The following is a 54,437-nucleotide window of genomic DNA, read 5'->3' as shown; positions in this document are numbered from 1 at the left end:
TTCTGCGGTTTGTATTCGGTGACCCACTGCGCGAGCTCGCTGCGCAGCGCCACCGGATCGGCCGGCATTGAGCCCACCAGCCAGCGTTCGAGACGGGCCAGCCACAGCGTGTCATCGATGACCCGGGCACGCGCTATGCGTACCTTGGGGTGGTGGGTAGGCCGTGTCGTCTCATCGCTGGCCAGCAGTTCCTCGAACAGCTTTTCGCCCGGCCGCAAGCCGGTGAACTCGATCCTCACCTCGTCTTCCGAGGCGCCCGACAGGCGGATCATATCGCGCGCCAGATCGGCGATGCGCACCGGCTCGCCCATGTCGAGCACGAAGATTTCGCTGCCCTCGCCCATCAGCGCCGCCTGCAGCACCAGCTGCGCCGCCTCGGGTATGGACATGAAGTAACGGATGATGTCCGGATGGGTGACCGTGACCGGGCCGCCGCGGGCGATCTGTTCCTGGAACTTCGGAATGACGCTGCCGGCGCTGCCCAGCACGTTGCCGAAGCGCACCGTGCTGAAGGCGGTCGTGCCGCCGCGCGCAGCCAGCGCCTGGCAGGCCATTTCGGCCAGCCGCTTGGTCGCCCCCATCACGTTCACCGGGTTCACCGCCTTGTCGGTCGACACCAGCACGAAGCGCGGTACGCCGCAGGCCTGCGCCGCGCGCGCCGCCGCCAGTGTGCCGCCGACATTGTTGCGGACGGCTTCGGCCGCGTTCGCGCCTTCCATCAGCGGCACGTGCTTGTAGGCGGCGGCATGGAACACGACGACCGGGCGGTACTGCTGCATCGCCGCGGTCAGTCGCGCCTCCTCTCGCACATCGCCGATCACCGGCTCGATGCGCTGCTGCGGAAACACCTCGGCGAATTCCTCCACCAGGTTGTAGAGGAAGAACTCGCCGCGTTCGAACGCCACGATGGCCGACGGCGAAAAACGCGCAATCTGCCGGCACAGTTCGGAGCCGATCGAACCGCCGGCACCGGTCACCATGACCACCTGACCTTCGATCAGCTGACGCAGGCGCGGCGCGTCGATCTTGACCGGATCGCGCCCGAGCAGGTCTTCCACCTCGACCTCGCGTACGGCGGCAACCGACACCTTGCCGCTGATCAGGTCATCGAAGGACGGCACGGTCATCGGCTTCACGCCGGCCCGCACGCACGCGTTGGCGGCATCGCGCCGCGCCTCGTGCGAGGCATTCGGCATGGCGATGATGGCGTGCGACACCTTCATTTCGCGCGCCAGGCGATCGAGATCGCGCACCGGCCCAAGCACGCGAAGGCCGTACAGCGTGCGGTCGTGCTTCTTCGCATTGTCGTCGAGCAGGCCGACCACGCGCCACTGGCCCGACCGGCCGATGTCCGGCAGCAACCGCGCCGCGGTTTCGCCGGCACCCAGCACCAGCACCGGTTTGCCCTTGGCCATCAGCGCGCCGAATTCGCGATGCTCGCGCCAGGCCCGGTACGCAAAACGCACACCACCCATCAGCAGGATCAGCAGGATGGGGTCGAGCACGTAGACCGAACGCGGCACGACCACCGACATGCCGAGCAGCACGATCAGTGGCGCACACAACGACGCCGCCGCCACAGAGCGCACCAGCTGCTGCAGATCGGGCAGGCTCGCGAAGCGCCAGATGCCCTTGTACAAGCCGAACAGTCTGAACACCAACGCCTGCGAGACGATCACGCCTGGAAGGGTGAGCAGCAGCGAATGCATGAAATCGGGTGGAATCGAGAAATTGAAGCGCAGCAGGAAGGACAGATACCAGGCGGCGGCCACCAGCACGATGTCGCACAGCGACACCACCATGGCGCGCGACAGCAAGCTCATTGCGTTCCCTCCTTCAAGGTCGATTCGTAGGCACGCCAACGCCGGTCTATGCGGCGGCCCATCAGGACGAACAGCAGACACCAGGCAGCAAGCAACAGGCCGCCGAACCGGGGGCCCGTCAGTTGAACCATGACCGCTGATGCCGCGCATCCGGTCATTGCCGCCATGTACAGCCGCGCCGTACCTGCGTGGCCCAGCCCCATGCGCACCAGGCGCTGATAGTAATGCGTCCGGTGCGCCTGCCACACCCGTTCTCCACGAAGCAGTCGTCGCAGCAGCGTCACCGAAGCATCGGCGATGAACACCAGGAACATCATGAATGGCACCCAGCCGTGCCATAGCCCGCGCTCGACGCCGATCAGGCCGATGGCCGCTGCAAGGAAACCCAGCGGGATGGAACCGGTGTCGCCCATGAACACGCTGGCCGGATGCAGGTTGCGCAGCAGGAAGGCGGCCGTTGCCGAACATACGACCAGACACACCATCGCCAGTTCGGCGTCGCCGCCCTGCCAGGCCAGCAACGCGTAGCCGGCGAATCCGGCCAGTGCCATGCAGCCCGCCAGGCCATCGGAGCCATCCATGAAGTTGTACAGATTGGTCATCCAGACGATGCCGAACAGCACCGGAAACAGCATCCAGGTCGCACCGAGCAGTCCCCAGGCAAAGAAAGCCGCCACCGCGATCTGCACCGCGAAGCGCGGAACGGTCGGCAGGCTGACGAAGTCATCGATCAGCGAAATTGCCGCAAGCAACGGCACCGGCCACAGCCAGGCGGACATCGGCTGGCTGCTGGACGCCAGCGCCAGTGCGCAGCCGAGAAGAATTGCCAGACCGCCGAAGCGCGGTACCGGCCGGGTATGCAGCGACCGTTCGTTCGGGTGATCGACCGGCAGAAAGCGATGGCCCCACATCAGCAATTGCAGCAAAACGGCCGTCAGGCCGAAGGCCGTCAGCACGGGCAACACGATATCTGGGGGCATGGACTGGACCGGATCACGCACATCGCGCTCAATGTGCATTTTATCAAGCGGCCCGGCGCCGCATGGGCCTTTTGTCAGCGTCGCCGATCGAGCAGGAACGCCTGCGCACAGCGCAGCAGACCTTCGTCCAGCGTCAGCGGCGGCCGCCAGCCAAGAAGGCTGCGCGTCGCTTCGATGTCGACGGTCAGGTCGCCACACAGGCGCTGCATCGTGGCCCGCCTGCCCGCAAGTGCCGCGCATCCACGCAGCAGCGCCACGGGCACCGGCCACAGCCGCGCCGTTGTGCCCAGTGCGCTCGCCAGTCGCCGCAACAGCACGGCCGTTGACACATCCTCATCATCGCTGACCATCCAGACGCGCCCCGGTGCGGCGTCATGTGTCAGACACAGCGTGATCAGGCTGACCAGATTGTCGATACCGACCAGCGATCGACGGTTCTGCGTTGCCGCCGCGAGCGGCAGTGGCACGCCGCGCTGCAGCCAGCGCAGCAGGCTGCGCAAGTTGCCGCCCACACCAGGACCATGGACCAGCGGCGGGCGGATTACGACGACCTGCATGGCGCTGTGCCCGGCAAGCTCGAACAGTCCAGCCTCGGCAGCCGCCTTCGATCGCCCGTAGGCGTCGACCGGCGCCGGCAGGTCATCGGCGCGATAGGGCAACGCACGGCCTTCGCCATTGACCTTGATACTGCTCAGGAACACGAATCGCCGCACTCCACGCGCGGCGGCATGGCGCGCCAACGCCAGCGTGCCTTCAGTGTTCGCGATGCGATGAAGTTCGTCCGCCTGCGAAGGATCCTCATCAATCTGATGCACCCTTGCGGCCAGATGCACGATCACGTCCGGGCACGCGATGCGGTCGAACCAGCTGCAGTCCGGCCCGAGTTCGCCGGTGCCGACCGACCCCGCGCCGGCATCGCTGCGGCGGCTGCCGCGCATCACCTCGTGGCCGGCCCGTGACAGCTCCGCGCATAGCGCGCGACCCACGAATCCAGAAGCGCCGGTCACCAGCACCCGCATGATCAGAGCAGTTCCCGGTAGATGGCGAAGGTCTGTTCGACCGAGCGCCCGATTCCGTACTCGCGTTCGGCGATGCAGCGCGCCTGCGCGCCCATGCGGGCGCGCAGGCCGGCATCGACAATCAACAGCCCCAGCTTGTCCGCGAGATCTCTGGCGTCGCGCGCCCTCGCAAGCAGGCCGTTCTGGCCGTCGCGTACCACTTCGCGGCAGCCCGGAACGTCGGTGGTCACGATGGGGCGGGCGCAGGCACATGCTTCCAGCAGCGCCTTGGGCATGCCTTCGCGATAGGACGGCAGGCAGACGATATGACTGGCCGAAAGCACAGCGGGCATGTCGTCACTCTGACCCATCCAGCGCACCAGCCCTTCGCCTTCCCACGCGCGCAGTTGTTCCGGCGTAAGTGCTGCAGGATTGTGGGCATCAATGCCGCCGGCCAGCACGAACTCTGCGTCGATGCCGCGACCGCGCAGGATACGAGCGGCTTCGACAAACTCGTACACCCCCTTGTCGACCAGCATGCGCGCAGGCAACACGACGCGCATGCGTCCTGCTGGTTCGGGCAGGGGATGGAACACATCGAGGTCGACGCCGACGCCGCATACCAGCCGGATGTGCGATTCCGGCGCGAGGCGTTCGTGCAGCAGCAGTGCCACGTCATCACGATTCTGCAGGATGACGCGGCTCACGCGTCGCGACAGCACGCGCCGCAGCAGCGCGCGCACGAGCGGGCGCAGCAGCCGCGCGGTCAGCGACGAAGATGAAAAGACAAAGCCGAGACCGGCCAGCGCATTGACCACGCAAGGCGTGCCGGCCAGTCGAGCTGCGACGCTGCCGTAGATCACTGGCTTGATCGCCACGTGATGCACTACATCGGGCCGCAGCCGCCGGTAAAGACTCGCCAGCTGCCACAGCAGAGCAGCGTCGCGCAGCGGATTCAGTCCGGCGCGCTCAAAGGGCAGGTGATGCACCTCAATGCCCAGTCCGGCCAGATGTGCAGCCCGCTCGCCGGTGCGAGTCAGAAGAAGCACACGCATGCCCTGCTGCAGCGCGTGCAGCGCCAGCGGCAGACGGTGGGATTCGAAATAGCTGTCCTCGGTCACCAGGAAGAGCAGTGACCGTCCGCGCAGCGATGTTGCCGGCTCAACGTCCGCCATGCCACTCATCCAGCCAGGACTGGAACATCAGTGCATTCCAGATCGAGTACTCCCAGTTTCGCCGCCCTGACAGATGCTCGTCCCAGCGCGTGCGCACGAGATCCGTCGCCAGGTAGCCATCGGCGCGCAGACGCTGCGGGTCGAGCAGCGCATCGGCCCAGCCGCGCAGCGGACCGCGCAGCCAGTCGCCGACCGGAATGCCGAAACCCATCTTCGGGCGGTCGGTCAGCGCGGTCGGCACATGGCGTGCGAGCACCTCGCGCAGCACGCGTTTGCCGACGCCGCCCGAGGCGCGTGCGCTGTCCGGCAGGCGCCACGCGAATTCAAGCACGCGATGATCGAGCATGGGCACCCGCGACTCCAGGCTGACCGCCATTGATGCGCGATCGACCTTGACCAGGATGTCGTCCGGCAGATAGCTCACCGTATCGGCGAACATCATGGCGTCTACAAGACCGTCCGCCGCGCCGAAATACGACCAGCCCGGATCGGCCGTCATGGCGGCTGGCGGTTCGACGCCGGGGCAGATATCCCATTCCCAGAAGCGCACCAGCCGGTCGTACAGCGCACGCGGCTCGGCCAGTGCCAGCACCTCGGCGAGCTTGTGCAGCTTGTCGCCCGGGTTGGCGTAGCGGTGGCGCACCGGCAGCAGCGGAAGCAGCGGTTTGAGCAGCTTCGACCAGGTGGCTGGCCGCAGCGCGCGCAGCATCGCCGCTGCGCGCGCGCGTAGCGGTGTGGGCAGACCGGACAGGCGGCGCCAAAGGGTCTGCGCGATGAAGTAGCGGTTATAGCCGCCGAACAACTCGTCGCCGCCGTCGCCGGACAGGCTCACGGTGACATGGGCGCGAGCCAGCTTCGACACCAGATAGGTCGGGATCTGCGACGAGTCGCCGAACGGCTCGTCGTACACCCGCGGCAGCAGAGGAATCACGGCGCGCGCTTCGTCGGCGCTGACATACAGTTCGGTGTGCTGCGTGCCGAGGTGGCGCGCCACGGCGGCTGCGTGCTGCGCCTCGTCATACCCTTCTTCGTTGAAACCGATGCTGAAGGTGCGCACCGGCGCACCGCCCTGCTTCTGCATCAGCGCCACCACAGTCGACGAATCGATACCCCCCGACAGGAAGGCACCGAGCGGCACATCGGCCACGCGCTGCAGACGGATGGTTTCGTCGAGCAGGTTTTCCAGCGCATCGGCGGCGGCGTGCAGCGATCCGGCGAAGGGTTGCGCGCGCGCGCTGCGGATCGCTGACAGGGCATCCCAGTAGCGACCATGCACGGGTTCAGCGCCAGCGCTGTCGAAGCGCACCGTCGCACCCGGTTCGAGCTTGCGGATGCCGCGGTAGATGGACCAGGGCGCCGGCACGTAGGCGTAGCGCATGAACAGCGACACCGCCTGACGATCGATCTCCGGCGACCAGCCGGGCACGGCTGCGAAAGCCTTCAGTTCGGACGCAAAGCCAATGCCGCCGCCGACCGCACCGTAGTACAGCGGCTTCTCGCCGAGCCGGTCGCGTGCCAGTTGCAGCACGCGCGCCTCGCGGTCCCACAGCGCCAGCGCGAACATGCCGACGCAGCGGCGCAGCGTGGCGTCGAAACCCCACTGGGCAAAGGCTTCGACCAGGGTTTCGGTGTCGGAGTGGCCGCGCCATGGCGTGGCTGCACCACGCTGCGCGTCCAGTTCCGCGCGCAACGCAGCGTGGTTGTAGATTTCGCCGTTGAAGGCCAGCGCAAAGCGGCCGCTGCGCGACAGCATGGGCTGATGGCCGGCCGGAGACAGGTCGACGATGGCCAGCCGGCGATGCGACAGCCCGAGTCCGGTCCCGGCATCGACCCAGTGTCCGCCGTCATCCGGCCCGCGATGGACCATCGCCATCGCCATGCCACGCAACACCTCTTCAGCCGGGTCCGCGACACGCGACCACAGCCCCGCGATTGCACACATTGTCCTCTTTCAGTCGCGCGCAGCGTCAAGCCGCGCCGACAGGTTTGCCCATTCGTCGCGCAGGGTATCCGGGATTGCACCGACGCGTCCCAGGATGACCGCCCTGTCGCGCCCCAGCGCCATGGCGATCAGGTCGCGCAATGCGGCCGCGGCGTGCAGCGCGCTCGACCTGCAGGCATCGAGCACATTGCCGTGCGCCCACACTGCCCGCAGGAAATGATATCGGCCGAGCAGCGTCTTTCTTGCCGACAACTTTGCGTAGCGGTAGGCGAGCAGCGGCTGCTCGATGGCGGCGAAACGGCTGTCGCGGAAGCTGCGATACAGCAGGTGCTGGTCCTGCGCCTTGATCGCGCGCTCATCGTAGGGGTGGGCTCGGAACCATGCGGCGCGTCCCATCCAGGTCGGATGGGGCATCGGAAAGTGCAGCGGCGCGCGGCGCACCAGCTGCGCATGCTTCGCCGGACTGTGCGCAAGCCCGATGGCGCGGCCCGAATCGTCGATCATCAGCACCGACGACGCGAGCAGGTCGACATCGGGATGGGCGTCCAGATAGTCCGACTGCACCCGCAGCCGTTGCGGAAAGGAAACGTCGTCGGCGTCCATACGGGCGATGTACTCCCCGCGCGCCATTCCGACGCCTTCATTGAGCCGCACCGCCAGCCCGGCACTGTGATCATGGCGGACCAAACGGATGCGCGGATCGCCGTGCAGGCGCGGCAGATCGGCCGAGCCATCGCGCGACCCGTCATCGATGGCGATCAGTTCCCAGTCCTCCTCGGTCTGCCAGAGCAGCGATGCGAGCGCCTGATCCAGCCCGGCGCCGCCATCGCGGAAGGACAGGATGACGCTGATGCGTGGCGCCGCCGCCAGCGCGTCAGCTTTCACGGTAGAACAGCCGGCCCGGCAGGCCGGACGCGCTATAGGTCGCCGCGCCGCACAGACGCCAGCTCAGTTCGAACAGCAGGCGGCGAGCGGCACGCGCACCGCGCTGCTCGCCCCACAGCGTCTGCAGCGGCCACGCCATCACCGTGCGCATCGCACGCGCGCCGGCACCCGCGCGATGCGCGGCCTGTGCCTGGCGGAACAGCGCACGGTCAAGCGGCCAGACCACTGGTGTCACAGCCCCTGCACACTCATCGAGCAAGGGCCTGAAGCGGCTTTCATACAGGTGATCTGCCATCGCGCGCCGGTAGCCCGCCCAGGCCATCGCGTCGCGCCGTGCCGGATCGGCCAGCAGCGACCGGGCTTGTTCGATCAACCCATCTTCGTCGGCGAAGGTTTCGATTTCGCGACCGCCTTCGAAATAGTCGCCGAGACGCTCGGCCTGTTCAGTCAGCAGGCAGCCGCCCGCCGCCGGTACCTCGAACACACGTGCCTTGATCTGCCGGCTGCGGTACGGACGCAGACCGCGCCACTGCACGCCGGAATCGCCGAAATTCAGGCTGACGCGCGAACTGCGATAGAGGCCTGGAATGCGCGCAGCCGCCACCGGTCCGTTCGGCCAGCCCTGGCCGAAACACTCCACCACCAGACCGCGTGCCCGCAGGCGCTCGATCCACCGGCCGCGGTTGCCGTAGGCCGAACCGATGAAACTGACGTCATGCTCGCACTGCGCGGCCGGCAGCGGTTCGCGCGTGCGCTCGCCGCTGGCCGCCCACTGGCTGAGGCGGAACATGTCCAGGCCGGCGTTGCGTGCGCTGTCGAAGGCGGCATGTGAAGTGGTGGCCCACAGCTTGACTTCGGGCGCGACGAAACGCGAGAACTGCCCGTACTTCCACGAATCGTCGGTGCCCCAGTTCAGCACCGGCAGGCCGGACGCGCGCAGCGTGCGCAGGGTTTCGGTCCACACTTCGTATCCCATCAGCACGCAGAACAGCAGGTCCGGGCGCAGCAGATCGATTCGGTCGAGCAGCGCGCCGTTTAGCGCCGCGAAGTCAGCGTGTGCAGAACGGTCCCACGACTCAAAATGGTGCACCTCGTGGCCCAGTGCGCTCAGGGCGGGCAGGAAGTTGCTGTATTCGTAGCCCTCGCCGCGCGATGGATCGCCGTAATTATGGCGACCGAATACGCACAGGATCTTCATGCCGCGGGCAGCACCGCACCGGCGCGACGCGTCGCGGTGACGTGATAGCCCACCGTGAAGCGCTGTTCGCGGTCGTGGCGGTCGAGCAGCGCCGCGGCGACTGGCACCAGCCCGGCCAGCACCGGCAACAGCAACAGCCAGAACGGCGCCCACAGCAGACTGGTCAGCGGCGGCAGCCGGCGGAAGGGCATCGTGCCCGACAAGAAGCGCAGGGACTCCTGCGAGAAGAAGCGGAAGGAGCCGGCGTTGGCTTCGATGCGGATATCGTCGAATCCGGCTTCGGTCAGGAAGCGCTGGTACCACCAGGGCGTAAAGCCGCCGTAGTAATGATGCGGTTCCTGATGGATGCCCGAACCCAGCGGCGCGGTCAGCATCAGCCGCCCGCCCGGGCGCAGCAGGCGCGCGAACTCGCGCACTACCTTGCCCGGTTCCGGCAGATGTTCGATCACCTCGGTGCAGAGCAGGGCGTCGAAGTCGGCATCCGGCGCAGGGATCGCCGCCGCATCGCAGATATAGTCGATCTGCCCGTAGCCGCCATGTCTGAGTTGTTCGTCCTGCAGGCCGGTGAAGTCCTGCGTGCGGTAATCGCAGTGCGCGAACAGCGGACGATAGGGGCAGGACCCAGCACCGACGTCAAGCAGACGGGTACCGGCTGGCAGCGATGCCGCCTGCTGCGCGACCCAGCGGTCACGGAACACCAAGTTGAATGCGAGCAGCGGACTTTGCTTCAGCAGTGATTTCATTCTGTCGGTACGTTCATCTGTTGCAGTGCATTCCAGCGGCCATCAAACCGGCTCGGAGCCGGAAATCCGGTCAGGCCGGGGGCTTTTCGAATACGAACATGCCGCAACCGTACTCGAGTGCGACGCAGCTTTCCGGCGCACAGCCCGGCTGGAAAGCGCCGTCGTCGTCTACCGCGGAAAAGTCGATCAGCCGCAGCGCCGGCAGTGCCGCGATGACGGTGGCCGGTGAGAACACGCGGTGAGCATTGAAGCAGATTCGTTCGCGACCAACCGGCACCGAAATGTACAGCCGTCCGCCCGGCGCCAGCACACGCTGCAATTCGGCCAGCGCGCGCACGCTGCCATCGATGTCTAGCGGGTCGCCGTAGCGTCCGAGTCCGACATGTTCGATCACATGCAGGCAGGACAGCGACGGCAGCGATCCATCGCCCAGTTCGAGCGCCGTCAGGTTCCCCGCAGCACACTCCAGTCCGTCGAGTTCGACCTGCAGCGGGCGGAAGTCGATGAAGCGCGTCCGTACAAACGCAGACAGCACACCGATCATGCGTACGTCCGACCCGATGTCGACATGCTCCGCGGGCTTCGATTGCGCCAGCTTGCGCGCCAGCCAGCCGGCCTGGAAGAAGTAGTGCGGATCGAACGGCGTCGACTGGACCCAGTCGGTCAGACAGGGGTAGCTGTCGCGAAAAGTCAGGCGCGCGCGCCGCGTCGACCTCAACCTGTACCACTGGACCATGTATCGCGGCAGGCCCACCAGCCCCAGCAGAGGGACAGGCGTGAGCAGCGCGAGCAGCCATCGCTTCAACATTTTTTGGATTACCCGTTCATCGGCACCAGGCCGGACTCGACATTGCCGCTGTCACGCCCGACGCTACAGCCGGAGCTTGTTCAGACACGCGACGATGAACCAGCGCAGCGGCTTCTTGCGCTCGATCAGGGCGGGCGGTGGCACGAGGGTGTCGATGCCGGTCATCCGTTCAACTGCGAACGGGCGTACAAATTCGAAACCTTCGAAGAACAGCTTCTTGTTCGAGGCGGTCAGATCGTCCCAGCCCTGCGCAAGGGTCGCATTGAAAAATGCGCACACAGCCGAAAATTCGGCCAGCCCGGTCGCGCGCTTCGGAATGTATCTCAAGACATTGCAGCTTTCGTCGAATTTGACGAAATTAAGATGCACATCGAAGCTGTAGAGGTATTCGTAAGTGATCAGCGGATATTCGATGTAGCCCCGCCCGCCGGATACGCGATTGATTTCATTCACGAACAATTCCGGATTTTCGACATGCTCGATGACATGCGAGCAGATCACGTAATCGAATTCCGCGTCGGCAAACGGGAAAACAGATCCGTCATAGTGGACTACCGGCTTGCCGCCGAAATCCGGTTCGTCAGGCGTTCCGCCACGCTGCTTCAACCTCGCCTGATCGGCATCGAACGCGAGCTCTAGAAAGACATCGCTGCGCGGATGCGGATTAGATCCGGGGCCGATTTCAAGCACCCGGTCTCCCGGACGGACCGACCTTATCTTTTCTGGGAAGAACACGTTCCAACCTCTCCTTGATCCGGTTCAGGCATCGGGTCTGCCATGCACGCAGCACGACGCCGGCCGTTTCGGCTCATGACGATGATTCCGATGTCGGGTGGCGCATTCCGCCAGCCCGCCTTAACCACTCGAGGCTCAGCAGGCACCCGGTCAGGTTGATCGCCAGCCAGCCGAATGCAGCGCCCGGCGTCCCATACGACAAAACGAGAAATGGAATCAGGGTCGCCGACAGGGCGAACGAGAGTGCATTCACCTGAAACACCCGGCTTATCTTCCGGCTGGCCAGCCAGTTCATGTAGCCGACGTTGTAGAACGCATTCAGCGCGGTGCCCGCCAGCAGCACGGACAGCAGCGGATACACGATGCTCACCGCGGACGGGCTTTTCAGCCAGACACCAAGCAGCCATTCGCCAAGCATCATGAACACCAGCGCACACGATGCAACAACGGCCGCTATCAGACCCAGCAGCCTGAAGTTCAGACGCCTGAGCGCAGGCGGATCCGCACGCAGCTGAATCGCACGCGGCAGCATCGCCTGGGTCAGCGGATGAATGAGCTGAAGCGACCCGACGGCCACCGTGGCTGCGATCGAGTAGTAACCGAACTGTTCGATATCGACCATGCGGCTTAGCACTATCCGGTCCATCTGCACGGTCAACGCGCCCAGCAATGTAGCGCCCGACATGCCTGCAAACAACCTCCACACCGGGCGCAGCGCGTCGGCATCCCACGCGAGGTGGCGGCGTCGCGTCTGCAACGTACCCCAGGCGAGACGTGCCCGGATCAGTGTTTCAAGCAGCGCGATCGCGACATGCCAGACAAGATAGGCGGTCAGCGTGGGCCATGCGATGACCACCGCGACACCGCCGCCGTGGCGCAGCAGGGCGCATGTCACCAGCGTCGCATTGAGGGGCACCTGCGCCTGCGCCCCGATCAGCAGGCTGCGGTACACCGAGCCGGGAAACTGGAAGGCGAAAATCAGGGCCGCACCAAGAACGGCCTCGCGGCCGACCGATTCCGGCAGGCCGTTCAGATTCAGCCATTGCGTGGCGACCGGACCCGCCAGCAGCATCGCAAGCGCGGCGACACCGACGGCAAACACCCAGTAGATGCGCTCGAATCCGAACAGCAGCGACGCGGCATTGCGCCGGCCGACTTCCGTCGCATCGAAGCGGACCGCAAATTCGCGCACCAGGGCCTGGCCCAGACCGGCGTCAAGCAGGCCGAGCACGGCCTGGAACAGCACGATGAAACCGATCAGCCCGAACTGTCGCGCGCCCAGCGCTGACAGATACCAGGGCAGCGCAAGGATGGGCGCCAGCACGACCGCACCCGTTCCCAGGTAATTGGCGAGGATGTTTTTCTTCAGCGGCATTCGGTAAGCGTATGGACGGGCATGCCGGCGGCAGCGCCCGGTGCGACGTATCCCGCGCGACCGGCGTGCAGCGGGCACGACACAACTTGGTAATATGCGCCGCAACCCGGCAGCGGCGCGGCGATTGTCGCACGCGATCAAAGCTGTTCGGCAGGCCCCCGGCATGTTGACATGTTCGCGACCAGACCGGAGGCTCGCCTTTCCCGCTCGTGGCACACCCGCCTTTGCAAACGCCGCCCGCCAGTCGCCCGTGATCCGGATCTCCTATTCCCTGCTGTGGCTGTTTGCGCTGCCCTTCGTGCTGCTGCGTCTGCTGTGGCGCGCGCGGCGCGAACCGGGCTACGCGCAGGACATCTGCCAGCGCCTGGGATACTTTCGCTCGGCGGGCGCGCACGAAACCATCTGGCTGCATGCGGTATCCGTCGGCGAGACGCGCGCCGCCGAGCCGTTGCTTCGACAGCTTCGTGCGAGCCATCCTGGCGCGCGCATCCTGCTCACCCAGACCACGGCCACCGGACGCGCCACCGCGCAGGCGCTGTACGGCGACACGGTGGACCTTGCCTGGCTGCCCTGGGATCTGCCCTGGGCGCAGCGCGCCTTCCTGCGCGCCTGGCGGCCGGCCATCGGCATCCTGATGGAAACCGAGTTGTGGCCCAACCTGATCGCCGAATGCCGGCGCGCCGGCGTGCCGGTCGTGCTTGCGAACGCCCGCCTGTCGGAACGTTCGGCACGGCGCTACGCGCGGATACCGTACCTGGCGCGAGACATGCTGCAATCGCTGTCCGGGGTGGCAGCGCAGACCGCGGCGGATGCCGGGCGCCTGACGCAGCTCGGCGCACGCAATGTGACGGTGGCCGGCAATCTCAAGTTCGATCTTGCACCGCCGGCGCTGCTGTGCGCACTCGGCGCACAGTGGCGCCAGGACATCGGCGCGCGGCGCGCCGTGCTGCTCGCCAGCACCCGCGAAGGCGAAGAGGCGCTTCTGCTGCTACCGCTGCTCGAACAACTGCCGGACGACGTGCTGATTGCCCTGGTGCCGCGACACCCGCAGCGTTTCGACGAAGTGGCCGGGCTCGTTGCGGGTTATGGCGTCCGTCCCTTGCGCCGCAGTTCGGGCAAGCTGCCCGGCGGCGGCGACCGCGTGTGGCTCGGTGATTCGATGGGTGAAATGACCGCCTGGTACGCGTTCGCGGACCTGGCGGTCATCGGCGGCAGCTGGCTGCCGCTGGGCGGGCAGAACCTGATCGAAGCCTGCGCGGTCGGCTGTCCGGTCGTCGTCGGGCCGCACATGTTCAATTTCGCGCAAGCCACCGATGACGCACTGAGCACGGGGGCTGCAGTGCGCGCAACCGACCCGGCCGAGATGGCGACGACGGTCGCTGCGCTGCTCGCGGATTCCGGGGCGCGGCAGCGCATGGCGGCCGCCGGGCTCGGCTACGCCGAACAGCATCGCGGCGCCACCGCGCGCTGCATGGCGGTGATCGAGCCCTTGCTTCAGGTACCGCCTGCACGGACGGCACGCGAGCATCGGCGATAATCGACGCATATTGATACCCAGCCCCAAGTACATGACCAAAATCGCACTCATCACCGGCGTCACCGGCCAGGACGGCGCCTACCTTGCCGAATTCCTTCTGAAGAAGGGCTATGTGGTCCACGGCATCAAGCGCCGCTCCTCGCTCTTCAACACCGACCGCATCGACCACCTGTACGAAGACCCGCATGTCGACAACCGCAAGTTCATCCTGCACTACGGTGACCTGACCGATTCGACCTCGCTGGTGCGCATCATCCAGGCGGTGCAGCCGGACGAAATCTACAACCTGGCCGCCCAGTCGCACGTGGCGGTGAGCTTCGAAGAGCCGGAATACACGGCCAACGCCGACGGCATCGGCGCGCTGCGCATCCTCGAAGCCATCAGCATCCTCGGGCTGGAAAAGAAGACGCGCTTCTACCAGGCCTCGACTTCCGAGCTCTATGGCCTGGTGCAGGAAATCCCGCAGAAGGAAACCACGCCCTTCTATCCGCGCAGCCCGTACGCCTGCGCCAAGCTCTACGCCTACTGGATCACCATCAATTACCGCGAGGCGTACGGCATCTACGCCTGCAACGGCATCCTGTTCAACCACGAGTCACCGGTGCGCGGCGAAACCTTCGTCACGCGCAAGATCACGCGCGCCATCTCGCGCATCGCGCTCGGGCTGCAGGACTGCCTGTACCTCGGAAACATGAGCGCGCTGCGCGACTGGGGCCATGCACGCGACTACATCGAAATGCAGTGGCTGATGCTGCAGCAGGAGGTGGCGGAAGACTTCGTGATCGCCACCGGCGTGCAGTACAGCGTGCGCCAGTTCGTCGAATTCGCCGCCGCCGAGCTGGGCATCACGATCCGCTTCGAAGGCGAGGGCGAGCAGGAGGTGGGCGTCGTCGCCGCCATCACGGGCGACCGCGCCAAGGCCAAGGTGGGCGACGTGATCGTGAAGGTCGATCCGCGCTACTACCGCCCGACCGAAGTCGAAACCCTGCTCGGCGACCCGATCCGGGCGCGCGAGAAGCTGGGCTGGACACCGAAGACCACGCTGCGTGAACTGGTCAAGGAAATGGTGGAAGCCGACTACACCAGCGCCAAGCGCGATGCGCTGGTGAAGCTTGCCGGCTTCAAGGCCTACGACCACTTTGAATAAGGCAGATGCAAGATTCAAGGTGCAAGGTGCAAGGAAGGGCGGACCGTGCGGGTTTTGCGGTCATAGTGCTACGTGAAGTCGGGGCGCTCGGGGCGCGGTGATGAGCAGATTCGAGGATCTTGAAGTCTGGAAGCGGTCTGCGAGGTTGAGTGCCTCGATCTACAAAGGTCTGTTCGATCTTCGTGACTTCGGGTTTCGGGACCAGATCACCCGCTCCAGTCTTTCCGTGCCATCGAACATTGCTGAAGGGCACGAACGCGGTTCCAGCAAGGAAGCGGCTCAGTTCTTCAATTATGCAAAGGGCTCCGCCGGCGAGCTTCGCACGCAGATCTACATCGGCATGGACATCGGCTACATCGACCGCGAGACCGGCCGGGCCTGGCTTGGCGAAGCCGAAGAAATCTCGAAAATGCTGCATGGCCTCATCCGTTCAATCAAGTGACCCACTCCGCTCCGGACCTTGCATCTTGAATCTTGACTCTTGCATCTATATCGCCGGCCACCGTGGCCTGGTCGGCTCGGCCATCGTGCGCAACCTTGAAGCCAGGGGCTACACGAACCTCGTCACCCGCACGCACGCCGAGCTGGACCTGACCGACGCTGCTGCGACCGACGCCTTCTTCGCCGCCGAGAAACCCGAGTACGTGTTCCTCGCCGCGGCCAAGGTCGGCGGCATCGTCGCCAACAACAGCTTTCCGGCCGAATTCATCCGCGACAACCTGGTCATCCAGACCAACGTGATCCACAGCGCGTGGAAGCACGGCGTCACGCGGCTGATGTTCCTTGGTTCGAGCTGCATCTACCCGAAGATGGCGCCGCAGCCGATGCGCGAAGACTGCCTGCTGACCGGCCCGCTCGAACCGACGAACCGGCCGTATGCACTGGCCAAGATCGCCGGGATAGAGATGTGCTGGAGCTACAACCGTCAGTACGGCACGCAGTATCTGGCGGTGATGCCGACCAATCTGTATGGCCCGGGTGACAACTACAGCCTGATGAACAGTCATGTCATCCCGGCGATGATTCGCAAGTTTCACCTCGCGAAACTTGCTTCGCAGCGCAACTGGGCCGCCATTGAGCAGGACGAGGCGGCGCATGGCCCCATCCCCGACGACCTCAAGGAACAGCTCCGCAACACTTGCAACTTGAATCTTGAATCTTGTATCTCGCTATGGGGCACCGGCACGCCGCGGCGCGAATTCATGTACAGCGAAGACATGGCCGACGCGTGCGTCTTCCTGATCAACCTGCCGGACGACAAGTACGCGAGCTTGCTGGGTAGCGACGAGTCAAATACCGGCCGCTTCGAACCGCCGCTGGTGAATGTCGGTGTCGGCGAAGACGTCACGATCAAGGAACTCGCGGAACTCGTCGGCAAGGTGGCCGGCTTCGACGGCGACCTGGTGTTCGACACCACCAAGCCCGACGGCACGCCGAGAAAGCTGATGGACGTGACGCGGCTCAATTCGATGGGGTGGGTGGCAAGCACCAGCCTGGCCGAGGGCCTCGCGCGCGCCATCCGCGACTTTCAGGCAGGCCTCAGCGCACCCTGACGGCGCCGACACCGCGGTCGACCTTCAGCCGTTGCCGCGCAAAGCCCGCAGGCAGCATCAGCTGCTGTACCGCGCGATACGGCCCGACCACGCTCCGCGCCACTTCGATCACTGCCCGCCGGCCGGTGGCCGAATGCGACTCGACCCACCAGCCAGCCTCGTCCTGCATGGTGCGGGTACCGAAAGGGCGCGCCAGCGGCTCGCCGATGAACACGCCCTCGCCCGGCCAGGCCACGCTTTTCCAGTAGGCCTCGATCAGCGTGTCGCCTTCCGCGTACATGCTCATCAGGATGCCCGGATGGGGAAACTTCTGCAGGTGGTTGCACGGCTCGATCACCGTGCCGTAGCTGCCGGTGGCGCCCGCCGTCAGCCATTCGAGTGCGCTCATCTGCGCAGTGTTGTCGAGCAGTGTGCCGCCGACCGACGTCAGATGGTCGGCCGGTGCCCCCGGCAGAAAGCCCAGCGTCGGCAGCGCCGGCACGCGCACCGCGCCGGTGAAATAGCCGATCACGTCCTGCTGGCCGAACGCTTCGGCCGCCCTCGGGCTGGCGAACTGCAGGCCGCGCACCTGGGCCATCGTTTCGTCGAACAGCAAGGAGCGAACGTTGCGCGCCGTGTCCTCGGTGCGCACCAGGTACACCGTGCCTTTCGGATAGCTGTAGTCGGCGGCCACGCCGCGGTCGATCAGACGCTTCACCTGCTCGACCGATTCGCCCGCCAGCAGCATGGCAGGCCGGGGCATCGCGGCGTTGTCGGGCGCGTTGCGGCCGTTGTTGAAATAGCCGCTCGGCCTCGTCGGGCCGCAGGTCGATGAACAGAAGCTTTCGTCGTAACCGAAGGCGAAGGCGGAAGTGATGCTCATGCAACCGGCGCGCCAGGGACGGGTCCAGGCCAGCGCGAAGGCCTTGATGCCGGGCGACAGCTTTGCGCCGACCTCGGCGTATGCCCGTTCGAACTCTTCCCGCGACAGCGCGCCGCGTTCGTGCGGAAAGCTCACCTCGATGACGTTGGCGGCCGGGATGTCGCGCTGCTGACGATAATAGGCGGCGGTTTCCACGCTCGCCGGATCCGACACATTGACAATGACCGCGAGTTCGCCGGGGCCGAGGCCGTGTGCAGCGCGCACGCAGAACAGCAGCAAGGCAGGCAGCAGGCAGCGCAGGCGGGACGGGAATTTCGGCATGTCGCGTTCGGATGGCATTACGGCAAGGCCGTCAGTCTATACAGGCAGCTGCATGCGAGACACCTGACCGCACCCGGGCATGGCACCATCACGAAGCAGTCCGAGCCATGTGCCCACGACAATATCAAACGGAGGTTCACACGAATGCGTTACCAAGCCTATCTTGAGCAGTGCAATGCCGACAGCCTGACGATGATCGAAGCCGCTGTACCGCGTCCCGGTCCCGGCCAGGTGCTGGTGAAGATGCGCGCAGCGTCGCTGAACTACCGCGATCTGTTCATCCTGCAGGGGCTGTATCCCGGCGTCGACTCCAAGGATCTGGTGCCGCTGTCCGATGGCGCCGGCGAGGTGGTCGAGGTGGGTGCTGGCGTTGACCGCTTCGCCGCCGGCGACCACGTGATCGGCACATTCTTCGAAACCTGGATCGCCGGTCGGCTGCAGCCGCAGTACTTCGGCAAGACACTGGGCGGCACCGCGCCCGGCGTGCTGACCGAATACCGCCTGTTCCCGCAGGATTCGCTGGTGGCCAAGCCAGCCCACCTGAGCTTCGAGGAAGCGGCCACCCTGCCGTGCGCCGCATTGACGGCATGGAATGCGCTGTTCGAAGGTCCGGCGCCGCTGCGCGCCGGTGATCGCGTGCTGGTGCTCGGCACGGGTGGTGTGTCGATGTTCGCACTGCAGCTTGCGAAGGCGGCGGGCGCCGAGGTGATCGCCACGTCGTCGAGCGACGCCAAGCTGGAAAAGGCGAAGGCGCTCGGCGCGACCACGCTGATCAACTACCGCAGCCATCCGGACTGGGATCAGGAAGTGCGCGCGGCCACCGGTGGCGTGGGCGTCGACCACGTGGTCGAAGTCGGCGGCCCGGGCACGCTGCAGCGCTCGATCGCTTCGCTCGGCCAGAACGGCCAGGCGCACCTGATCGGCGTGCTGACCGGCGGCGAGATCAATCCGCTGCCGCTGCTGTTCACCACCTCGACGGTGCGCGGCGTGTTCGTCGGTTCGCGTGAAATGTTCGAGTCGATGAACCGGGTGATTTCGCTGCACAAGATCCACCCGGTGATCGACCGCGTTTTCGGCTTCGACGAGGCACGCGCGGCGCTGGCACACCAGCAGAGCCAGGCCCACGTCGGCAAGGTCGTCGTCAGCATCGGCTGAAAGCAGACGCAAGAAGAAAGATGCAAGATTCAAGCGGCACGCGGTGCCTCCCTTGCGTCTTGCGTCTTGCGTCTTGCATCTTGAATCTTGAATCTTGAATCTCCTAAAGCGTGCGTGCGCCGAAGCTGTCGCAGGCCTTCATTTCGCCGCTGTCCAGGCCGCGCTTGAACCAGCGCATGCGCTGTTCGGCGCTGCCGTGGGTGAAGCTTTCCGGAACCACATAGCCCTGCGCCTGTTTCTGCAGCGTGTCATCGCCGATGGCGGACGCAGCGCGCAGCGCCTCTTCGATGTCACCCTGCTCAAGAATGCCGCGCGAGCGATTGGCGTGATGCGCCCAGATGCCGGCGAAGCAGTCGGCCTGAAGCTCCATGCGCACCTGCAGCTGATTGGCTTCGCGCTCACTGACGCGCTGCTTCGAAGCCTGCACCTTCTCCGCAATGCCCAGCTGATGCTGCACGTGATGACCGATCTCGTGCGCGATCACGTAGGCCTGCGCAAAATCGCCCGGCGCGGCGAAGCGCGCCTGCAGATCGCGGTAGAAGTCGAGATCGAGATAGACGCGCTCGTCGCCCGGGCAGTAGAACGGCCCCATCGCGGCCTGCCCGGTGCCGCAGGCGGTCTGCGTGCCGCCGGTGTAGAGCACCAGTTTCGGTTCGCGGTACTGCTTGCCGCCGGCGCGGAACAGTTCGTTCCACGTGTCTTCCGTGTCAGCCAGCACCTGCGCGGTGAAACGCGCCAGTGCGTCGTCTTCCGCCCGACCGGTGGCCTGCACGCCGGGTGTCACCGGCGCCTGCTGCGAAGTCTGCGGCAGGCCGGCCCCCATATTGAGTACCACCGACGGATCGACGCCGAAATACATCGCCACCAGCGCCAGCACGATGGTGCCGACACCGATCTTGCGCCCGCCGCCGCGCAGCATGCCGCCGCTGCGCGCACCCCGGCGGTCCTCGATGTTGTCGCTTTCCCGCCCGTCGCCCAGTCGCATGTCGATCTCCGATGAATGCGCGGATCATGGCAGAACTTCGAGGCTCAGGTGGTCGCCGTGTCCATCACCGGCAGCCACAGCGTCACGGTCGTGCCGACGCCCGGCGCGCTGTCGATTTCGATCTCGCCGCCATGCAGATCCATGATTTCCTTCACCAGCGACATGCCCAGACCGGTGCCCGGAATATTGCCCGACGGGTCGGCGCGGTAGAAGCGCTCGAAAATGCGCGCCTGCTGATCCGGCGTCATGCCGATGCCGCGGTCGATCACGCGCATGCCGGCCATCAGCCGCGAATTGCGCAGGCCTTCGCATACCGTCACCACCACCTCGCCTCCGCCCGGCGAATACTTGAAGGCGTTGGTGATGACGTTGCCGAGCGCGCGCACCATCTTCGCGTGATCGACCCGGATGCGCGGCACCGCCGGCGGCATGTCCAGCCGCACGGTATGGCTGTCGTCCGGCATGGTCAAGGTTTCCAGCGTGGCGCTGATGATGCCCTTCACCGACAGGTCTTCGAAGCGGAAATCCTGCCCGGTCCGTGCCTCGATGCGCGCCAGGTCGAGCAGATCGTTGATCAGATTGACCAGCACGCGCGACTGGCGGTGAATGATGGTGTGCATGCGCCGGCGCGCCGGCTCGTCGTACTCGCGGTTGATCAGCAGTTCGGCAAAACCGAGGATCGACGCCAGCGGCGTGCGCAGCTCGTGCGCCGCGGTGCTGAGGAACTCGCTCTTCATGCGGTCGACCTCGAACTGCTGCGTGATGTCGCGGAAGTACAGCACCGTCTCGGAGCGACCTTCGGGCGCCACGCGCGCGCTGCGCTCGAGCACGCGCGGTTCGGGCAGCCGGAGCCACAGGCGCTGCGGTTCGGCGCTCGACTGATCGAGCACCAGTCCCGGCCACGGCTTGTCCGGGTCGGCCAGCCGGGCCAGCCGGCCGTCGAATACGGCGGCGCTGAGGCCGAGCAGATCGCTCTGCGTCAGTTCGATCATGCGCAGGAACGCCGGGTTCACATTGGTCAGCGTGCCAGCCTCGTCGAAGGTGACGAAGCCGTCCGGCGACAGCGCGAACACCGTGTGCAGCCGGTTGGTGCGGCGGATGAGCTTGCGTTCGAACTCGATGCGCTCGGTCACGTCGCCGAACACGTCGACGTAATGCGTGACCCGGCCTTCGTTGTCGCGCACCGGCGACGATGACAGCGCCACCCAGATCGACCGGCCGTCTGCACGCGTCACGTCGAGCGTGGTGCTGAAGGGCTTCTGGTGTGCGATCGCCCAGCGCATTTCATCGAGCACGTGTTCCGGATTCTGCTCCCCCGACGCCAGGGTGAAGGTGCGGCCGATCACTTCGTCAGCCGCGCGCGCGGTCAGCCGTTCGAATGCCGCATTCACATACACCACGGGGTATCCGCCACGCTGAACGTCGCGGATGATCACCGCCTCGCTCGACGATTCGAGCGCGCGATCATGCAGTCGCATGCGCGTCTGCGCTTCCACCTGTTCGGAAATGTCACGCATCAGCAGCGAATAGACCGGTCGCCCATGCAGGTTGAAGCGGCTGGCCGATACGGTGACCGGAAAACGACGCGAGCGGCGCACGCCCTGCACATCCTGCCGGAAGCGCCAGCGCAGCCCGATGGGTTGCGTGTCCGCCTGGCCGGCAAACCATGCGGCATCGAACATCGGCAGCAGGCGCGCCAGCGGCAGGCCGATCGCCGCATCAATGCCGATCTCGAACATTTCGGCAGCGGAACGATTGACCGTCAGCACCATGCCGGATTCGTCGGTGGTGACGATGCCGTCGGCGGCGGTATCGAGCAAGGTGACCAGGCGCGATTCGCTGATGGTCAGCGCCTGCGTCATGGCGTGCGCGCTGCGATTGGCGCGCGCCGTCGCCGCAAGCAGGCGCAGCAGGTAAAAAAGCAGCGCGCTCAGGCCAGCACCCATCAACGGTACCAGCCAGAGCACGAGGTGATCGGCGCTGAAGGCTGCAGGCGCGCGCAGGCGCACCGTCCAGGCATGTCCCGCCAGGTCGATCTCGCGCACTGCTTCGAGCGACGAAACCGGCTTGCCGTCGGCGCTGCTGTACAGGAGTGTCGTGGGCGACAGGCCACGGCCGTCGTGGATCGTCACGACCACCTTGTCGGCGAAACCGAGCAGGATGTCGCCAAAAAGATCGTGTGCACGGAAAGGGCTGTAGGTGTAGCCAACGAGTGCACGGTGACGTTCGGCCAGGGTGGTGGCCGGCTCATCGCGCACGTACAGCGGGTAGTACAGCAGGAAGCCCGGCTGCACCGGTCCCTTGCCCTCCTGCACCAGCGTGACCCGCGCGGACAACGCCACATTGCCGGTGTCGCGCGCGCGCCGCATCGCTGCCGCCCTCACCGGCTCGGAATACATGTCGTAGCCGATGGCCCTGACGTTGCGTTCGTTCAACGGTTCGAGAAACACGATGCTGTGGTATTCGTCGCGCACATCCTTCGGCCAGACCGCATACGTCGGCATGTCATGGCGCCGGACCCCTTCTTCATGCGCAGCGAGCTGTGCCGCGGGTATGCGCAGCGACAGCCCCACCCCGAGTACGCCAGGAAAGTTGCGCTCCAGCCCCAGTTCGCTCACGTAGCTGTACCAGTCGGCGCGCGACACCTCGTCGCTCGCCTGCATCAGGCCGGCCGCAGCGCGCAGGATGTTCTCGTGCGCCTCCATGCGGCGGCTGATCTGGGCGACGACCTTGTCGACCTCGCTGTCGAAGCGCTGCGCCGTGGCCTGGGCCAGCCTGTCCCACAGCAGGAAGGTGATGACCAGCGTGAACAGCATGCCGAGTGCCAGCGCCGGCCAGGCGATCATGGACGGATCGCGCATCGCACGCGCGAAGGGCGGCGCGTCGCCGTCGGATGCGCCGGTCGTCTCGGCCCACACCCCGTCGCGCAGGTTCATCCGGGTGCAGGCGGATTCAGAAGGCCGGCAATGCGGTCCAGCAGTTCCATCGGACTGAAGGGCTTGGTCAGATAGGCGTTGGCACCGGCTTCGAAGCCGATCTCGATGTCGCGCGGCTGGCTGCGTGCGGTCAGCAGGATGACCGGAATCGCCTGAAGCGCCGCGTGCTGACGCAGTCTGCGGCACAACTCGAGACCGTCCATCGAGCCCGGCATCATCACGTCGAGCAGGATCAGGTCGGGCGGACGTTGCTGCATCAGCGTCCAGCCGGCATCCGCATCCGGCGCCTCGGCCAGCTCGAAGTCACCGAACTCGAGGGTCATGCGTATCAACTGGCGAATTTCGGGCTGGTCTTCCACCAGCATGATCCGGGCGCGCATGTCAGCGCGCTCCGCCGCAGCGCGAACGGCCATTTGCCACCCGCGGCAGGGCGGGGCTGAAGTGTCGGAAGTTCATGGGTCCGGGATGTCGTTACGCCAGAAATGGAAAGCAGCAAAGCTTAACGACACCCGCAGCGTCGGACTTGAGCCATGGCGGCGGCACTGCCGCCGCCATGGCTCAACCGGCAGCGAACTCCAGGATGATCTGGTCCACCGCCAGGCTTTCGCCCTGCTGTGCGGACACCTTGCCGATCACGCCGTCGCGCTCGGCGCGCAGGATGTTCTCCATCTTCATCGCCTCGATCACCGCCAGCCGCTCGCCGGCCTTCACCGCCTGACCGGGCTTCACCGCGACCTCACGCAGCAGGCCGGGCATCGGCGACAGCAGGAAGCGCGACAGGTCGGGGGCCGACTTGACCGGCATGCGCTTGAGCAGCTCGGCCGCGCGCGGGCTCATCACTTCGGCATCGACACGCGCACCGCGGTGCTGCAGCCGGTAGCGCAGGCCGATGCGTTCGACCTGCAGCGTGAACGGGCGGCCGTCGATCTCGCCGCGATACACCGGATCGGACACACGCCAGTCGCTCACCATGCGGTGGCGAACGCCGTCGATCAGCACCGCGTGGTGGTCGCCGTCGTTCTCGATATGTACCCGGTGCTCGACATCGCGCAGGCGCACCACCGCATCGGGGCTGATGCGGAACTCGTGTCCCGGCAGCTGACCCACGATGCGCGATGCGCGTTCGATGTAACGCTGGTGCACCGTGGCCGCCACGGCCACCAGCAGGGCCTCGTCCTCGTAAGCCGCGGTCGCCGGGTCGTAACCCTGCGGATACTCTTCGGCGATGAAGGCGGTCGTGAAGTTGCCGGCAGCAAAGCGCGGATGTCCGAGCACCGCAGACACGAAGGCGATGTTGTGGTTCGGGCCGCGGATGCAGAAGGCGTCGAGCGCGTCGCGCAACTGCGCGATCGCCTCGGCGCGGGTGGCGCCGTAGCAGATCTGCTTGGCGATCATGGAATCGTAGTGCATCGACACTTCGCCGCCTTCGAACACGCCGGTATCGACGCGCACACGGTCGCTGGCGACCGGCGGACGGTAGCGGATCAGGCGGCCGACCGACGGCAGGAAACCGCGCGCCGGATCTTCGGCGCAGATGCGCGCTTCCATCGCCCAGCCTTCCAGCTTCACGTCGGCCTGCGTGAAGGCGAGCTTTTCGCCGGCCGCCACGCGGATCATCTGTTCGACCAGGTCCAGCCCGGTGATCAGTTCGGTCACCGGGTGCTCGACCTGCAGCCGGGTGTTCATTTCGAGAAAGTAGAAGGACTTGTCGCGGCCGACGACGAACTCGACCGTGCCGGCCGACTGGTACTGCACCGCCTTGGCCAGCCGCACCGCCTGCTCGCCCATCGCGCGCCGGGTGTCCGGATCGATGAACGGTGACGGTGCCTCTTCGATCACCTTCTGGTGCCGCCGCTGGATCGAGCACTCGCGCTCGTTCAGATACACCACGTTGCCGTGGCTGTCGCCCAGCACCTGGATTTCGATGTGGCGCGGCTCCTCGACGAATTTCTCGATGAACACGCGATCGTCGTTGAAGGCGTTCTTCGCCTCATTGACGCAGGAGGCAAAACCTTCATGCGCCTCGGCATCGTTAAACGCCACCCGCAAACCCTTGCCGCCGCCGCCGGCACTGGCCTTGATCATGACCGGATAGCCGATGCCGCGTGCGATCTCGACCGCGCGCTCCGGGCTTTCGATCGGATCGTTCCAGCCCGGAATCGTCGTCACGCCGGCTTCCTTGGCCAGCTTCTTCGACGCGATCTTGTCGCCCATGGCGCCGATGGCATGCGCCTTCGGCCCGATGAACACGATGCCCTCGCGCTCCAGCGCGGCACAGAACGCTTCGTTCTCCGACAGGAAGCCGTAGCCCGGATGCACCGCCTCGGCACCCGTCGCCTTGCAGGCGGCGATGATCTTGTCGATCACCAGATAGGACTCGCGCGCCGCGGCCGGGCCGATGCACACGGCTTCGTCAGCAAGCTCTACATGCAGCGCGCTGCGGTCGGCTTCGGAATACACCGCCACCGTGGCGATGCCCATGCGGCGGGCCGTGCGGATGACGCGGCACGCGATCTCGCCGCGGTTTGCGATCAGTATTTTCTTAAACACGGCTTGTCTCCGCGGCGAGATCGCGTGCACACGCTGTGCGTGTGCTGCGAGTGGTGGGGATCGCAGCGCGACCGCGCTGCGAGTCGCCGCGGTTTGCGATCAGAGCTTTCTCAAACACAGCTTGTCCCCGCGCAGGACCGCGTGCACACGCTGCGCGCATGCTGCGAGTAGTGGGGATCGCAGCGCGACCGCGCTGCGAGTCGCCGCGGTTTGCGATCAGTATCTTGTTGAACATATCAGTGCTCCACAAATGGAAGTCGGCACAAAGTCGGGCAACGGGTAATCCGCCGTGGCGTCGGCGCAGCGTCCTGCGTAAGCAGCGGCCCCTTGGGAGCGAACGGTCTTGTGGGAGCGGCGGCCCCGCCGCGATCAGTGCCGCGACCATCGTTGTGCAGCGTGCGTATCGCGGCGAGGCCGCCGCTCCCACAGGGCCGGTGCCAATCGCGGCGAGGGCGGAGCGGGGGTTTCGGCGAGCACTGCTCGCCGCCCGCATAGCCGGCCGGCCATGCAGGGCCGGCAGTGGATCGCCGCTCCCACAGGACTTCCGCGCCCACACGGCATCGATCACAGCGGAATGTTGCCGTGCTTGCGCCACGGGTTTTCCAGCTGCTTGTCGCGCAGCATGGCCAGCGAGCGGCAGATGCGCTTGCGCGTTTCGCTCGGCATGATCACGTCGTCGATGAAGCCGCGCTTGCCGGCGATGAAGGGGTTGGCGAACTTCTCGCGATACTCCGCTTCGCGCGCCGTGATGCGCTCCGGGTCGTTCTTCTCTTCGCGGAAGATGATTTCCACCGCGCCCTTCGGTCCCATCACCGCGATTTCCGCACTCGGCCATGCGAAGTTCACGTCGCCGCGCAGGTGCTTCGAGCTCATCACGTCGTAGGCGCCGCCGTAGGCCTTGCGGGTGATCAGGGTCACCTTGGGCACGGTCGCCTCGGCGTAGGCGTACAGCAGCTTGGCACCGTGCTTGATGATGCCGCCGTACTCCTGCGAGGTGCCGGGCATGAAGCCGGGTACGTCCACCAGCGTGATGACCGGAATGCTGAAGGCGTCGCAGAAGCGCACGAAGCGCGCCGCCTTGATCGAGCTCTTGATGTCGAGGCATCCGGCCAGCACCAGCGGCTGGTTGGCGACGATGCCCACCGTGCTGCCTTCCATGCGGGCGAAGCCGACGATGATGTTCTTCGCGTTGTCGGGCTGGATTTCGAAGAAGTCGCCGTCGTCGACCATCTTCAGGATCAGCTCCTTCATGTCGTACGGCTGGTTCGCATTCGCCGGCACCAGCGTGTTCAGGCTGGCGTCGGGCCGGTCGGCCGGATCGCTGCTCGGACGCACCGGCGCCTTTTCGCGGTTCGACAGCGGCAGATAGTTGAACAGCCGGCGCGTATACATCAGCGCATCGACGTCGTTCTCGAACGCCAGATCGGCCACGCCGGACTTGGTGGTGTGCGTCGTCGCGCCGCCAAGGTCCTCTGCCGTCACTTCTTCGTGCGTCACGGTCTTCACGACCTCCGGACCGGTGACGAACATGTAGGACGAGTCACGCACCATGAATATGAAGTCGGTCATCGCCGGCGAATACACGGCGCCGCCGGCGCACGGCCCCATGATCAGCGAAATCTGCGGAATCACGCCGGACGCCATCACGTTGCGCTGGAACACTTCGGCATAGCCGCCGAGCGACGCCACGCCTTCCTGGATGCGCGCGCCGCCGGAGTCGTTCAGCCCGATGACCGGCGCGCCGACCTTCATTGCCTGATCCATCACCTTGCAGATCTTCTCGGCGTGCGACTCGGACAGCGAACCGCCGAACACCGTGAAGTCCTGCGAAAACACGAACACGAGGCGGCCATTGATGGTGCCGTAGCCGGTCACCACACCATCGCCCGGCACCGATTCGTCGGCCATGCCGAAGTCGGTGCAGCGATGTTCCTTGAACATGTCCCACTCTTCGAAGCTGCCTTCGTCGAGCAGCAGTTCCAGCCGCTCGCGTGCGGTCAGCTTGCCGCGCTTGTGCTGCGCGTCGATCCGGCGCTGTCCGCCGCCCAGTCTGGCCTGCTCGCGCTTTTCGTCGAGCTTGAGGATGATGTCCTGCATCGTCGTTCTCTCCCTGAAATCAGTCCATGGCCTGCAGCAGGCGCAGTGCAGCCGCCGATGCAGGCAGGGTACCCGCCGCCACTGCGGCGCGGATGTCCGGCAACGCGGCGCGTACCGCCGCGTGGTGTTCGAAACGGCTGCGCAGACCCTGATCGACGAGGGTCCACATCCAGTCCAGCGCCTGCCGGCTGCGCCGGGCCGTCCACGCGCCGCTGGCCTGCATGGCGTCGCGATAGCGCAGGATGTCGGCCCAGAACTCCTCAAGCCCGGCCTGCTGCAGCGCCGACACCTTCAGCACCGGCACCGTCCAGCCCGCGGACGCCGCACGCAGCAGATGCAGCGCGCCACGCATCTGCTGCATGGCGCGTTCCGCCGCCATTTCATCGATGTCGCACTTGTTGTAGACGACGATGTCCGCCAGTTCGACGATGCCCTTCTTGATCGCCTGCAGATCGTCTCCGGCATTCGGCAGCTGCAGCAGCACGAACACGTCGGTCATGCCGGCGACCGCGGTTTCCGACTGGCCGACGCCCACCGTTTCCACGATGACGATGTCGAAGCCGGCCGCCTCGCACACCAGCATCGCCTCGCGCGTGCGCGCCGCCACGCCACCCAGACTGCCGGACGACGGCGACGGCCGGATGTAGGCCTCACTGCGCAGTGAAAGATGTTCCATGCGCGTCTTGTCGCCGAGGATGGAACCGCCGGTCAGCGACGACGACGGATCGATCGCCAGCACTGCCACCTTGTGGCCCTTGCCGATCAGCGCCAGCCCGAGCGCTTCGATGAAGGTCGACTTGCCGACGCCCGGCACGCCGGAAATGCCGACCCGGATCGACCGGCCCGTGTGCGGCAGCAGCGCGCGCAGCACTTCACCGGCGCGCTGCTGATGGTCCTCGCGCGTCGATTCGATCAGCGTGATGGTCTTGGCCAGCGCCCGACGATTGTCGGCCAGCACGCCGTCGATCAGGGACGCGTCGGAGGGCGGGGTCATGGTGCGACCGTCATCATGGCTGCGCGCGCCTGGCTGTGGCTTTGGCTGTGGCTTTGGCTGTGGCTTTGGCTTTGGCTTTGGCTTTGGCTTTGGCTTTGGCTGTGGGAGCGGCGGCCTGTGGGAGCGGCGGCCTGTGGGAGCGGCGGCCTCGCCGCGATCCTCACGTTGATCAGTGACCATCGCTGCTCTATCGCGGCGAGGCCGCCGCTCCCACAGAGACTGCTCACATCGCGGCGGGGGCGGAGCGGGGGTTTCGGCGAGTATTGCTCGCCGCCCGCGGAGCCGGCTGGCCGTGCAAGGCCAGCCGTGGAACGGAGCGGGGGTTTCGGCGAGCACTGCTCGCCGCCCGCGGAGCCGGTTGGCCATGCAGGGCCAACAGTGGATCGCCGCTCCCACAGGCCGCTGCTCCCACAACCGATCCCACAGGCCTCCGATCCCACAGCCGTTCCCACAGGCCGATGCATCACGCCAGCTTCGCCCGGATCGCGTCCAAAGTGTCCTTCGCCGCCTTCGGAATCGGCGTGCCCGGGCCGAACACGCAGGCCACGCCGTGGCCGAACAGTTCGTCGTAGTCCTGCGCCGGAATAACACCGCCGACCACGACGACGATGTCGTCCGCGCCTTCGGCGCGCAGCGCCTTGATGAGCTGCGGCACCAGCGTCTTGTGACCGGCCGCCAGCGTGGACACGCCGACCGCATGCACGTCGTTCTCGATCGCCTGCCGCGCCGCCTCTTCCGGCGTCTGGAACAGCGGCGCGATGTCCACGTCGAAGCCGAGGTCGGCGAAGGCGGTGGCGATCACCTTGGCACCGCGGTCATGGCCGTCCTGGCCGAGCTTGGCGATCAGGATGCGCGGCCGGCGGCCCTGCTCTTCGGCAAACTGGCTCACGTCGTCCTTCATCACGCTCCACCCTTCGTCGTCTTCCACGATGGACTGATACACGCCGCTGACCGCCTGCGTGCTCGCGCGGTGACGGCCCCAGATCTTTTCCAGCGCGTCCGACACCTCGCCCACGGTGGCGCGCACGCGCATCGCGTTGACCGACAGTTCGAGCAGATTGCCTTCGCCGGAGCCGGCCGCAGCGGTCAGCGCTTCCAGCGCGGCATTGACCGCGGCACTGTCGCGACGGGCGCGGATCTGCTTCAGCTGCGTCACCTGCAATTCACGCACCGCGACATTGTCGATGACGCGCACATCCAGCTTGTCTTCGTCCTTCAGCCGGTACTTGTTGACGCCGACGATCACGTCGCGTCCGGAGTCGATGCGCGCCTGCTTTTCGGTGGCGCACTTCTCGACCTGCAGCTTGGCCCAGCCGGACTCGACCGCCTTGGTCATGCCGCCCATCTGCTCCACCTCCTGGATGATGGCCCAGGCGTGGTCGGCCATGTCCTGCGTCAGCTTTTCCATCATGTAGCTGCCGGCCCAGGGGTCGATCACGTTCGTGATGTGGCTCTCTTCCTGGACGATGAGCTGGGTGTTGCGCGCGATGCGCGCCGAGAACTCGGTCGGCAGCGCGATCGCCTCGTCGAAGCTGTTGGTGTGCAGCGATTGCGTGCCGCCGAACACCGCCGCCATCGCTTCGATGGTGGTGCGCACGACATTGTTGTACGGGTCCTGTTCGGTCAGCGACCAGCCGGAGGTCTGGCAGTGCGTGCGCAGCATCTTCGACTTGGCGCTCTTTGCACCGAAGCCGTCCATGATGCGGCTCCACAGCAGTCGCGCGGCGCGCAGCTTGGCCACTTCAAGATAGAAGTTCATGCCGATGGCGAAGAAGAAACTGAGCCGCCCGGCGAAATCGTCCACATCCATGCCGCGCGCCATCGCGGTGCGCACGTATTCCATGCCGTCGGCCAGCGTCAGCGCCAGTTCCAGGCCCTGGGTCGCGCCGGCTTCCTGCATGTGATAGCCGGAAATCGAGATCGAATTGAAGCGCGGCATGTTGCGCGCGGTGTATTCGATGATGTCCGCCACGATGCGCATGGAAGGTTGGGGCGGATAGATGTAGGTGTTGCGCACCATGAATTCTTTCAGGATGTCGTTCTGGATCGTTCCTGAAAGTTGCGCCTGCGGCACGCCCTGTTCTTCGCCGGCGACGATGAAGCCGGCGAGCACCGGCAGCACGGCGCCATTCATCGTCATCGACACGCTCACCTTGTCGAGCGGAATGCCGTCGAACAGGCGCTTCATGTCCTCCACGCTGTCGATCGCCACGCCGGCCTTGCCGACGTCGCCCTCGACGCGCGGATTGTCCGAGTCGTAGCCGCGGTGGGTCGCCAGGTCGAACGCGACCGACACGCCCTGCGCGCCGGCGGCCAGCGCCTTGCGGTAGAAATCGTTCGATTCCTCGGCGGTCGAGAAACCGGCGTACTGGCGGATGGTCCAGGGCCGGGCGGCGTACATCGTGGCCTGCGGGCCGCGCACATAGGGCGCGAAGCCGGGCAGCGTGTCGGTGTGCGGCAGGCCGTCGATGTCGGCGCGGGTGTACAGCGGCTTGACCGTCAGGCCTTCCGGCGTATGCCAGTCAAGCTTCGCCGGATCGCCGCCGGGCGCCGATTTCGCGGCAGCCTTGAGCCATGCGGCGTATTCGGGGTGAGCGCTGCCTGTCGTATCGGCCATGCTGGATTCCTTCGGTATTTCGGAGAGGCGCGCACGAGGCAAGCCGGATCCGGCTTGACAGTCACGCGCAAGGCGGAGAATACTTTATCCATAATTATGAATGCAAGTAAGTGCTGCAGTGCGTTAACTGCAGCCACGACAGCCCGGCCATGAACAGCGAAACCCTGAACCGCAGCGCCGACAGCATCGCCCCGCGCGCCCTCTATATAGAAGTGGCCGACCGCCTGCGCCGGTTGATCCAGAGTCATGCCATGGCGCCCGGCGAATGGATAGACGAGCAGGCGCTGGCCATGCAGTACGGCATTTCACGCACGCCGCTGCGCGAGGCGCTGAAGGTGCTGGCGACCGAGGGGATGGTGGTGCTCAAGCCGCGCCGCGGCTGCTATGTCGCCCAGATCAGCGGCGGCGACCTCGAAGAGATCTACCCGATCATGGCGCTGCTCGAAGGCGAATGTGCCGCCGGTGCGGCTCGCCGGGCGTCGGATGCCGATCTCGCTGAACTGGCCGCGGTGCACCAGGCGCTTGAAGACAGCGCCGCGGCGCGCGACATCGACCGCTTCTTCGACGCCAACCAGCGCTTCCACCTGCTGATCCACCACATTGCCGGCAACCGGCGCATGGCGCAGATGATCGATGAGCTGCGCGCCGTGCTGAAACTGCAGCGCCACGACTCGCTCTATCTCGAAGGCCGTCTGGTGGCCTCGCTCGAAGAGCACCGCAGGCTGCTGGCCGCGCTGCGCGCGCACGACGCCGAGGCGGCGCGCGCGACGATGCAGCTGCACATCGAAAGCAGCCGCCGGGCGCTCGGCGGCTGAGACTTCAGCGCCGGATCACTTCTTTGCCGTGGTCGGTGCGCAGCTGCTCGAGCGGTTGCGGTAGGCGGTCACCCCGTCATCGACCGAACGCAGCACCATGCGCTCGGCCTCCATCGACACCACCTGGTCGCTGAGCGCCTTGCCGCCGTCGTACTCGGTGATGATGACGCCGTTCCACACATGCCAGCGCGACTTCAGCAAGGCCGACACGATGCGGCATTCCTTGTCGTCGTACTCCCGGTACTCATAGCTTCCGTCCGCGTTGTAGGTTTCGCTGCTGGCGAAGTTCTCGTAGTCGGGACTGTCCGGCGGATTGATCCAGGTACCGATCAGTCTGGCCGCCAGGGCCTCGTCGTCCAGCTTCGGCGCGCCCTGTGCCGCGACGGGCTGTGCCGCCAGCGCCCATGCAGTGATCAGAGCGAGCAGCGATTTTTGCAGCACAGTGTTTTTTTGCAGCACGTCACTTCCTCCGGAACATGTCTTGTGCGCGACCGGCGGTTCCGGCGCGCGCGAATGGTGATCTGTTGTCTGGCCGCAGGCGCGGATCTCGCTGCGACCATCCTGTGACTACGGGAAAACGCGCTGCACGGATGCAGACACCGTCAAGCATGCAGAGTGCCCACAGAGCGCGCATCCGAACGGAACATTCTCGGGCTGCCTGACCCGTTTGCCAAGCGCAAGACGCGATCGATCTGCATCAAGGTCGCTGTTCATTGCCGCGCATATCAATCGCGCGGTAAGCGATTGTTTGCCATTCCATAATTATTACTTATTCGAACATCAGTAATGCTTATCCTAAAATTGCGCCGGCTGGCGCCCTGCACAAGGCGCCACATCGAAACCAAAAAACTACAGGAGACAAAAAATGTGCCAGGTATGTGATGAGAAGAATGAGGCCAGACGCGGGTTCTTGAAGTTCGCAGCCGCCGGCATGGCGACCGGCATCGGGCTTTCGGTACCGCAGGTGTTCGCCGCCTCGGGACCGACCACGTCGCTGACGGCTGACGAAGCGCTGGCCAAGCTCAAGGCCGGCAACCAGAAGTATCTCGACGAGCCGCAGGTGTGTGCCGCCGAACTCAAATCCCAGCGTGCCCTGGTCGCCAAGGGTCAGGCGCCGTGGGCCACCATCGTGTCCTGCGCCGACAGCCGCGTACCGCCCGAGCTGCTGTTCGGCGGCGTCGGCGTCGGCGAACTGTTCGTGGCGCGCAACGCCGGCAACATGGCCGACACCGCCACCATGGGCACCATCGAGTACGGCTCGGGCGTGCTCGGCGTGCCGCTGATCGTCGTGCTGGGTCATCAGCGCTGCGGCGCCGTCGCCGCAGCGTGCGAAGTGGTCGAGAAGAAGACGCTGTTCCCGGGCTCGATCGGTCCGATGGTCGATGCCATCGTTCCTGCGGCTCTGGCCGTGGCCGGCAAGCCGGGCAGCTTCCTCGACAACGCCATTCACGAAAGCGCGGTGCGCACCGCGCGCAAGATCGCCACCGAAAGCCCGATCATTGCCGAGCTGGTGAAGATGGGCAAAGTGAAGGTGGTAGCGGGACGCTATGACCTCGAGGACGGCCGGGTCGAGTTCTTCGCCTGATCGCGGACGACGCGGGATCTGTCGAAGCGGTTTGCGAGCGGCTGGGCAGTTTTGCCCGGCCGTTTTCGTTTCAGCCCGGCCGCGACCGACTCAATGGGCGTAGTCGTACAGCGGCTTGCCCTTGTCGACGATGTGCACCGTGAAAAGCTTTAGCGGCACGTCGCCGACGACGGTGAAGCCGGCGTGCTTCACCTCGCGCAGATTCATCGCCGCCGCACCGGTCTGCAGTGTCATCGCCGGCTTGCCGGGTGCCTGCACGGTCGCGCCCTGAACCACGTAGACCGCCTCGACGCCGTGGTGCAGATGCAGGTCGATGCGATCGCCCGGGCGGTATTCGGCTGTCGAGGCAATCACTTCCATGCCCGGCGCACCGCTCAGGTCGGTGCGCCGATGTTCGACACGCTGCGGCGAGTCGTTCTGCGCCGGGTTCAACGCATCGGTCAGCGCCTGCGCGACCAGCGTGGTGCCGGCACCGAACACGATCAGCGCGGCACCGGTCAGCCGCGTCTTCAGAGTGGGTCGCTTCATGGGGATGTCCTGCGGTAACGAAGTCAGCCTGCATGGTCGCTGTCACGGCGACTGGCAGCAAGCCTGGCGCGCCTGCGCCGCGCTGGGGCGCGTGGCTTCGCCCGCGCACGACGCGTACGCGGCGCCTGTCCGAGCGCCTGCATCGCCTCGTGCTGCAGGCGCACCCGTCGCCAGGCGAAGAACGCGACCAGATAACCAATGACGCCGATGCCCAGCGCGAGCCCGGCACCCCAGCGCGTCGCGCCGGCATTCACGAAGGCGATATCGGCCTCCAGCGTACGCGTCTGCACGCCTTCGGCGAGCAGTCCGTAGACCGTCTGCGGACTGTCCCGATTGTCAGATCCGGCCGGCCTGCGCGGCACGAAGAAAGAAACTGCAGTCCGCTGCTCGACCCACGCCGACGCGCTTTCAAGGATACTGGGTGCGTGGCTTTCGTAAATCGTCGCATCATTCGCAATGCGGAACCGGACCCACGCGCTCTTGTAGCCGGCATGCCGCTGGGTGATCGCCTCCAGCGCACCGGTGCGCTGTTCGTACGCCGCCGGATCCGCCGGCAGCGGTACCGGCGGAAATGCCAGCAACAGTACCCCCATCACCGTGACCAGCGTGCACAGCACCAGGTAACAGATCAGGTCACCGCGCGTCTGGATCCGGAACATCGTGACGCGTCAGCCGCGCCGACGCCACAGCCGGTGGCCGATCAGCACCAGTGCGACCAGCAGGCATCCGATGGCCGGCAGGCCCAATACAAAAGACGAATCCGTCGTGACGACCTGCGCGTCGGCATCGTAATGGCGGCCCAGTTCATTGAAGTCGACGCCGAGATAGCGCGTGTACCAGACCCCGAAAAACAATGCGGCAGCCGCCAGCGCAAGCACGACCCCGCGCGACAGAAGCGGCGCCGGCTTGCGCCCCGTCATGGGTACGAGAGGTGGCGGGCGGATGCCGGCGCCCGCATGATCAGGGCTCCTGGCTGGCGAACCACTGCGCGAGCATGTCGATGAGCCGTGCCACTTCGGCCCGGTCATCCGCGCTGCGGCTTCTCAACATGTGCACCCACGCGCCCTCGCCGTCGGCATCGACGAAACCGGTGGTATCCATGAAGCACTCGAGCTGGTGAATGCCGGTGCGGATGTCATCCGGCAGCTTGGCGCGGTTCATCCGGTGCAGGCCAAGCCGGCATTCGAGAAAGGCACGCCCCAGTGCTTCGTGCTCGCCGTCCGGATGCGGCACCGTCAGTGCCTGGCGCGCGGACGAAAACTTTTCGGCTGGGTAACTGTAGCTCATCGACCACTCCCGTTCTTGAACGCCCGATCATCGCTCGCGCGCCCTGCATTCATGGACCGGCGCCGGACGAGCGGCGCCATCGGCTGCGCATGATACGGGACGCGGTGGCTTCGTGAAGTCACGGACCCGTCGGGCGAACCGCGCCCGGGTCAAGGCGTGCCTGCGCATCGGTCTGCGCCGCTTCGCTGTGTTCAATGAATTCGTGCGCCCAGCGTTCGGCACGCGGCTGACAGCTGACCAGCGCCGCCTGGAGTTCCGGAATGCTGAAGTATTCCGGCTCGTGCAGGTAGGGGTGATGCATGCGGCCGACATCCAGCGCGTCATGGCTCAGATCGACCAGCCGCCCGTCGATGAAGTTGTACTGGTGTTCGAAGTGACCGCGGATCGCACCACCGAAGATCGACTGCATGTACAGCGAGGCGTACTTGCAGGAGCCGGACAGATCCGGCGGCGCACCGAGACCGCGATCCGACGCCCAGTCCGACCACTTCGCGAAGAACCATGACTTGGCCGCCGCGAACTGCGCATACGTGTAGGTCACCCTGCCACAGCGTGGCGAAGTCCAGTCGATGTCGTTCATGCGGAGTACCGGGTTCATGGATGCAGCACATGGCGGGCCGCGCCGCCCGGCGTCCGGCACGGGCGGGGAACAGCGTCAGGTCAGTGAAGACAGGCTGACTGGACTGTACCGCATGGCACCCGCCCGGGACCGGTGCGGCCGGCGATCGCCGACCGTTACCGCTTCCCGGGCGGCAGCGTCGCGACGAAGTCCATGCAGCGCTGCACCCAGAACGCGAGGTCCGCGTCCGTGGCGGTACCCGCCGCATCGACGTAGACATACCCGCCCATGGGCTTGCGGTTGAAGTCCATGACCCGGACGTGCGCGCGGGACAGCGATTCGTCGTGGAGGCCCTTTCCGACCCTTGCCACGAGGCTGCTGTCCAGCACACCGACGACCATGAGGCCATTGCGCAGGAATGCGAGGCCGCCGAACATCTTCCTCTCGGAAATGCCCGGAGCCCGGCCCAGCACCGCGCGGATGCGCGATGCCAGATGTTCGTCGTACGCCATCCGGACCGCCCTCTGCTACCAGGTCAGGGTCTTCGTGTTGTCCCTGAACAGGGCGGCGCCGGTCAGGTCCGGATTTCCAACCCTCACCCCGGGCACCAGATCGCCCTCCGTGACACCGTAGTGCTTCATGCACATCGGGCAGATCAGCACGCTTGCGCCGCGCACGATCAGGTCGGTCAGGGTCTTCTGGTGGTCGGCATACTTCGCCGCATTCGCCTTCGCGCCGATCAGCACTCCCTTGTCGTTGAGAAAGATCGTCAGCGGATGCCCGCGTTCCATCTGATTCTTCCCGAACGAAATGCCCATGTTTGCGCGGTGCTGATCATCTGTCGTGAGATTGATGAAGAGCGGGTCGGTATCGCCCGCCATGGCCGGTGATGCGATTGCGCCCAGTGCCAGCGCGATGAGCAGGAACAGTCTTGCAAGGATCTTCATCAAGGTAACCTCAGGTTTGAACACCTGTTCAAGCTATGCCCGATCGGGTGTGAGCAGGTTGACCCCTGTCAAAGGCGGCTGCGCAGCGGTCGCGCACCGTGTCTTCGCTGCAGCTGGACGCATGCAGCGGACTTTCAGCGAGGCGGAAGGATATGCGGAATGCCTGGTCGCCCGGAGCGAAACCCGCGGGTGATGGCCTCCGGACGTCCGTCTAGACAGGGCGGCCGGGGGTCACCGAGGGGCTTCGCCCGGCTGCAACCCGGCGACCAGCGCAGCCTGCATGTCGGCGGGCAGGCTGGCGACTCCCTTGACCACGGCCGGGCCGCCATGTCGCCAGTGAACCGTGAATTGGCGTGGTGGCGCATCGCCCGGCACCGGAAAGGTACTGACGTGCAGCAACACCTCGGTGCCGCCTTCGACCAGCGCAGCCGATGACAGCAGCCTGACCACCGGGCCGAGCTCACGCACGGCGATGACAACCACCCGCGTGACGCGTCCGGCTTGCGCAGCATGCTGCGCGGACACGGCAGCCGGGTCGAGACTGTGCACGCGTCGCAGCGCGGCCTCTGCGAAGCATCCGGAACTGGCGAAGAAATCCTTCAGCCCCGCTGCAGCGGCCGCTTCCCGCTCCGCGGCGTCTTTCTGGTCCGCCCGCCATTCGGGCGCCCACAGCACGAGCGCCGTCGCCGCTCGCTCGCACACCGCGGCTTGCGGTGACGGTGCCAGGGTGACGACCGTGCTGGCGCACCCGGCCAGCAGCACCGCGCAGAATGGCGCCGTCAGGATTCGCAGACGTCGGATCCTGAATGCCATGGATGCGTGCCGGGGTTCGGTGCCGAAGCCTTCAACTCAATGACCGTGCGCGTCGCTGGTGAGGCTCTTGTCGGTGAACAGGTAGTCCTTCAGTTCGTGCGAGAAGCGATCGTCCTTGCGACGGATCCATTCGAGCACCATGGCGGCGTGTTCCTTTTCCTCGTCGCGGTTGTGTTCGAGAATCTTCTTCAGCACGGGATCCTTGCAGGCGGATGCACGCTGGTTGTACCAATCCACCGCTTCAAGTTCTTCCATCAGCGAAACGATGGCGCGATGCATGTCGCGTACTTCATCCGACAGTTCTTCAACAGGTTCGTGGTAACCGACACTGGACATTGGGATCTCCTGGTTCGCGCTGTTTGGGGAAGGCTCATTCTGCCCTGCCAGGGAGGCGGCCGGAATGGCGGCGATGCGGGCCGGCGGCCCAGCGCTGCGCGACATGGGTCATGGCCGCACGGCCCGCAGGTGCTCACCGCATCCTGGAACGCAGCTTGATGCTCTCGCCGGCGACCATGAACTTGCCGTACCCGCGGTGGTGAAGCGTACGGGGGTCCTTGACCTTCGGGTCAACCCAGGCGGCCACGACTTCGAGCACAAACTGCTCGTACCGCCGAACCCGCCCGGTGTCGACCACCCGGCACTCGAGACTCGCGTAGCAGTCATCAAGCAGCGGCGCAGCCACCTGTTCCGCGGCACTGCACGACAGCCCGAACTTCGCGAACTTGTCGACTTCGGCGCCGCTGCAGTTGCCGCACCCGACCACCTGCTTCGCCAGTTCCACCGCCGGAATGTTCAGCACGCACGTCTTCGACGCCCGAAGCAGCTTCTGCGAGTGATTGCCGGCACTGACCACGCAGGCCACCAGCGGCGGCTCGAACCCGAGCAGGGAGTACCACGTCATCGGCATGACGTCGCTGGCGTCGCGGTGGGCGGTGGTCAGCAGCAGCAGTGGCCCGGGTTCGAGCAGGCTGTAGACCTTCGACAGCGGGAAGCGCTTTTTCATTTGCGGCTCAGGTGGCATGGTGGTCGCCTGCGGACACCCGTCAGGCCGCAGCCTCCGACCAGACCGCAAACTCGTTGCCGCTGGGCTCGGTGAAGTGAAACCTGCGGCCACCCGGGAACGCGAACACCGGCTTCACGATCCTGCCACCCGCAGCGACCACCTTGGCGAGCGTACGCTCGAGGTCCGCACTGTAGAAGACGATGAGCGCACTCCCCTGACGGGTATCTGCCACCAGATCGGACCTGAAGAAGCCCCCGTCGAGGCCCTGGCCGGAGAACGCCGCATAGTCGGCGCCGTAGTCCTCGAACACCCACCCGAAGGCGTCCTGAAAGAACCGCTTCGTCGCAACCATGTCACGCGCCGGGTACTCGACGTAGTTGATCTTCTCGTGTGCCGGCATGACTGCCTCCTGCGCTCTGATGTTCGACATGTCGGGCGGTCGTCAGGCCAGCCCTTTGATTGGGCCGCAGATCTGATTCGACGGATGAAGAGGATGCGAGCATCGATATGCCAAGCCTCAAGTTTGCTCGAGCGGATTGCCATTCAGGTCCACCTTGAGAACGGCCGACCCTCATTTCGGAATGACCAGTTCATGCAGTGCAATCGCGGCCCCTGCGACGAGAGCAACCATGCTTGCGCGACGCAGGATCTGCCACATCCTCGGACACCCCGTGTCGAGCACCGCGCGCTTCGGTTCAGTCGGACACACCGCGACGTCGACACTGCTTCCGACGGGAAGGCTGTTCACCATTCGGCGTGCGGCTTCTTCGGTGCTCGGGAAAGGAAGGCCTTCCGTATGCTCGGTCGAGCAGTATTCGATTCCCGCGACCGAGTAGCAATACGAAAACTCCGGACGGAATGACGTGCCATCGCCGTCGGTTGACTCTGTAACGGATGACTTGATGACAGTGGCCCGGACTTTCGGCCAGTGTTGCGCTCGCTGATACAGGCGGATGCGCGAGTGCGACTTCAGTGCGAGCGGTATGCCTCCGATCACCAGGGCGATACCGAAGAACCCCAAATTACTGAGCATGGTGAATCCCGACGTCTGACGTCCGAGGTGGGCGGGCAACGACAACAGGATGCCGGGGCCCGGTTGGCGACAATCTACCGTACCGCCACAACAGCCCCGACAGCGTTCCGCCGGCGCTCGGCCTCAGCGACACGTCAGGTGCTGCCCGCTTGGCCATTTTTAGCCCTCCTGCGCGGCGGAAAACGCCACCACGCCGCAAGGACGAGCAGGCCGAAGGCCACGTACGCCACCGTGAACACCCAGAACGGCGCCTCGTAGAAAAGAACGCGCTGAACCCAGTGTTCAACGAAGCTCCGGCTGTAGGCCGCACCGCCGGCTTGTTCGCGCAGCCACGATTCCAGCACCGTCAACGGACACAGCCTGCCCAGCATCGACTGGACGACGACGACCCCGATGGCAGCGAGATGAGCGAGACGAAACCACAGGCCATTCACCCAGCGCCATCCTCGCAGATTCCCTGCGACGATCGCAGCGAGCCCGGCGACGACAAACACCACCACGGCGAAATGCAGCAGCAGGACCGCATCCGCGAGCAGTCGGTAGGGCAGCGGCTCGTGCATCGGCTACGCCTGACTCCACCACTCAGCCGACGTCGAAGGCAGTCGGATGCTGCGGCCTTCTGAACCTGACCGATTCAATCTTTACTGACCCGTCGGGCTGAACGAACAACCAGTGAATTCTCAAAGTCTCAACCACCCAGGACGGGACCGCGAAAACCTGCTTCCGGAACTGTGGAATGTCTGGCACGGCGAGTCCGTACTCGATGCCTGGCTCCTCCATGCCCTGGATCAGCTGGCCCAAGCCAGTTCGGAAGTCGAGGCCTACGGCGGTGGTCAGCCCTTTCGCTTCGACTCTCCATTCAACACCGCTGAAAGGGTGTGAGCATACGAGGTCGATCGTCCGGTGCTTGCCGACGTCAAAGCCACCGGCGCGAAAAAATGCCTCGATCGCCCCCTGAACGAATCCCTCGTTCGGCCACGCCGTTCCGCGCTTGAATTTGTGAACGGTGGCTTTCACGACTTGAGGCCGTCGTTGCGAGGACGTCGGGCAGCGCAGCTTCGGGTGGTCAGCACAACCGAGACGTTGGGCGTGTCCGGCATGACCGAAGCGCTTGCTCAGCCGCCGCTTTTCGGCACTTTGGTCTTCAACGCTTGCCTGCTTGCTGCAGGGCGCTCAGTCAGACGACCTGTAACGTACTTGTGCAGCACGCTGGCGATGAGCGTCTGGTAAGGAATGCCCTCCTCAAGCGCTTTGATCTGGATGTCCGACAAGTCCCCGGACGACAGACGGATGTTGACGCGCCGATCCTTCAAAGCCGTGGCTCGTGCAGCCGCCTTGAACCTGGCCAGCTCGCTCTTCGTTGCGACGGACTTCAACTGCCCCTGTTCAAAGGCCTTCAGAAGCTCGCTTTCGTCGTGATCAATCTTGGTGGGCATCATCGTCACCTTGGTTCAAGTAGTCCCTGGTCGCTTTGCGGCTCGGAATGACCGTTTTGAGGAAAAAGTAATCGTCCTCTTCGACGAACGGTACCAGGTAGGCATAGCTGTCATGGGCGACAACAAGGACACGTTGTCTCGGGTACCTTTGCTCGTTGGGATGAGCAAGGATGTCCAGAAGTCCGCCAGCCTCGATGGCAACGACCATGCTCTCGAAGGACACGCCTCGATCTTCCTTGAGCACACCGTTCTTCTCCGGGCTCCAGCGAAATGGCTTCATGCGGAAATGCTACCTTGACGTGTGCCTTTTGTCACCAGACTGCAGCGCGCTGCCTTTGAAGACTTTCAACGTAGACGTTCAGCGGCCGCCGACAGGCCCAACGTAGAGGAGACCGACGCTGCGCGGCGTGATCGTGCCGCATCCCCTGCACCGCCGGGTTACAACTCAAGCGGATACAACCTTGCGAAACCAGGTGCTACCCGGCAGGGAAAACAGCAAGAAGAGGGCGTAGCCCTGAAGGCCGATTTGAGCTACTGAAAGCACCCCAAGAATCAATGACCGCGAGAACTCGCCCACTACGACGAACAGGCTTGGCAATACGCCGATGATGAATAGGACAAGGAATGTGATACGCGCCCAGTTCTTGCCAGCGGAGATCTTGAAAACGAGAAATCCGATCAAGGCGAACGTAAAGACCACGACGACAGTTGTGAACGCTACGGATGCCTGAGCAGTGACGTGTGAATAGTCAATCAAGGTCTTGACCAAACCCACGCCCAAGGATGCCCAAAGGAGATTCACGGCGATCCCGACGGGTTGCGGTTTCTGCGCGACGGCTTGAGTTTCCATCACTGTTCCTTGTGTTCTAACGACGCAGTAGAAGAACCCCGTTTCGGGCCAAGTTGCTGCGCCCGGCAATAGCTGGCTTCAATTCATTCTTCATCGCATCAGTCCCGGTTCAGCGGTTTCATCGTCGTCCCCTTACGCCCTCATACGCAGCTCCTGACAGACCGGATCGGCGCGTTTCCCTTTCCGCCAGCATACCTAATTCGCGTAGCCGTGGTGCCCGAGCTTTTCGATGTTGTGCACCATGCATTGGAGCTTCCACTGCAGCATCGTCCTTGGTGCGCCCGAGTAACGTGAAGCGATCGAGCCGCTTGTGGTGCCGCAGGTTGCCGAACACCGGTTCGACCCCGGCAAGGCGCGCGCCTTTCATCCCGCTTGCCGTGCTCGGAGTCGATGCGCCGCTTCATCCGCTCGGTGTGGGAGTCGTCACTGCTGCGCCTGCCTCAGGCCTCTCCCTTACGGACCCGAACATTTTTGTGGACCTTGTAGTCGGCAGTGTTACTTGGATACGTAAGTACACCGAGTTGATCAATGGTCTTGCGGAGCAATTCGAATGCTTCCGGCTTCTGCCTGCCTGACCAGTAGGCAGGCGGTGCGAGCGCGAAGCGCTTGCCTTCACCGTGAAGGATGATCGAGCCCTGAGTACCCAACTCAACCCTCCGAACTTCCGCCCAAGTCATGCGGAACGTGCCGAGGAGATTGTGATGGGTGACCGACTTCTCGGATAACTCAAAGCTTCCGGCGCTGGCAGTCATGTACAGGCCCATGCATGCGAAGAACGCGAAGACTGCGATTGGTGGGTACTGCCGGGCTAGGAACGCTCCAGCAGCACACCCCAGGAAGAAGAGGCTGCAGACCGCGCCAATGATCTGGTAGCTGAGGACGCCAAAGCGGTACGAGGTTGCCATGTCGATGTTGTGAGAGGCGTAAGGCTGAAGGCGTCTTCCTTGGCCGAGACGTCAGACCTCAGCTGCTCCAGCCTAGCAGTCGAATCCGTGATTCTTTCGGTAGTAGTCGGCCTGCTCAGGTGGCATTTTCTTGAACAGTACGCACACGGTGTAGCTACCGACTTGACGGCCATTCCTTGAATAACCCCAATCTGAGATCTGATTCCTCGTGAACTGTATCTGCTGACCTGCTTTGACGTTGTGAACGACCTTCGGATCATTAGCGAGGACGCCCTCGAATCCCGTGCCGGTGGGGCGGAATGGAACTACCCAGAAGTGCTCTGTCGCGTCACCGTCACGAATCATGACCTTCAACTTGAACTGTTCCGTTCCTGTTGAGGGTGAATTGGCTAACGCAAGAAAGTCATCGAGTCCGGCTCTAGCCGTTCGGATCGCATCGACCATTTCAGGGTCGGTGGTGCCGATCATGACAATCTCGCTCTCGTCACGCTCCTGCGCGGAAGACAGATTCGGAAATGCGAGCGTCGCAGACAAGAGCAGTAGAGACAGCGTGCGCATTGATTCTTCCTGAGGCGTAACCGTAGAGGTGACTGGCGCGGCGCTATCGCGCAGCGTCCGTGTCGATGGAAGGGTTCGGCCGACTCACGTTCTGACCTCACCATTTCTCAGTGCCTCCGCGAATCCGGGAGCGGTGACGCAGCGTACGACAAGATCATTCATTAGAGAGGGCAAAGCGCGGGCGTAATCGTCGGCGCCGCCGAACACGCCTTGAAACGTCAGCTCGGTCCTGGCGAGAATGGTCTGACGCCATAACTCCTTCTGACTTGCCGTTTCCATCACCGCTACCGTTGCCGCCAAGGTCAAGTAGTTCGCGGGTGACTGAAAGAAGCCTCTTTCGTAGTGCGGATCGTCAACTTCATGCAGGATCACCTGAATCTCGTACCGAGCGTGTTGCTGCCGAGCTACACCAAGGCGAACAAGCGAATCTTCCAAGGAGGCCTTTGCATACTCGGCCAGCGGGCGTGCTGCAGCGTAGACGCCTTCCATCTTTCTGCCATACCCGTTGCGTTTGTTCAGCAATATCCGGCCATCAGTGATGGGACGACCAGATTATCCATCCCGGCGAGAATCGATGACCGACACCTGTCTGACTGCAGCACCATCGATTTCATCTGCGACTGCAGCACGCTTGAGAGGGACCGGAGTGAAGGCGATAAGGGAATCGCTTCGAGTGATGGTGCATCCTTGCAGCGCCAGAGCGGCAAGAAGGAAGAGGCTAGCTTTGTTCATGGTTATCGGCTCGGCGGCTTGAATTCTGGATTCACCGGCCTGAGCGGTTTTTTGCTTAGGTCCGCTGGAATGACCGGTCGGACCTCCGGCGATTCCGTCACGGTTCGTCACCCGCCGTAACAAGCATATGCGCTTCGTGGAGGGACAAAGGGCTGTCATTGCAACTCACGAACCCGATCTTGGAAGTTATGACAGGCGGCGGCAATTCGACCGGGACCGGACTTTCGGGGTTGGGGACTATCGTTACGCCGCCACTCGAGGAGCGGTACGCATTCAAAGAGCTCCGTACTTCGTCGTATCCGGCAGGACACAGCTGCTGCGCTCGATAACGGAATGTTTCTGCGGCCGAGTCCGGAGTGGCGAAGAGCGAGAGGTTGCTGAAGCCCTTGATGCGGTAGACACCCGGCGCCATCTCGTCGTCTATGAAGCCACCACCACCGCCGAGATAGTTCGGACCGTCTCGCTTCAAGTCATGCGTCGAGCTACATGCACTGTTCAGAAGCAGCAGCAAAAGAAAGTCGGGCTTAGTCACAAGAGGCCTGACGTTGAGGTGAGGGACGGCCGGAGCGCGGACGGAACCTGCAAGCGTCACTTGCAGGTTCCATTTCTAACGCCGGCTTGGGCGGCGGCGCGGATGAAAAGTGGCAGACACAAAAAGTCGGCGCCAGCGACACGGCAACTGAGCAACGAGAGAAACCTGTGCAGGGCCTGATCATGGGTTCAATTGTCTGAAACGACCGCCATCTCGTGATGGTTCAAGAGCTAGAGAATGCGACGTCGAGTGTTCTTCACCTTCATGCCACCATTTCTCGATCAATGCCCTACCGTACGGATCGACCTCATACACGGAGAAGACTTCGCCAAGCATCGATTGAACACGCGATATCTCTTGCAGATCGAAAGGCTCAAGAACTGACGGCGAAATTTCGATGACACGCACACGTGTGCCTTCCTTGACAGTTGAGCCACGTCTGTCTTGCGTGTGATGCCGGGAACGATGTTCGCTCATGACGCCCAACGTGCAAGCGCTGGGACGCTTCGCAGGCTTGCCGACGAAGCGTCCCTCTGGAGCGGAAAGTCAGAGGTCATTGGCCGCAATCCGGGTTAAACACAACAAAATGCGGTGAGCTTTCGAACGAACGGTCCTTGTCCGAAAGATGTTCGTGTTCCCAAGCCTTGCCACGGGTATCAATTCCCTCCGCGCAAGACTCAAGAAACTTGGCAATCCGGCGCATTTCGTCTGGAGTTGCGACAAGGATAATTTCTGCAAGCTCGACGGGAACATTGTCCCCAATGGCGCGACCTTCGTCGGCGTAACCGTGGATCTTCACCGTGACCTCTAACGTTTGAGATGAGAGGCAGACACCGGCTTGCCGGTGCCTGCCTCTCGATTGAAAGGTTAGGCCGCTGGTTTCAGCTGTCTGAACAGGATGGCATAGCCCATTGCGACAAGCCCGAGATTGCGGGCTGCAGTGCCGATAGTTTGAAGGATGTCTGGTGCTGGGATAAGAGCAAGAAGTAGATTCAGTGCGACGCCCGCCGCGAAGAGCAGTAGTGGCCACTTTGGCAACCAACCTGCGCGCAGTGCAGACCAAGCGAACATGAAGCCTCCGAGCACCATGAATGCGCCGTGAACTGTGTAGATGCTGCCAAGACGAGCCCACAGGGCTTCATAGGTGGGAATCTTCTCGGCCATTGCGTAGAGAGTTGTATGAGCAAAGTAGGTGAATGCCGCCCCATACAGAAGTGCGCCGATCAGCCCCACTACGTTTGGCCTTGGTTTACGTACGGCGTACAGCCCGAGCAGCAACCAAGGCATTGGAAGAAAGGCGATGTAGTTGAGCCAGAGTTGGGCTACTGAGAAGCCTCCGTAGTACCACTCCAGCGCGTCTGTGGCCGAGTGCAGAGCCGGTGCAACAAGAGCGGCAATACCCACCGCGATGCTGAACTGGGACAGATGAGCATCGTGTTGCTTCACGAGCGGCCTAACGTTTGACGTGAGCAGCTTGCCGAAGGCAAATCCGCTCGATGAAATGGTTGGGCGTCTCCGCCCCTGGTGGACAGTTCGCATACGCATATGTACAATATTCCGTACAACCACCGAGGTGCCCAATGGATGCCATTACCTACTCCTCAGCCAGAGCAAACTTGGCTCGCACGATGGATCGCGTGTGCAACGACCATGAGCCTCTGATCATCACCAGAAACGGTGACCAAGCCGTGGTCATGCTCTCCCTTGAAGACTTTCAAGCCCTTGAGGAAACGGCGTACTTGCTGCGTAACCCTGCCAATGCCAAACGGCTCTTGTCCGCGACCGCACAACTGGACGCCGGCAAAGGCACCGAACGGAAGCTTGCCGAGTGAAGCTGATCTTTTCTGACGAGGCATGGGAAGATTATCTCTACTGGCAGAAGCAAGACCGAAAGATGGTTGAGCGCATCAACAAGCTCATCAATGAAGTCAAGCGCGAGCCGTTCGCTGGCGTCGGAAAACCGGAGCCACTCAAACACGCGCTATCAGGCTACTGGTCTAGGCGCATCAATGATGAGCACCGGATGGTCTACAAGATCGAAGACGGCTCTCTTCTCCTCGCACAACTCCGCTACCACTACTGAGACGCCCAACGTTCGAGCTGAGCTGCCTGCGGAGGCAGGCGGCCTTGGCCCGGTTGGCGAAAATGTACCTCGTACCGACAACCGGGCCAAGGACGGCTGCCGCAGCAGGTCAGCTTGAGCGAGGGGTTAGGCATCAGCGCGATGTGCTGCGTGGGTTTTGACCCCAAAGAGCTTCAGCGATGCTGCCACATGCTCTGCAACGGGATTTTCTCGGACAGCGTCTTGAAGTAGCTTCTTCGCATAGGGCTGCAACGGAGAGTCCGCCAACTCAAGCAGCGCGGTCGGGTCGGAGAACCTTTCGAACCATGGCAGCCCAATTTCCATGAAGAGGCGATGCAAGTCTTCGATGCACCTCTCAGAGGTGCTTCCGGTAGAAGCATTGAACCTCAGGTGATAGCGGCCAGCACTTGTGGTCGGAGAGTCGCTACAGGGACCGTTCAAGGCCTGTGCAGGAAAGGTGTCATTCAGCACGCGTATTCCGAAGTGAACTCGGATAGCAACCGATGCGCTGCTAGGTGCACCGTAAGAACTTCCGCTGCGGTGAAAGTGCACAAAGTCAATCGTGTGTTGATTAACACGCGTCCAGAACATCTTTTTGGTTCGAGCAAAGCGATGCTCAGAGATGCCCGCGCTGAACTGCACGCAAGCACGCTCCAGTCCAGCGCGAACAACAGTTGTGGTCGATGCAGCTTCCATTCTGATGCCTAACGTTTGACAAACGGCGAAGCCATGGGCTTTGTTGGCGCCCGCTTGACCGCCCAGTTAGGCGACATTTTCTGGCCCATTTTGCTTGGCCTCTTGCTGTTCACTTGCTCGCTGCGCACACCAAACAGAATAGGGTAGCTTGGACCTGCTGCGCCTGTACTCCGCTTCCAAATCGAACTGCGCATCGAAGCCGATCTCTCTACGTTGCTTGGACATGAAAAGCACTTCGCGTTGGGCTGGCGTTTGCACAATTTGAACGGTCCTGAAGCCGTCGAGGCGCCAGTTGTCCGCTTTGAGGGTCACGTTGCGCGATGTCTTTCGGTGCGGTGCATGACCTAGTTGCAAGAAGACCTGCCTTAGCAAGGTCGCCGTAAGTGCGGCCACTAGGCCATCCGTATCTTTTGCAATTCGTGCGAGGTCTCGCCCATGTGCCAAGTTGCTAGCTACTTGGTTCATCCAGTCTTCGTCGCAGATTTGAATATTGGTTTTGACGCTCAGTTCGATGGCGTCAATGATCTTCAATACGTAGCGACGCCACGTTGTGAGGGATGTGCATTCCTTCAAGTCGCGCCAAGCAGCTTCTCCGAGCAAGTCCTCGATTGCGGACTTGAGTGCGTACATGTGGGACAGGTCGTGCTTCATTGGCATGCTGATGTTGCCTAACGTTGGAGATGAGGGGCGGCCAAGGGCGATAGCCCACGGACGTCCCTCTCGATGGGAGGGTTAGGCCTCTCTGCTGCGGCGAATGCCTTCTTCGAGCGCGAAGAACTGTGGACTCCGCGATGCCATCGGGCCGCGAAGCTTATCGATCTCCGCTTCTGGCGCATGGACCTCGAAACTGACGATCTTTGCGATCTTCAGCGCTTGGCCAAGCAATTCAGCAACGTTCTCACGATGTGCGAGCACTGCGGCAGCATCCACGTATCCCTCGCGGCAGTGGGCGACGTTGCCGCTGAAAGAGAAGGCGTAGTGCATGCAACCCGGCTCCGCGCGCGTCTTGGCGACGAGCTTCAGCGCCAGAGTTTTGAAAGCGTCGAGTTGCCCGTCTTGGACCTCAAAGTACGGTACCAAGGTGCAGCAAGTGTCAGGCGCAAACATTCATGTCTCCTGTGGTTCTCACGGGCGATGTGCCCGCACCAATTCTGCACGCAGTGACTCACCTGGGTTCCAGAAAGGCAATGATGAGGCGCTGCAGTTGCCGAAGGGCACTAGCGAGGCCTAACGTTCAACATGAGGGGCGGCCGAGGACGATAGCCCTTGGACGTCCCTCTCGATGGAAGTGTTAGGCGTCACTTGGCAGGCTTGCTTCCATTCGGAGCCAGGCGAACTGACTCAGTTGCGCTTGAGAGCAGGGTCATGGCCTCGTCCTTCGATGGAGACATTGCTCCGATGTATACCAGCCCGAGCGACCCGCATATGACCGTTGCCGCTATCCAGATCGGAGGTGTTCCAACGGCGCCAATAGCACTCAGTTCTTCGAATTCGTCGGTCCGTGTCGGCTGTGAGTATTCAGCGTTCGACTTCGCATCGAAGAAGTAGAAGAAGTTCGAGCGCAGCTCCGATGGATTGCACGTATTTCCGCAGTCCTCTTTCGACCGTGTACACACCTGCGCTGTGATCACTCGGCCTGTCCCTTCCGATGGTGGAGACGAGGTATACGTGCCTTTCTCTACCTCTACCTTCCAGCCGACTGGAAAAGAAATAGAAGCGAACGCGAGCGGAAGAGGTTCCGCGACCGATATAGCGGCGGTGGTGGCCAAGAAGATAGTGATGAGGAGCTTGCGCATAAAGAGTGGGGATTCGGTGACGCCTAACGTTTGAATTCACAGGACGCGCGCCGCAGGCGCGAGGTCCGGTGGAATGATGGGTTGGGCGTCATGCTTCAGCCTCGACGAGAGATGGCTCGCACGAGCGCAGGATGCCACGAACGGTTTGAGCCAGAGCCGTGTGGTCAAAGTCCTTGGGCTTGCGCTTAGCCGTGGCTATTCGTTCGATCGATGAAACGAGCGCATCGCCAAGCATTTTCAACTGCTCAGACGTGGATAGGTGCTTGACTGCCTTCCACTCCAACTGCCCAACGGAGATGAATGTCTTGTGCTTTGGCCGGTAGCTCATGTAGTTACTCATTGAAGTGAACCACGTCCCCCATTCCTCCAACTCACCGATCTCGAACCCAAAGCGGAACTCGTCGATAGAGTCCCCAAATGACATTGCCAACAGTTTGCCGGCTACAAAATCTTCAAACTTTGGAATGCTCACACGCCACAACCCGGTTTCTGGCGGTGCGCCGTAATAGACAGGGCGATCCTTTTGCGAATGCCCGGCAAAGACAACCTCCCCGCCGCATGTGACCTGGATACTGAATTTCATGACGCCCAACGTTCAAGCTCAGCCGACCGGCTACAGCGGGCGAAGCCCGCTGTAGCCGGTCGGCTGGAGCGCAGTGTTAGGCATGGGTAACCTTTCGCTGCCAACGCCCGAAAATAAACGGCAAGGCACCGCGCAAGATTGCGAAGGCGGAGAACCCTGCACCGAAAAGAACAAATGAAGCCTCCGGCTGCGCTTGGGGTTGGCTTGTGCCGATCAACGCTGCGAGAAGGGAGAAAACAGCCACAGCCACACCACCGCCAATAAAGCCGGAAAGTAGCCAGCGAAGTGCTTGAGACCGACGGGCGCGCGAAAAGCAAAATGCAACCGAGACAAGCAGAATGAGCGGAGCGACAGCCGCCAATGCCACAGAGAGAAGAACGAGAGCAAAGCCTGGTGCCATGAACTTATGCCTAACGTTCGAGCAAAGCTGCACGCGTAGGCGTGCGTTGCAAGCCCGGTGTGTGACGATGGTCGAACTGGCAAACACCGGGCTTGCGACGCATGCCGTAGCGTGTCAGCTTGAGCGAGGGGTTAGGCGTCGCTGTTCCAGTGCTTGAGTAGTTTTGGTTGACGTGACGAGCCCGGCCATAGGTAAACAGTGTACTTGTCATCGGCTGGGTCCCATTCGTTCTGGATACTCTTGATGCCCGACATGACTGCGAGGGCGCGATACGTTCCAGGCGTGACATTGAATCGCGGAGCGTCCGGGAAGTATTGAGTGCATCCCATGACGACCACTTTCCCAGATGGGATCTCGATGCTTCCTTCAACCGCATGCTCAACGTCTTCTAAAGCAACAAGAGGTTCGTGGTCGCTGACTACGACTTCGACGGGCACTTCGACGTTGCGGAGCGTTCCAGGACAGACAGCGCTTCGACCGAAGGCTGTTAGAGCGGACAAGGCGTCTTCGGTCCAGATGGTGGCAAAGTCATCGTCCGACTCTTCGTCTTGCACGACGAACTGGAAGTAGTCAGCGAAGAGTTGGAAGGCATGGACAGTGCGCATTGCGACGCCTAACGTTCGAGCTAAGCTGCCCGCGTAGGCAGGCTTTGTAAGCCCGAACTGAGAGAATGTACAGAGTACCTCAGGCCGGGCTTACAAAGCCTGCCGTAGCGGGTCAGCTTGAGCGAGGGGTTAGGCCTCACCGGACGGCAACCCAGCCTGACGGCAACTTGTGCCACGGTTGTTCCGGAAAGCGCGTGGCCAGATCCTGCTTCTTGAGCCTCTCACGCCGAATGGTTCCTCCGGCAGACCATGCGCTGTCGCTCTGAGTGAAGTCTGCCTGCAGTCGGTTCGGAACATGGTGGACAGCGTCGTAAGCCGCAATCACTTCCAGATCCTGAATGGCTGGATCATGCACTTTGGTAGAGCCGATGACGGTGCTCCCTTTCCAAAGGGTCACATCCAGAGTGCCAACTGGCCATTGAACTACGACAGGTACTTCGCTCAGTTCCGGGCGAAGTTCATGGTGCCCGAGGTGTAGCCACTTTCCTTCGCGGAGCGCAATGCCGATGCTCGGCAGAAGTACGCCGAACCTGGACATCAGGGGCGCTGCAAGCGCCTCGTTTGCGCTTGCTTCGTGGCTGCGATAGCGAAAGAACCCCAACTGCCGATTAGCCGCAACCTGGCCAAAGTAGATGAAGGAGTCGCCGCCATCGATCGCGTACAGCGTACCGGAGTCCAACTTGGCGCGGGCGCGCGGCGCGGCTTCGAATGGGAGGTTTGAGCGCATGGGTGCGTTTGTGAGGCCTAACGTCTGAATTCACCGGCCTGGCGCGGCTTGCCGCGACAGATCCGGTGGAATGATGGGTTGGGCCTCTGCTTGCCGGGCCTGGCTTATTTCCCGGCGACAGCGAGTAACGCCTTCGGATTTGTACTTGCGATAGAGAGCAACGTCCGAGCCGCTCCACTGGGCTGTTTGCGGCCCTGTTCCCACCCTTGCAAAGTGCGAACCGACACGCCCATGAGCGCAGCGAACTGCGACTGAGACAACCCCGTTTTCTTGCGCGCCTCAATGACTGGCGACGACACGACACGGACTTGCCCAGCCTTCATTTCGCGCACCGACTGCAACAACTCCGCAGCCAAATCGCGCTGCGCTTCATAGGCCTCCAACTCGGCGGGGGCCAGCGGCTTAATCTTCGAGGGCACGGCGAATCTCCTTGAGCTTTGGACCAGTGAGGTTGTCTGTCTTGGACTTCGCGTAAAGCGTGAGTAAGACGACCTCACCTTCCACGGTGCGCGTGAAGTAGATGACCCGCACACCGCCAGACTTGCCCGAACCTGCTCGCCCCCACCGCACTTTGCGGATGCCACCGGACTCGGGCACGACGTCTCCGGCGTTTGGGTGTCCCGCGATGTACGCAGCGAATGCACCGCGTTCTTCCTCTGTCCAGTACAGCGGCCACTGCTTCTGGAAGAGCATCGTTTCGACGACTGTGAGCATGTGCGGACTGTACTCCTAAAGCGCATAGCTGGCTACCGCCGCCGAGATGCCCAACGTTCGAGTTAACCGGCCCGCGGAGGCAAGCGCCGTAAGCCTGGTACGCGATGATGCGCCATGTGCCGCGGACCAGGCTTACGGCGCTTGCCGTAGCGGGTCCGGTTGAACGAGGGGTTAGGCCTCACGGGTTAGCGCTGCGACTCAACCACTACTAATTCCGAGTGCGGCGAGCGAGCGGACAAGGGTATCTTCATCAGTGATTGGTATGGTTTGGAGCTGACCAAATCCTAGCGGCAAATCATCGCTGGACAAATCGCTTGCGCGTAGAGGTATGAGTTTGTCTTGTCTACGTGCTCGCTCAGCTTCATCAACAACGAACGCCGAGCCTATTGAGTGGTGCGACCAAATCACGACAACGGACTTCGCCGCTTCAAGTCGGGCAAGTATCTCGGATCGAAACGTTTCCCCAGCCAGTAGCTCTGTGTCCCACCATACTACAAAGCCAAGGGTTGTTAGTCTTTCCGCTAGAGCCTTTGCGAGGGCTCGATCCTTGCTGCTATAGGATAGAAACACATCAATGACGTCCGGCGACTCAATGTTTACCGCAGGCGGTAACTTGGCGAATAGCATTCGACTGCCCTCGTTCCAATCCCGAACAAGCTCTAAATATCGTTGATCATCCTCCTTGATTGTTCTCTTTATCCAGATAGGTCGTTTGGCATTCAGGATTGCCAAATCAAACGGGGGCGCTACAGCAAGGTTATAGCGAACAGCAGTCGCCGCGGAGAGCAGGCACGCCTGAACGCCGTCAGAGAGGCTTGATGCTCGAGTGACGACTTGATCGACTATTGATTTCCCATATTTTGTCTCACCCACTTGCAGATACGGTGTCTCTTCCGTTGCTTCAATGAAGTTTCCTTGTGAATAGACTAGGAAGACGCGATGGCGTTCTCCGCCAATTTTGCCTGCCAGCAAGAAGGACACATTAAACGCAATTTCAGGATCAACCATTGCGCGATACTCGGCAGCCACCTCTCGGATGACTCCTCCAAGTTCGGTGGCAACGTCAGATAGAGAGGCGGCGGGTGAGTCAGACTCGATGGCCTTTGTTCCCAGTTTTGCGGCAGCCATGAATCTCTGTCCGAAGATATCAAGAACTCTCTGGGCCGCCGCGAGATTCCCTGCGTGCATCAATGCGACGAGAGTTGAACCTGTTGAGGTTTGATGTGCCCAGGTCCTCATCTTTGAAAAACTGGAGACCGCGTCAAGGCCGGCGTTCATCCTAGAGTCCGACATTAAGACGACTCCAGTTTCCAGGCAGAGTGCAATAGCGTAGGTCATGCGTGCTCCCAAGAGTTCGGTCGCGATGATATGTGTCGGGCGATGTTTGTGAGGCCTAACGTTTGAATTCACCGGCCGCCGGAGGCGGTCCGGTGGAATGATGGGTTGGGCGTCACTTTCTCCCCTCGTGGAGCTTTGCCCCGTGCTTGTCAACGGGATGACGAGCGCCCTGGATCACGGCGACGGAAATGCCTAACCCTGCAACAAGCAGAACAGCGACGCCCTCGTAGCCCGGGAAGAAAGTTCGTGCGCCAAGTATGGCGATGACAACGACTCCGAGTGCGCTACCAACCCGGAGGAAATAGTCCCTCCAAGTAGGGTTCTTGATCGGTGCGAGGAAGTGCCTCCTCATGCGGTTCCCCTTGACGCCCAACGTTTGAGCTCACCGGAGTGCGGAAGCGGGCGAAGCCCGCTGTAGCACTTCCGGTGCAGCGAAGGGTTAGGTGTACCGACGAGGGAAAGAGCTGACGGGCCCAAAGCTACTCCTTGACCAAGA

64 protein-coding genes (1 of these 64 running past the window's edge) are annotated in these 54,437 nt (G+C 63.5%); 10 read left to right on the top strand and 54 right to left on the bottom strand.

Annotation, left to right across the window (positions count from 1 at the left end; all coding sequences use genetic code 11):
• The 11 genes from NMQ16_RS06455 to NMQ16_RS06405 form a co-directional block, all read right to left on the bottom strand.
• Window positions 1–1,823: the 5' portion of a nucleoside-diphosphate sugar epimerase/dehydratase gene (locus NMQ16_RS06455; RefSeq protein WP_257079699.1), read on the bottom strand. The gene continues 64 nt to the left of window position 1, outside the view; 1,823 of the gene's 1,887 nt are visible here — the first part of the coding sequence; it begins with the start codon at window positions 1,821–1,823; its stop codon lies off the left edge, out of view.
• Window positions 1,820–2,803 carry a glycosyltransferase family 4 protein gene (locus NMQ16_RS06450; RefSeq protein ID WP_257079698.1) on the bottom strand — a complete coding sequence of 328 codons (984 nt, stop codon included), beginning with the start codon at window positions 2,801–2,803 and terminating at the stop codon, window positions 1,820–1,822. The genes NMQ16_RS06455 and NMQ16_RS06450 overlap by 4 nt, the downstream gene beginning before the upstream one ends.
• Window positions 2,804–2,877: 74 nt before the next feature.
• Complete coding sequence (locus NMQ16_RS06445; RefSeq protein WP_257079697.1) at window positions 2,878–3,822, bottom strand: NAD-dependent epimerase/dehydratase family protein; 945 nt, start codon at window positions 3,820–3,822, stop codon at window positions 2,878–2,880.
• Window positions 3,823–3,824: 2 nt separating this feature from the next.
• Window positions 3,825–4,976 (bottom strand): glycosyltransferase family 4 protein, encoded by a 1,152-nt coding sequence (locus tag NMQ16_RS06440; RefSeq protein WP_257079696.1) that lies wholly within the window; start codon window positions 4,974–4,976, stop codon window positions 3,825–3,827.
• The gene (gene asnB / locus NMQ16_RS06435) at window positions 4,963–6,918 is read right to left on the bottom strand and encodes an asparagine synthase (glutamine-hydrolyzing) (protein WP_257079695.1); all 1,956 of its coding nucleotides are present in this window, start codon (window positions 6,916–6,918) and stop codon (window positions 4,963–4,965) included. Before asnB ends, NMQ16_RS06440 begins: the two co-directional genes overlap by 14 nt.
• Window positions 6,919–6,927: 9 nt before the next feature.
• Window positions 6,928–7,803, bottom strand: coding sequence for a glycosyltransferase family 2 protein (locus tag NMQ16_RS06430; RefSeq protein ID WP_257079694.1), 876 nt, complete (start codon window positions 7,801–7,803; stop codon window positions 6,928–6,930).
• Window positions 7,793–9,001, bottom strand: coding sequence for a glycosyltransferase (locus NMQ16_RS06425; protein WP_257079693.1), 1,209 nt, complete (start codon window positions 8,999–9,001; stop codon window positions 7,793–7,795). The genes NMQ16_RS06430 and NMQ16_RS06425 overlap by 11 nt, the downstream gene beginning before the upstream one ends.
• Window positions 8,998–9,744, bottom strand: coding sequence for a methyltransferase domain-containing protein (locus tag NMQ16_RS06420; protein WP_257079692.1), 747 nt, complete (start codon window positions 9,742–9,744; stop codon window positions 8,998–9,000). Before NMQ16_RS06420 ends, NMQ16_RS06425 begins: the two co-directional genes overlap by 4 nt.
• Before the next feature lie 70 nt (window positions 9,745–9,814).
• Complete coding sequence (locus tag NMQ16_RS06415; protein ID WP_257079691.1) at window positions 9,815–10,552, bottom strand: DUF268 domain-containing protein; 738 nt, start codon at window positions 10,550–10,552, stop codon at window positions 9,815–9,817.
• Window positions 10,553–10,615: 63 nt separating this feature from the next.
• Window positions 10,616–11,242, bottom strand: coding sequence for a class I SAM-dependent methyltransferase (locus NMQ16_RS06410; RefSeq protein ID WP_257079690.1), 627 nt, complete (start codon window positions 11,240–11,242; stop codon window positions 10,616–10,618).
• Window positions 11,243–11,360: 118 nt separating this feature from the next.
• Window positions 11,361–12,662: a lipopolysaccharide biosynthesis protein gene (locus NMQ16_RS06405; RefSeq protein WP_257079689.1), complete on the bottom strand. Its 1,302-nt coding sequence runs from the start codon at window positions 12,660–12,662 to the stop codon at window positions 11,361–11,363.
• 250 nt (window positions 12,663–12,912) lie between these two features.
• On the opposite strand from NMQ16_RS06405, the gene waaA reads away from it, so the two are divergent.
• The 4 genes from waaA (at window position 12,913) to NMQ16_RS06385 (ending at window position 16,899) form a co-directional block, all read left to right on the top strand.
• On the top strand, window positions 12,913–14,199 hold the full coding sequence (gene waaA, locus NMQ16_RS06400; protein WP_257079688.1) for a lipid IV(A) 3-deoxy-D-manno-octulosonic acid transferase: 1,287 nt from the start codon (window positions 12,913–12,915) through the stop codon (window positions 14,197–14,199).
• A gap of 31 nt (window positions 14,200–14,230) precedes the next feature.
• A complete protein-coding gene (gmd, locus tag NMQ16_RS06395; protein ID WP_257079687.1) occupies window positions 14,231–15,346 on the top strand; it encodes a GDP-mannose 4,6-dehydratase in 1,116 nt (371 codons plus the stop codon).
• Window positions 15,347–15,446: 100 nt separating this feature from the next.
• Entirely contained in the window at window positions 15,447–15,788 is a 342-nt protein-coding gene (locus NMQ16_RS06390; RefSeq protein ID WP_257079686.1) for a four helix bundle protein, read from the top strand.
• Window positions 15,789–15,813: 25 nt separating this feature from the next.
• Entirely contained in the window at window positions 15,814–16,899 is a 1,086-nt protein-coding gene (locus NMQ16_RS06385; protein ID WP_257079685.1) for a GDP-L-fucose synthase, read from the top strand.
• On the opposite strand, the gene NMQ16_RS06380 is transcribed toward NMQ16_RS06385, so the two are convergent.
• Complete coding sequence (locus tag NMQ16_RS06380; RefSeq protein ID WP_257079684.1) at window positions 16,886–18,082, bottom strand: TIGR03790 family protein; 1,197 nt, start codon at window positions 18,080–18,082, stop codon at window positions 16,886–16,888. The two genes, NMQ16_RS06385 and NMQ16_RS06380, sit on opposite strands and share 14 nt — an antisense overlap.
• 144 nt (window positions 18,083–18,226) lie before the next feature.
• Here NMQ16_RS06380 and NMQ16_RS06375 point away from each other — a divergent pair, with 144 nt between their 5' ends.
• Complete coding sequence (locus tag NMQ16_RS06375; RefSeq protein ID WP_257079683.1) at window positions 18,227–19,237, top strand: NAD(P)-dependent alcohol dehydrogenase; 1,011 nt, start codon at window positions 18,227–18,229, stop codon at window positions 19,235–19,237.
• A 103-nt stretch (window positions 19,238–19,340) separates the two neighbouring features.
• Here the strand turns inward: NMQ16_RS06375 and NMQ16_RS06370 are convergent, their stop codons facing one another.
• From NMQ16_RS06370 to scpA, 7 genes are all read right to left on the bottom strand, one after another.
• Entirely contained in the window at window positions 19,341–20,222 is an 882-nt protein-coding gene (locus NMQ16_RS06370; protein WP_257079682.1) for a neutral zinc metallopeptidase, read from the bottom strand.
• A 44-nt stretch (window positions 20,223–20,266) separates the two neighbouring features.
• A complete protein-coding gene (locus NMQ16_RS06365; protein ID WP_257079681.1) occupies window positions 20,267–23,158 on the bottom strand; it encodes a CHASE domain-containing protein in 2,892 nt (963 codons plus the stop codon).
• Window positions 23,155–23,538 (bottom strand): response regulator transcription factor, encoded by a 384-nt coding sequence (locus tag NMQ16_RS06360; RefSeq protein ID WP_257079680.1) that lies wholly within the window; start codon window positions 23,536–23,538, stop codon window positions 23,155–23,157. The genes NMQ16_RS06365 and NMQ16_RS06360 overlap by 4 nt, the downstream gene beginning before the upstream one ends.
• 178 nt (window positions 23,539–23,716) lie before the next feature.
• The gene (locus NMQ16_RS06355) at window positions 23,717–25,708 is read right to left on the bottom strand and encodes an acetyl/propionyl/methylcrotonyl-CoA carboxylase subunit alpha (RefSeq protein ID WP_257079679.1); all 1,992 of its coding nucleotides are present in this window, start codon (window positions 25,706–25,708) and stop codon (window positions 23,717–23,719) included.
• Window positions 25,709–26,272: 564 nt separating this feature from the next.
• Complete coding sequence (locus NMQ16_RS06350; RefSeq protein WP_257079678.1) at window positions 26,273–27,805, bottom strand: acyl-CoA carboxylase subunit beta; 1,533 nt, start codon at window positions 27,803–27,805, stop codon at window positions 26,273–26,275.
• Between the two features lie 19 nt (window positions 27,806–27,824).
• Window positions 27,825–28,799 (bottom strand): methylmalonyl Co-A mutase-associated GTPase MeaB, encoded by a 975-nt coding sequence (gene meaB / locus NMQ16_RS06345; RefSeq protein WP_257079677.1) that lies wholly within the window; start codon window positions 28,797–28,799, stop codon window positions 27,825–27,827.
• 463 nt (window positions 28,800–29,262) lie between these two features.
• The gene (gene scpA, locus NMQ16_RS06340) at window positions 29,263–31,416 is read right to left on the bottom strand and encodes a methylmalonyl-CoA mutase (RefSeq protein WP_257079676.1); all 2,154 of its coding nucleotides are present in this window, start codon (window positions 31,414–31,416) and stop codon (window positions 29,263–29,265) included.
• 149 nt (window positions 31,417–31,565) lie between these two features.
• Between scpA and NMQ16_RS06335 the strand changes: the two genes are divergently transcribed.
• Window positions 31,566–32,231 carry a GntR family transcriptional regulator gene (locus NMQ16_RS06335; RefSeq protein ID WP_257079675.1) on the top strand — a complete coding sequence of 222 codons (666 nt, stop codon included), beginning with the start codon at window positions 31,566–31,568 and terminating at the stop codon, window positions 32,229–32,231.
• Window positions 32,232–32,246: 15 nt separating this feature from the next.
• Here NMQ16_RS06335 and NMQ16_RS06330 read toward each other — a convergent pair whose 3' ends face one another.
• Complete coding sequence (locus NMQ16_RS06330) at window positions 32,247–32,690, bottom strand: hypothetical protein (RefSeq protein WP_257079674.1); 444 nt, start codon at window positions 32,688–32,690, stop codon at window positions 32,247–32,249.
• Window positions 32,691–33,141: 451 nt separating this feature from the next.
• On the opposite strand from NMQ16_RS06330, the gene NMQ16_RS06325 reads away from it, so the two are divergent.
• Window positions 33,142–33,816 carry a carbonic anhydrase gene (locus NMQ16_RS06325; RefSeq protein ID WP_257079673.1) on the top strand — a complete coding sequence of 225 codons (675 nt, stop codon included), beginning with the start codon at window positions 33,142–33,144 and terminating at the stop codon, window positions 33,814–33,816.
• Between the two features lie 90 nt (window positions 33,817–33,906).
• On the opposite strand, the gene NMQ16_RS06320 is transcribed toward NMQ16_RS06325, so the two are convergent.
• The 20 genes from NMQ16_RS06320 to NMQ16_RS06225 all read right to left on the bottom strand — a co-directional run bounded on the left by NMQ16_RS06320 (window position 33,907) and on the right by NMQ16_RS06225 (window position 44,107).
• Window positions 33,907–34,344 (bottom strand): hypothetical protein, encoded by a 438-nt coding sequence (locus tag NMQ16_RS06320; RefSeq protein ID WP_257079672.1) that lies wholly within the window; start codon window positions 34,342–34,344, stop codon window positions 33,907–33,909.
• A gap of 23 nt (window positions 34,345–34,367) precedes the next feature.
• Window positions 34,368–35,003, bottom strand: a complete 636-nt coding sequence (locus NMQ16_RS06315; RefSeq protein WP_257079671.1) for a hypothetical protein — start codon at window positions 35,001–35,003, stop codon at window positions 34,368–34,370.
• A gap of 9 nt (window positions 35,004–35,012) precedes the next feature.
• Window positions 35,013–35,264, bottom strand: a complete 252-nt coding sequence (locus NMQ16_RS06310; protein WP_257079670.1) for a hypothetical protein — start codon at window positions 35,262–35,264, stop codon at window positions 35,013–35,015.
• A 40-nt stretch (window positions 35,265–35,304) separates the two neighbouring features.
• Window positions 35,305–35,631, bottom strand: coding sequence for a hypothetical protein (locus NMQ16_RS06305; protein ID WP_257079669.1), 327 nt, complete (start codon window positions 35,629–35,631; stop codon window positions 35,305–35,307).
• A 118-nt stretch (window positions 35,632–35,749) separates the two neighbouring features.
• On the bottom strand, window positions 35,750–36,229 hold the full coding sequence (locus NMQ16_RS06300; RefSeq protein ID WP_257079668.1) for a transcriptional regulator: 480 nt from the start codon (window positions 36,227–36,229) through the stop codon (window positions 35,750–35,752).
• 137 nt (window positions 36,230–36,366) lie between these two features.
• Window positions 36,367–36,702: a TfoX/Sxy family protein gene (locus NMQ16_RS06295; protein ID WP_257079667.1), complete on the bottom strand. Its 336-nt coding sequence runs from the start codon at window positions 36,700–36,702 to the stop codon at window positions 36,367–36,369.
• 15 nt (window positions 36,703–36,717) lie between these two features.
• Complete coding sequence (locus NMQ16_RS06290) at window positions 36,718–37,137, bottom strand: DsrE family protein (protein WP_257079666.1); 420 nt, start codon at window positions 37,135–37,137, stop codon at window positions 36,718–36,720.
• Window positions 37,138–37,368: 231 nt separating this feature from the next.
• Window positions 37,369–37,950 (bottom strand): hypothetical protein, encoded by a 582-nt coding sequence (locus tag NMQ16_RS06285; RefSeq protein ID WP_257079665.1) that lies wholly within the window; start codon window positions 37,948–37,950, stop codon window positions 37,369–37,371.
• A 36-nt stretch (window positions 37,951–37,986) separates the two neighbouring features.
• Complete coding sequence (locus NMQ16_RS06280) at window positions 37,987–38,286, bottom strand: ferritin-like domain-containing protein (protein ID WP_257079664.1); 300 nt, start codon at window positions 38,284–38,286, stop codon at window positions 37,987–37,989.
• Between the two features lie 133 nt (window positions 38,287–38,419).
• A complete protein-coding gene (locus tag NMQ16_RS06275) occupies window positions 38,420–38,953 on the bottom strand; it encodes a flavin reductase family protein (RefSeq protein WP_257079663.1) in 534 nt (177 codons plus the stop codon).
• Window positions 38,954–38,993: 40 nt separating this feature from the next.
• Entirely contained in the window at window positions 38,994–39,383 is a 390-nt protein-coding gene (locus tag NMQ16_RS06270; RefSeq protein ID WP_257079662.1) for a VOC family protein, read from the bottom strand.
• A gap of 141 nt (window positions 39,384–39,524) precedes the next feature.
• Window positions 39,525–39,986: a DUF3592 domain-containing protein gene (locus NMQ16_RS06265; protein WP_257079661.1), complete on the bottom strand. Its 462-nt coding sequence runs from the start codon at window positions 39,984–39,986 to the stop codon at window positions 39,525–39,527.
• 134 nt (window positions 39,987–40,120) lie between these two features.
• Window positions 40,121–40,546 carry a DUF2784 domain-containing protein gene (locus NMQ16_RS06260; protein WP_257079660.1) on the bottom strand — a complete coding sequence of 142 codons (426 nt, stop codon included), beginning with the start codon at window positions 40,544–40,546 and terminating at the stop codon, window positions 40,121–40,123.
• A gap of 22 nt (window positions 40,547–40,568) precedes the next feature.
• Complete coding sequence (locus NMQ16_RS06255) at window positions 40,569–41,003, bottom strand: hypothetical protein (protein WP_257079659.1); 435 nt, start codon at window positions 41,001–41,003, stop codon at window positions 40,569–40,571.
• 98 nt (window positions 41,004–41,101) lie between these two features.
• Window positions 41,102–41,422, bottom strand: coding sequence for a hypothetical protein (locus tag NMQ16_RS06250; RefSeq protein ID WP_257079658.1), 321 nt, complete (start codon window positions 41,420–41,422; stop codon window positions 41,102–41,104).
• A complete protein-coding gene (locus NMQ16_RS06245) occupies window positions 41,406–41,702 on the bottom strand; it encodes a toxin (RefSeq protein WP_257079657.1) in 297 nt (98 codons plus the stop codon). Before NMQ16_RS06245 ends, NMQ16_RS06250 begins: the two co-directional genes overlap by 17 nt.
• Before the next feature lie 165 nt (window positions 41,703–41,867).
• Entirely contained in the window at window positions 41,868–42,272 is a 405-nt protein-coding gene (locus tag NMQ16_RS06240) for a hypothetical protein (protein ID WP_257079656.1), read from the bottom strand.
• Between the two features lie 440 nt (window positions 42,273–42,712).
• Entirely contained in the window at window positions 42,713–43,177 is a 465-nt protein-coding gene (locus tag NMQ16_RS06235; RefSeq protein WP_257079655.1) for a hypothetical protein, read from the bottom strand.
• A gap of 72 nt (window positions 43,178–43,249) precedes the next feature.
• Window positions 43,250–43,735, bottom strand: a complete 486-nt coding sequence (locus tag NMQ16_RS06230; RefSeq protein ID WP_257079654.1) for a YegJ family protein — start codon at window positions 43,733–43,735, stop codon at window positions 43,250–43,252.
• Between the two features lie 84 nt (window positions 43,736–43,819).
• Window positions 43,820–44,107: a hypothetical protein gene (locus NMQ16_RS06225; protein ID WP_257079653.1), complete on the bottom strand. Its 288-nt coding sequence runs from the start codon at window positions 44,105–44,107 to the stop codon at window positions 43,820–43,822.
• Here NMQ16_RS06225 and NMQ16_RS06220 point away from each other — a divergent pair.
• Window positions 44,096–44,587, top strand: a complete 492-nt coding sequence (locus NMQ16_RS06220; protein ID WP_257079652.1) for a hypothetical protein — start codon at window positions 44,096–44,098, stop codon at window positions 44,585–44,587. The genes NMQ16_RS06225 and NMQ16_RS06220 overlap by 12 nt on opposite strands.
• A 592-nt stretch (window positions 44,588–45,179) precedes the next feature.
• Here the strand turns inward: NMQ16_RS06220 and NMQ16_RS06215 are convergent.
• The 3 genes from NMQ16_RS06215 to NMQ16_RS06205 all read right to left on the bottom strand — a co-directional run bounded on the left by NMQ16_RS06215 (window position 45,180) and on the right by NMQ16_RS06205 (window position 46,445).
• Window positions 45,180–45,476 (bottom strand): hypothetical protein, encoded by a 297-nt coding sequence (locus NMQ16_RS06215; RefSeq protein ID WP_257079651.1) that lies wholly within the window; start codon window positions 45,474–45,476, stop codon window positions 45,180–45,182.
• Window positions 45,477–45,552: 76 nt separating this feature from the next.
• Complete coding sequence (locus NMQ16_RS06210) at window positions 45,553–45,798, bottom strand: hypothetical protein (RefSeq protein WP_257079650.1); 246 nt, start codon at window positions 45,796–45,798, stop codon at window positions 45,553–45,555.
• A gap of 68 nt (window positions 45,799–45,866) precedes the next feature.
• A complete protein-coding gene (locus tag NMQ16_RS06205; protein WP_257079649.1) occupies window positions 45,867–46,445 on the bottom strand; it encodes a hypothetical protein in 579 nt (192 codons plus the stop codon).
• 134 nt (window positions 46,446–46,579) lie between these two features.
• Here NMQ16_RS06205 and NMQ16_RS06200 point away from each other — a divergent pair, with 134 nt between their 5' ends.
• Complete coding sequence (locus NMQ16_RS06200; protein WP_257079648.1) at window positions 46,580–46,831, top strand: type II toxin-antitoxin system Phd/YefM family antitoxin; 252 nt, start codon at window positions 46,580–46,582, stop codon at window positions 46,829–46,831.
• Window positions 46,828–47,082, top strand: coding sequence for a Txe/YoeB family addiction module toxin (locus tag NMQ16_RS06195; protein ID WP_257079647.1), 255 nt, complete (start codon window positions 46,828–46,830; stop codon window positions 47,080–47,082). The genes NMQ16_RS06200 and NMQ16_RS06195 overlap by 4 nt, the downstream gene beginning before the upstream one ends.
• Window positions 47,083–47,208: 126 nt before the next feature.
• Here NMQ16_RS06195 and NMQ16_RS06190 read toward each other — a convergent pair whose 3' ends face one another.
• From NMQ16_RS06190 to NMQ16_RS06140, 11 genes are all read right to left on the bottom strand, one after another.
• Entirely contained in the window at window positions 47,209–47,778 is a 570-nt protein-coding gene (locus NMQ16_RS06190; protein ID WP_257079646.1) for a hypothetical protein, read from the bottom strand.
• A 66-nt stretch (window positions 47,779–47,844) separates the two neighbouring features.
• Window positions 47,845–48,429: a hypothetical protein gene (locus NMQ16_RS06185; protein ID WP_257079645.1), complete on the bottom strand. Its 585-nt coding sequence runs from the start codon at window positions 48,427–48,429 to the stop codon at window positions 47,845–47,847.
• 81 nt (window positions 48,430–48,510) lie between these two features.
• Window positions 48,511–48,885: a putative quinol monooxygenase gene (locus NMQ16_RS06180; protein WP_257079644.1), complete on the bottom strand. Its 375-nt coding sequence runs from the start codon at window positions 48,883–48,885 to the stop codon at window positions 48,511–48,513.
• A 777-nt stretch (window positions 48,886–49,662) separates the two neighbouring features.
• Window positions 49,663–50,157, bottom strand: coding sequence for a hypothetical protein (locus NMQ16_RS06175; protein ID WP_257079643.1), 495 nt, complete (start codon window positions 50,155–50,157; stop codon window positions 49,663–49,665).
• Between the two features lie 76 nt (window positions 50,158–50,233).
• Window positions 50,234–50,557 (bottom strand): hypothetical protein, encoded by a 324-nt coding sequence (locus tag NMQ16_RS06170; protein ID WP_257079642.1) that lies wholly within the window; start codon window positions 50,555–50,557, stop codon window positions 50,234–50,236.
• Between the two features lie 131 nt (window positions 50,558–50,688).
• Complete coding sequence (locus tag NMQ16_RS06165) at window positions 50,689–51,162, bottom strand: hypothetical protein (protein ID WP_257079641.1); 474 nt, start codon at window positions 51,160–51,162, stop codon at window positions 50,689–50,691.
• Window positions 51,163–51,298: 136 nt separating this feature from the next.
• On the bottom strand, window positions 51,299–51,889 hold the full coding sequence (locus tag NMQ16_RS06160) for a hypothetical protein (RefSeq protein WP_257079640.1): 591 nt from the start codon (window positions 51,887–51,889) through the stop codon (window positions 51,299–51,301).
• Window positions 51,890–51,993: 104 nt separating this feature from the next.
• Entirely contained in the window at window positions 51,994–52,308 is a 315-nt protein-coding gene (locus NMQ16_RS06155) for a DNA-binding transcriptional regulator (protein ID WP_257079639.1), read from the bottom strand.
• The gene (locus NMQ16_RS06150; RefSeq protein WP_257079638.1) at window positions 52,292–52,603 is read right to left on the bottom strand and encodes a type II toxin-antitoxin system RelE/ParE family toxin; all 312 of its coding nucleotides are present in this window, start codon (window positions 52,601–52,603) and stop codon (window positions 52,292–52,294) included. The genes NMQ16_RS06155 and NMQ16_RS06150 overlap by 17 nt, the downstream gene beginning before the upstream one ends.
• A 198-nt stretch (window positions 52,604–52,801) precedes the next feature.
• On the bottom strand, window positions 52,802–53,941 hold the full coding sequence (locus NMQ16_RS06145; RefSeq protein ID WP_257079637.1) for a TIR domain-containing protein: 1,140 nt from the start codon (window positions 53,939–53,941) through the stop codon (window positions 52,802–52,804).
• 112 nt (window positions 53,942–54,053) lie between these two features.
• Window positions 54,054–54,293: a hypothetical protein gene (locus NMQ16_RS06140; protein ID WP_257079636.1), complete on the bottom strand. Its 240-nt coding sequence runs from the start codon at window positions 54,291–54,293 to the stop codon at window positions 54,054–54,056.
• Window positions 54,294–54,437: the final 144 nt, after the last annotated feature.

Origin of the sequence: Methyloversatilis sp. XJ19-49, from assembly GCF_024580145.1 — a bacterium.
In the GTDB taxonomy this organism is placed as follows: Bacteria; Pseudomonadota; Gammaproteobacteria; order Burkholderiales; family Rhodocyclaceae; genus Methyloversatilis.
This window is presented reverse-complemented; position numbering and strand designations above follow the sequence as displayed.

What these genes read in the sequence shown, in the direction of transcription:
- NMQ16_RS06450 (WP_257079698.1), bottom strand. Translation starts at nt 2,803, where the DNA reads ATGCCCCCAGATATCGTGTTGCCCGTGCTGACGGCCTTCGGCCTGACG.
- NMQ16_RS06445 (WP_257079697.1), bottom strand. Translation starts at nt 3,822, where the DNA reads ATGCGGGTGCTGGTGACCGGCGCTTCTGGATTCGTGGGTCGCGCGCTA.
- NMQ16_RS06440 (WP_257079696.1), bottom strand. Translation starts at nt 4,976, where the DNA reads ATGGCGGACGTTGAGCCGGCAACATCGCTGCGCGGACGGTCACTGCTC.
- asnB (WP_257079695.1), bottom strand. Translation starts at nt 6,918, where the DNA reads ATGTGTGCAATCGCGGGGCTGTGGTCGCGTGTCGCGGACCCGGCTGAA.
- NMQ16_RS06425 (WP_257079693.1), bottom strand. Translation starts at nt 9,001, where the DNA reads ATGAAGATCCTGTGCGTATTCGGTCGCCATAATTACGGCGATCCATCG.
- NMQ16_RS06420 (WP_257079692.1), bottom strand. Translation starts at nt 9,744, where the DNA reads ATGAAATCACTGCTGAAGCAAAGTCCGCTGCTCGCATTCAACTTGGTG.
- NMQ16_RS06415 (WP_257079691.1), bottom strand. Translation starts at nt 10,552, where the DNA reads ATGTTGAAGCGATGGCTGCTCGCGCTGCTCACGCCTGTCCCTCTGCTG.
- NMQ16_RS06405 (WP_257079689.1), bottom strand. Translation starts at nt 12,662, where the DNA reads ATGCCGCTGAAGAAAAACATCCTCGCCAATTACCTGGGAACGGGTGCG.
- gmd (WP_257079687.1), top strand. Translation starts at nt 14,231, where the DNA reads ATGACCAAAATCGCACTCATCACCGGCGTCACCGGCCAGGACGGCGCC.
- NMQ16_RS06390 (WP_257079686.1), top strand. Translation starts at nt 15,447, where the DNA reads ATGAGCAGATTCGAGGATCTTGAAGTCTGGAAGCGGTCTGCGAGGTTG.
- NMQ16_RS06380 (WP_257079684.1), bottom strand. Translation starts at nt 18,082, where the DNA reads ATGCCGAAATTCCCGTCCCGCCTGCGCTGCCTGCTGCCTGCCTTGCTG.
- NMQ16_RS06375 (WP_257079683.1), top strand. Translation starts at nt 18,227, where the DNA reads ATGCGTTACCAAGCCTATCTTGAGCAGTGCAATGCCGACAGCCTGACG.
- NMQ16_RS06370 (WP_257079682.1), bottom strand. Translation starts at nt 20,222, where the DNA reads ATGCGACTGGGCGACGGGCGGGAAAGCGACAACATCGAGGACCGCCGG.
- NMQ16_RS06365 (WP_257079681.1), bottom strand. Translation starts at nt 23,158, where the DNA reads ATGAACCTGCGCGACGGGGTGTGGGCCGAGACGACCGGCGCATCCGAC.
- NMQ16_RS06360 (WP_257079680.1), bottom strand. Translation starts at nt 23,538, where the DNA reads ATGCGCGCCCGGATCATGCTGGTGGAAGACCAGCCCGAAATTCGCCAG.
- NMQ16_RS06350 (WP_257079678.1), bottom strand. Translation starts at nt 27,805, where the DNA reads ATGCAGGACATCATCCTCAAGCTCGACGAAAAGCGCGAGCAGGCCAGA.
- meaB (WP_257079677.1), bottom strand. Translation starts at nt 28,799, where the DNA reads ATGACCCCGCCCTCCGACGCGTCCCTGATCGACGGCGTGCTGGCCGAC.
- scpA (WP_257079676.1), bottom strand. Translation starts at nt 31,416, where the DNA reads ATGGCCGATACGACAGGCAGCGCTCACCCCGAATACGCCGCATGGCTC.
- NMQ16_RS06335 (WP_257079675.1), top strand. Translation starts at nt 31,566, where the DNA reads ATGAACAGCGAAACCCTGAACCGCAGCGCCGACAGCATCGCCCCGCGC.
- NMQ16_RS06320 (WP_257079672.1), bottom strand. Translation starts at nt 34,344, where the DNA reads ATGAAGCGACCCACTCTGAAGACGCGGCTGACCGGTGCCGCGCTGATC.
- NMQ16_RS06315 (WP_257079671.1), bottom strand. Translation starts at nt 35,003, where the DNA reads ATGTTCCGGATCCAGACGCGCGGTGACCTGATCTGTTACCTGGTGCTG.
- NMQ16_RS06310 (WP_257079670.1), bottom strand. Translation starts at nt 35,264, where the DNA reads ATGACGGGGCGCAAGCCGGCGCCGCTTCTGTCGCGCGGGGTCGTGCTT.
- NMQ16_RS06305 (WP_257079669.1), bottom strand. Translation starts at nt 35,631, where the DNA reads ATGAGCTACAGTTACCCAGCCGAAAAGTTTTCGTCCGCGCGCCAGGCA.
- NMQ16_RS06300 (WP_257079668.1), bottom strand. Translation starts at nt 36,229, where the DNA reads ATGAACCCGGTACTCCGCATGAACGACATCGACTGGACTTCGCCACGC.
- NMQ16_RS06295 (WP_257079667.1), bottom strand. Translation starts at nt 36,702, where the DNA reads ATGGCGTACGACGAACATCTGGCATCGCGCATCCGCGCGGTGCTGGGC.
- NMQ16_RS06290 (WP_257079666.1), bottom strand. Translation starts at nt 37,137, where the DNA reads ATGAAGATCCTTGCAAGACTGTTCCTGCTCATCGCGCTGGCACTGGGC.
- NMQ16_RS06285 (WP_257079665.1), bottom strand. Translation starts at nt 37,950, where the DNA reads ATGGCATTCAGGATCCGACGTCTGCGAATCCTGACGGCGCCATTCTGC.
- NMQ16_RS06280 (WP_257079664.1), bottom strand. Translation starts at nt 38,286, where the DNA reads ATGTCCAGTGTCGGTTACCACGAACCTGTTGAAGAACTGTCGGATGAA.
- NMQ16_RS06275 (WP_257079663.1), bottom strand. Translation starts at nt 38,953, where the DNA reads ATGAAAAAGCGCTTCCCGCTGTCGAAGGTCTACAGCCTGCTCGAACCC.
- NMQ16_RS06270 (WP_257079662.1), bottom strand. Translation starts at nt 39,383, where the DNA reads ATGTCGAACATCAGAGCGCAGGAGGCAGTCATGCCGGCACACGAGAAG.
- NMQ16_RS06265 (WP_257079661.1), bottom strand. Translation starts at nt 39,986, where the DNA reads ATGCTCAGTAATTTGGGGTTCTTCGGTATCGCCCTGGTGATCGGAGGC.
- NMQ16_RS06260 (WP_257079660.1), bottom strand. Translation starts at nt 40,546, where the DNA reads ATGCACGAGCCGCTGCCCTACCGACTGCTCGCGGATGCGGTCCTGCTG.
- NMQ16_RS06250 (WP_257079658.1), bottom strand. Translation starts at nt 41,422, where the DNA reads ATGCCCACCAAGATTGATCACGACGAAAGCGAGCTTCTGAAGGCCTTT.
- NMQ16_RS06245 (WP_257079657.1), bottom strand. Translation starts at nt 41,702, where the DNA reads ATGAAGCCATTTCGCTGGAGCCCGGAGAAGAACGGTGTGCTCAAGGAA.
- NMQ16_RS06240 (WP_257079656.1), bottom strand. Translation starts at nt 42,272, where the DNA reads ATGGAAACTCAAGCCGTCGCGCAGAAACCGCAACCCGTCGGGATCGCC.
- NMQ16_RS06235 (WP_257079655.1), bottom strand. Translation starts at nt 43,177, where the DNA reads ATGGCAACCTCGTACCGCTTTGGCGTCCTCAGCTACCAGATCATTGGC.
- NMQ16_RS06230 (WP_257079654.1), bottom strand. Translation starts at nt 43,735, where the DNA reads ATGCGCACGCTGTCTCTACTGCTCTTGTCTGCGACGCTCGCATTTCCG.
- NMQ16_RS06220 (WP_257079652.1), top strand. Translation starts at nt 44,096, where the DNA reads ATGCAGGATCACCTGAATCTCGTACCGAGCGTGTTGCTGCCGAGCTAC.
- NMQ16_RS06215 (WP_257079651.1), bottom strand. Translation starts at nt 45,476, where the DNA reads ATGAGCGAACATCGTTCCCGGCATCACACGCAAGACAGACGTGGCTCA.
- NMQ16_RS06200 (WP_257079648.1), top strand. Translation starts at nt 46,580, where the DNA reads ATGGATGCCATTACCTACTCCTCAGCCAGAGCAAACTTGGCTCGCACG.
- NMQ16_RS06190 (WP_257079646.1), bottom strand. Translation starts at nt 47,778, where the DNA reads ATGGAAGCTGCATCGACCACAACTGTTGTTCGCGCTGGACTGGAGCGT.
- NMQ16_RS06185 (WP_257079645.1), bottom strand. Translation starts at nt 48,429, where the DNA reads ATGAAGCACGACCTGTCCCACATGTACGCACTCAAGTCCGCAATCGAG.
- NMQ16_RS06180 (WP_257079644.1), bottom strand. Translation starts at nt 48,885, where the DNA reads ATGTTTGCGCCTGACACTTGCTGCACCTTGGTACCGTACTTTGAGGTC.
- NMQ16_RS06175 (WP_257079643.1), bottom strand. Translation starts at nt 50,157, where the DNA reads ATGAAATTCAGTATCCAGGTCACATGCGGCGGGGAGGTTGTCTTTGCC.
- NMQ16_RS06170 (WP_257079642.1), bottom strand. Translation starts at nt 50,557, where the DNA reads ATGGCACCAGGCTTTGCTCTCGTTCTTCTCTCTGTGGCATTGGCGGCT.
- NMQ16_RS06165 (WP_257079641.1), bottom strand. Translation starts at nt 51,162, where the DNA reads ATGCGCACTGTCCATGCCTTCCAACTCTTCGCTGACTACTTCCAGTTC.
- NMQ16_RS06160 (WP_257079640.1), bottom strand. Translation starts at nt 51,889, where the DNA reads ATGCGCTCAAACCTCCCATTCGAAGCCGCGCCGCGCGCCCGCGCCAAG.
- NMQ16_RS06150 (WP_257079638.1), bottom strand. Translation starts at nt 52,603, where the DNA reads ATGCTCACAGTCGTCGAAACGATGCTCTTCCAGAAGCAGTGGCCGCTG.
- NMQ16_RS06145 (WP_257079637.1), bottom strand. Translation starts at nt 53,941, where the DNA reads ATGACCTACGCTATTGCACTCTGCCTGGAAACTGGAGTCGTCTTAATG.
- NMQ16_RS06140 (WP_257079636.1), bottom strand. Translation starts at nt 54,293, where the DNA reads ATGAGGAGGCACTTCCTCGCACCGATCAAGAACCCTACTTGGAGGGAC.